The sequence below is a fragment of the Pseudomonas sp. PB120 genome, from assembly GCF_009761815.1.
Classification (GTDB): domain Bacteria; phylum Pseudomonadota; class Gammaproteobacteria; order Pseudomonadales; family Pseudomonadaceae; genus Aquipseudomonas.
Genome location: NZ_RWIN01000119.1, coordinates 1 through 45108, shown reverse-complemented (window position 1 = coordinate 45108; position 45108 = coordinate 1). Strand labels below are relative to the sequence as shown.

General features: G+C 60.5%; 39 protein-coding genes. 16 read left to right on the top strand and 23 right to left on the bottom strand.

Going from position 1 to position 45108, the window contains the following annotated elements:
- Positions 1–71 precede the first annotated feature (71 nt).
- From EJA72_RS21715 to EJA72_RS21695, 5 genes are all read right to left on the bottom strand, one after another.
- Positions 72–1229: a phosphatidylserine/phosphatidylglycerophosphate/cardiolipin synthase family protein gene (locus tag EJA72_RS21715; protein ID WP_157713469.1), complete on the bottom strand. Its 1158-nt coding sequence runs from the start codon at positions 1227–1229 to the stop codon at positions 72–74.
- A gap of 1 nt (position 1230) precedes the next feature.
- Positions 1231–1821: a YceI family protein gene (locus tag EJA72_RS21710; RefSeq protein ID WP_157713467.1), complete on the bottom strand. Its 591-nt coding sequence runs from the start codon at positions 1819–1821 to the stop codon at positions 1231–1233.
- 245 nt (positions 1822–2066) lie between these two features.
- On the bottom strand, positions 2067–2381 hold the full coding sequence (locus EJA72_RS21705; protein WP_157713465.1) for an amidase: 315 nt from the start codon (positions 2379–2381) through the stop codon (positions 2067–2069).
- Complete coding sequence (locus EJA72_RS21700; protein ID WP_157713463.1) at positions 2378–3472, bottom strand: serine hydrolase; 1095 nt, start codon at positions 3470–3472, stop codon at positions 2378–2380. The genes EJA72_RS21705 and EJA72_RS21700 overlap by 4 nt, the downstream gene beginning before the upstream one ends.
- 166 nt (positions 3473–3638) lie before the next feature.
- Positions 3639–4517 (bottom strand): acyl-CoA dehydrogenase, encoded by an 879-nt coding sequence (locus EJA72_RS21695; protein WP_157713462.1) that lies wholly within the window; start codon positions 4515–4517, stop codon positions 3639–3641.
- A gap of 154 nt (positions 4518–4671) precedes the next feature.
- Between EJA72_RS21695 and olsB the strand changes: the two genes are divergently transcribed.
- Positions 4672–5427, top strand: a complete 756-nt coding sequence (olsB, locus tag EJA72_RS21690; protein WP_007903792.1) for an L-ornithine N(alpha)-acyltransferase — start codon at positions 4672–4674, stop codon at positions 5425–5427.
- On the top strand, positions 5427–6218 hold the full coding sequence (locus EJA72_RS21685; RefSeq protein ID WP_157713460.1) for a 1-acyl-sn-glycerol-3-phosphate acyltransferase: 792 nt from the start codon (positions 5427–5429) through the stop codon (positions 6216–6218). The genes olsB and EJA72_RS21685 overlap by 1 nt, the downstream gene beginning before the upstream one ends.
- Positions 6219–6351: 133 nt before the next feature.
- Here EJA72_RS21685 and EJA72_RS21680 read toward each other — a convergent pair whose 3' ends face one another.
- The gene (locus EJA72_RS21680) at positions 6352–6930 is read right to left on the bottom strand and encodes an ACP phosphodiesterase (RefSeq protein ID WP_157713458.1); all 579 of its coding nucleotides are present in this window, start codon (positions 6928–6930) and stop codon (positions 6352–6354) included.
- Positions 6931–7084: 154 nt separating this feature from the next.
- On the opposite strand from EJA72_RS21680, the gene EJA72_RS21675 reads away from it, so the two are divergent.
- The 4 genes from EJA72_RS21675 to EJA72_RS21660 all read left to right on the top strand — a co-directional run bounded on the left by EJA72_RS21675 (position 7085) and on the right by EJA72_RS21660 (position 10462).
- Positions 7085–7387: a helix-turn-helix transcriptional regulator gene (locus tag EJA72_RS21675; RefSeq protein WP_157713456.1), complete on the top strand. Its 303-nt coding sequence runs from the start codon at positions 7085–7087 to the stop codon at positions 7385–7387.
- Positions 7388–7421: 34 nt separating this feature from the next.
- Positions 7422–8588, top strand: coding sequence for an MFS transporter (locus EJA72_RS21670; protein ID WP_157713454.1), 1167 nt, complete (start codon positions 7422–7424; stop codon positions 8586–8588).
- A gap of 21 nt (positions 8589–8609) precedes the next feature.
- A complete protein-coding gene (locus EJA72_RS21665; RefSeq protein WP_157713452.1) occupies positions 8610–9659 on the top strand; it encodes an alkene reductase in 1050 nt (349 codons plus the stop codon).
- A 155-nt stretch (positions 9660–9814) separates the two neighbouring features.
- Positions 9815–10462, top strand: a complete 648-nt coding sequence (locus tag EJA72_RS21660; protein WP_157713450.1) for a hypothetical protein — start codon at positions 9815–9817, stop codon at positions 10460–10462.
- Between the two features lie 194 nt (positions 10463–10656).
- On the opposite strand, the gene emhR is transcribed toward EJA72_RS21660, so the two are convergent.
- A complete protein-coding gene (gene emhR / locus EJA72_RS21655) occupies positions 10657–11289 on the bottom strand; it encodes an efflux system transcriptional repressor EmhR (RefSeq protein ID WP_157713448.1) in 633 nt (210 codons plus the stop codon).
- A 266-nt stretch (positions 11290–11555) separates the two neighbouring features.
- Here emhR and EJA72_RS21650 point away from each other — a divergent pair, with 266 nt between their 5' ends.
- The 4 genes from EJA72_RS21650 (at position 11556) to EJA72_RS21635 (ending at position 19039) form a co-directional block, all read left to right on the top strand.
- Positions 11556–12713 carry an efflux RND transporter periplasmic adaptor subunit gene (locus EJA72_RS21650; protein WP_157713445.1) on the top strand — a complete coding sequence of 386 codons (1158 nt, stop codon included), beginning with the start codon at positions 11556–11558 and terminating at the stop codon, positions 12711–12713.
- Between the two features lie 3 nt (positions 12714–12716).
- Entirely contained in the window at positions 12717–15881 is a 3165-nt protein-coding gene (gene emhB / locus EJA72_RS21645) for an efflux RND transporter permease subunit EmhB (protein ID WP_157713443.1), read from the top strand.
- Positions 15878–17338 carry an efflux RND transporter outer membrane subunit EmhC gene (gene emhC, locus EJA72_RS21640; protein ID WP_157713441.1) on the top strand — a complete coding sequence of 487 codons (1461 nt, stop codon included), beginning with the start codon at positions 15878–15880 and terminating at the stop codon, positions 17336–17338. The genes emhB and emhC overlap by 4 nt, the downstream gene beginning before the upstream one ends.
- A 441-nt stretch (positions 17339–17779) precedes the next feature.
- On the top strand, positions 17780–19039 hold the full coding sequence (locus tag EJA72_RS21635; RefSeq protein WP_157713439.1) for an OprD family porin: 1260 nt from the start codon (positions 17780–17782) through the stop codon (positions 19037–19039).
- A gap of 274 nt (positions 19040–19313) precedes the next feature.
- Here the strand turns inward: EJA72_RS21635 and pcaC are convergent, their stop codons facing one another.
- From pcaC to pcaR, 11 genes are all read right to left on the bottom strand, one after another.
- Positions 19314–19706 (bottom strand): 4-carboxymuconolactone decarboxylase, encoded by a 393-nt coding sequence (pcaC, locus tag EJA72_RS21630; protein ID WP_178129518.1) that lies wholly within the window; start codon positions 19704–19706, stop codon positions 19314–19316.
- 10 nt (positions 19707–19716) lie between these two features.
- On the bottom strand, positions 19717–20508 hold the full coding sequence (gene pcaD, locus EJA72_RS21625; protein ID WP_178129517.1) for a 3-oxoadipate enol-lactonase: 792 nt from the start codon (positions 20506–20508) through the stop codon (positions 19717–19719).
- Positions 20509–20519: 11 nt separating this feature from the next.
- The gene (locus EJA72_RS21620) at positions 20520–21884 is read right to left on the bottom strand and encodes a 3-carboxy-cis,cis-muconate cycloisomerase (protein ID WP_157713437.1); all 1365 of its coding nucleotides are present in this window, start codon (positions 21882–21884) and stop codon (positions 20520–20522) included.
- Positions 21885–21929: 45 nt separating this feature from the next.
- Positions 21930–23234 (bottom strand): MFS family transporter, encoded by a 1305-nt coding sequence (locus tag EJA72_RS21615; protein ID WP_157713435.1) that lies wholly within the window; start codon positions 23232–23234, stop codon positions 21930–21932.
- A 235-nt stretch (positions 23235–23469) separates the two neighbouring features.
- Complete coding sequence (gene pcaG / locus EJA72_RS21610) at positions 23470–24036, bottom strand: protocatechuate 3,4-dioxygenase subunit alpha (RefSeq protein ID WP_157713433.1); 567 nt, start codon at positions 24034–24036, stop codon at positions 23470–23472.
- Position 24037: 1 nt separating this feature from the next.
- A complete protein-coding gene (gene pcaH, locus EJA72_RS21605; RefSeq protein WP_157713432.1) occupies positions 24038–24742 on the bottom strand; it encodes a protocatechuate 3,4-dioxygenase subunit beta in 705 nt (234 codons plus the stop codon).
- Positions 24743–24779: 37 nt separating this feature from the next.
- A complete protein-coding gene (pcaF, locus tag EJA72_RS21600; RefSeq protein WP_178129516.1) occupies positions 24780–25985 on the bottom strand; it encodes a 3-oxoadipyl-CoA thiolase in 1206 nt (401 codons plus the stop codon).
- On the bottom strand, positions 25982–26761 hold the full coding sequence (locus tag EJA72_RS21595; protein WP_157713430.1) for a CoA-transferase subunit beta: 780 nt from the start codon (positions 26759–26761) through the stop codon (positions 25982–25984). The genes pcaF and EJA72_RS21595 overlap by 4 nt, the downstream gene beginning before the upstream one ends.
- On the bottom strand, positions 26761–27618 hold the full coding sequence (locus tag EJA72_RS21590) for a CoA transferase subunit A (RefSeq protein ID WP_123406032.1): 858 nt from the start codon (positions 27616–27618) through the stop codon (positions 26761–26763). Before EJA72_RS21590 ends, EJA72_RS21595 begins: the two co-directional genes overlap by 1 nt.
- 268 nt (positions 27619–27886) lie before the next feature.
- Entirely contained in the window at positions 27887–29233 is a 1347-nt protein-coding gene (locus EJA72_RS21585; protein WP_157713429.1) for an MFS transporter, read from the bottom strand.
- A gap of 127 nt (positions 29234–29360) precedes the next feature.
- A complete protein-coding gene (gene pcaR / locus EJA72_RS21580; protein ID WP_157713428.1) occupies positions 29361–30203 on the bottom strand; it encodes a pca regulon transcriptional regulator PcaR in 843 nt (280 codons plus the stop codon).
- Positions 30204–30861: 658 nt separating this feature from the next.
- Here pcaR and EJA72_RS21575 point away from each other — a divergent pair.
- Both EJA72_RS21575 and EJA72_RS21570 read left to right on the top strand, forming a co-directional pair.
- On the top strand, positions 30862–31062 hold the full coding sequence (locus EJA72_RS21575; RefSeq protein WP_007935837.1) for a hypothetical protein: 201 nt from the start codon (positions 30862–30864) through the stop codon (positions 31060–31062).
- Between the two features lie 379 nt (positions 31063–31441).
- Positions 31442–32917: an inorganic phosphate transporter gene (locus EJA72_RS21570; RefSeq protein ID WP_157713427.1), complete on the top strand. Its 1476-nt coding sequence runs from the start codon at positions 31442–31444 to the stop codon at positions 32915–32917.
- A gap of 358 nt (positions 32918–33275) precedes the next feature.
- On the opposite strand, the gene ccoM is transcribed toward EJA72_RS21570, so the two are convergent.
- The 3 genes from ccoM to EJA72_RS21565 form a co-directional block, all read right to left on the bottom strand.
- Complete coding sequence (gene ccoM / locus EJA72_RS29540) at positions 33276–33389, bottom strand: cytochrome c oxidase subunit CcoM (RefSeq protein ID WP_027925619.1); 114 nt, start codon at positions 33387–33389, stop codon at positions 33276–33278.
- 144 nt (positions 33390–33533) lie between these two features.
- The gene (locus EJA72_RS28990) at positions 33534–33695 is read right to left on the bottom strand and encodes a hypothetical protein (protein ID WP_178129515.1); all 162 of its coding nucleotides are present in this window, start codon (positions 33693–33695) and stop codon (positions 33534–33536) included.
- Positions 33696–33767: 72 nt separating this feature from the next.
- Complete coding sequence (locus tag EJA72_RS21565; protein WP_157713426.1) at positions 33768–34109, bottom strand: aspartate-semialdehyde dehydrogenase; 342 nt, start codon at positions 34107–34109, stop codon at positions 33768–33770.
- A 218-nt stretch (positions 34110–34327) separates the two neighbouring features.
- Between EJA72_RS21565 and rapA the strand changes: the two genes are divergently transcribed.
- On the top strand, positions 34328–37174 hold the full coding sequence (gene rapA / locus EJA72_RS21560) for an RNA polymerase-associated protein RapA (protein ID WP_157713424.1): 2847 nt from the start codon (positions 34328–34330) through the stop codon (positions 37172–37174).
- A gap of 167 nt (positions 37175–37341) precedes the next feature.
- Here the strand turns inward: rapA and EJA72_RS21555 are convergent, their stop codons facing one another.
- Entirely contained in the window at positions 37342–38691 is a 1350-nt protein-coding gene (locus EJA72_RS21555; protein WP_157713422.1) for an MFS transporter, read from the bottom strand.
- Positions 38692–39059: 368 nt separating this feature from the next.
- Here EJA72_RS21555 and EJA72_RS21550 point away from each other — a divergent pair, with 368 nt between their 5' ends.
- On the top strand, positions 39060–39425 hold the full coding sequence (locus EJA72_RS21550; protein ID WP_157713420.1) for a YkgJ family cysteine cluster protein: 366 nt from the start codon (positions 39060–39062) through the stop codon (positions 39423–39425).
- A 145-nt stretch (positions 39426–39570) separates the two neighbouring features.
- A complete protein-coding gene (locus EJA72_RS21545; RefSeq protein WP_157713418.1) occupies positions 39571–41853 on the top strand; it encodes a bifunctional diguanylate cyclase/phosphodiesterase in 2283 nt (760 codons plus the stop codon).
- On the opposite strand, the gene EJA72_RS21540 is transcribed toward EJA72_RS21545, so the two are convergent.
- Positions 41744–42640, bottom strand: a complete 897-nt coding sequence (locus tag EJA72_RS21540) for an NAD(P)-dependent oxidoreductase (RefSeq protein ID WP_178129514.1) — start codon at positions 42638–42640, stop codon at positions 41744–41746. The genes EJA72_RS21545 and EJA72_RS21540 overlap by 110 nt on opposite strands.
- A gap of 198 nt (positions 42641–42838) precedes the next feature.
- On the opposite strand from EJA72_RS21540, the gene EJA72_RS21535 reads away from it, so the two are divergent.
- On the top strand, positions 42839–45040 hold the full coding sequence (locus tag EJA72_RS21535; protein WP_157713416.1) for a hypothetical protein: 2202 nt from the start codon (positions 42839–42841) through the stop codon (positions 45038–45040).
- The last annotated feature ends 68 nt before the right edge of the window (positions 45041–45108 follow it).

The following is a 45108-nucleotide window of genomic DNA, read 5'->3' as shown; positions in this document are numbered from 1 at the left end:
GCCAACGTTAATGTTGGCTGACACACCATCGCGAGCAAGCTCGCTCCTACAGTGGTTTTTGGGTGTGACGACTAGCCCCGGCGATCCAGCAGGTTCACCACCAGCCGATCCACCCATCCCCAGATCCTCTGCTTCACCCGTCGCCACAGCGGCCGGCGTTGCCAGGCCTCCAGGCTGACTTCGAGGCTTTGCGCAAAGTCCTTCTCGAAACTCGCCGTCACCGCCCGGGTCAGCCCGGGATCCAGAGCCTCAAGGTTGGCTTCCAGGTTGAAGCGCAAATTCCAGTGGTCGAAGTTGCACGAGCCGATACTGACCCAATCATCGATCAGGACCATTTTCAGGTGCAGGAAACATGGCTGGTACTCGAAGATTTTCACCCCGGCCTTGAGTAATCGCGGGTAATAGCGATGCCCGGCGTAGCGCACCGAGGGGTGATCGGTGCGCGGTCCGGTCAGCAGCAAGCGCACATCGACGCCCCGGCTCGCCGCCCGACGCAGTGAGCGGCGGACTTTCCAGGTCGGCAGGAAATACGGCGTGGCCAGCCAGATCCGCCGCTGCCCACTGTTCAGCGCGCGCACCAGCGATTGCAGGATGTCGCGGTGTTGACGGGCGTCGGCATAGGCGACCCGGCCCATGCCCTCGCCCTTGGACGGCACGCGGGGCAATCGCGGCAAGCCGAAGTGCGAAGCGGGTTTCCAGGCGCGACGATGACGGTTGGCGATCCATTGCCGATCGAACAGCAACTGCCAGTCGATGACCAGCGGGCCGGTGATTTCCACCATCACTTCGTGCCATTCGCTGACGTCTTCGCCCGGCGTCCAGAACTCATCGGTGACCCCCGTGCCGCCGACCACTGCCAGATTCTGGTCCACCAGCAACAGCTTGCGATGATCGCGATAAAAATTGCCGACCCAGCGCCGCCAGTTCAATCGATTGTAGAAACGCAGTTCCACACCAGCGGCCAGCAAACGCTGACGCAGGGTCAAGGTGAACGCGAGGCTGCCGTAATCATCGAACAGGCAACGCACACGAACGCCGCGTTCGGCGGCCTGGACCAGCGCCTGAACCATCGCCTCGGCACAAGCACCCGCCTCCACCAGGTACAACTCCAGTTCGACCTGTTCTTCGGCGCGGGCAATCGCCACCAGCATCCGTGGGAAAAACTGCGGGCCGTCGATCAGCAGCTCAAAGCTGTTGCCTTCGCGCCAGGGAAAAATCGGACCGGCCATGTCAGCGCGCCGTGAAAATCAGTACCGCACCCACCGGCACCGACAGGCTGATCGCCGACAACCCGGCGACGTTGCGCAAGCTCTCAAGGCCGGGCGCCAGGTCAAAATCTTCAGCGTTGATCACCAGCGGCTCAAGGGTGACCACCTGGAAACGTCGGTCATCGAGACGCGTCGCCAACAATTCGGCGTTGTAGGCGTGTTGCTTGCCATGGAGGTTGACGGTCAGCGGCAAGCGCAGCTCCAGTTGTGCGCCGGGGGCGAGGTCGTTGATCGGCCGCAAGTCGATCTGTGCCGTGATCAACGCGTCGGGAAAGGTCTGGATCTGGAACAAGTCCTTGCGCATGCGTTCGTCCCGCAGCGGGATGCCGCTGTTGACTGAATCCAGCTCGACTTCGACTTCCGCCAGGCCCTTGGAATCGACCTTGCCGTGCAGCACCAGAAAACGCTGGACCTCGGAAATGTTGGCGTTTTTGGTGCTGACGAACGACAGCCGCGAAGACTCGCCGTCCAGGTACCAGTCGGCACGGGCCGACAGCGTGGCGCCGGCCAACAGCAGGAAACCGAGGATTTTGCAGCGGGACCGCCTGGACATAGAGACTCGTACTGAAATAAACCTGCACGAACCTTAACCGGCTGTGAGCCAGATGCAAACTGTCCATCACTGACACACAGACATTGTGGCGAGGGAGCTCGCTCCCGCTCGGCTGCGCAGCAGACGCAAAACCTGCATCAGTTTTGGGCCTGGAGAATAGCGCTGGTTGATTTTGGGAGTGCTCCGCACTCCAGCGGGAGCAAGCTCCCTCGCCACAAAAAAGCGTATTGAGCCCTTCGGTTGGATCAGGGTTGCAGGCGGCAGCCCTGGCGTTCGCCGACCCACACGGCGCTGTTGCTGCGGCCCATGCCGCTGACGGTGATCCGCTTGCCGGTGGCGTCATCGGTGAATTCGCTGGTCGGCAGCCACTGCTTCACATAGCTGTGGCAGTACTCGGCGTCGTTGTTCATCACGTACCGGCACGAACAATATTCCTTGGCGGTGTAAGCGCTGATGATGTCGGGGAACGCCCACAGCGCCACGCGCTCTTGCCAGATCCAGCCGAGCAAGGTGATCAGCAGCACCGACAACACCACGAGAATCGGTCGGCGAAGGTTCATGGCTGCACCTTCCCGGCAAAAGCCGCCAAGGCGCGTTTGAGCAATTCGTTGTGCTGGTAGCTGTCGTCCCGGTCGTCGCCGTAGCGCACGATCACCAGGTTCTCACTGGGAATCACGTACATCGCTTGCCCCCAGTGCCCCAGCGCCGCGAAGGTGTCGGCGGGGGCGTCGGGCCAGGGTTGCGTCGCGCCGTCCACTGCGCGGTTGAGCCACCATTGGCCGCCGGGCACTGCGTCATCCTGATGGGCTTGATAGTGGGCGAAAGGCTCGCGGTTGAAGGCGACCCAGTCCTTGGGCAGCAATTGGCGATCGCCCCAACGGCCGTCGCGCGCCATTAAAAGACCGACGCGAGCCAGGTCCCGGGCGGTGAGGTAAGCGTACGACGACGCCACGAACGTGCCGGTGGTGTCGGTTTCCCAAGTCGCGTGGCGAATGCCCAGCGGATCGAACAACGCCGTCCATGGATAGTCGGGATAACGGGCCGGGCCGACAATGTTCTTCAGCGCGGCGGACAGCAGATTGCTGTCACCGCTGGAGTAGCGAAACGCCTGCCCGGGTGCGGCGTATTCCGCGTGATCGGCGGTGAACGCGGCCATGTCGTGATGACCTCGGGTGTAGAGCATCGCGACCACCGAGGACTTCAGCGGCGCGTATTCGTAGTCTTCCTGCCAGTCCAGCCCAGAGGCCCAATGCAGCAGATCGGCCAAAGTCAGCGCCGGGTGCTTTTCCAGGGGTGGATAAAATTTGCGCACCGGGTCCCGGAGTTTGAACAGGCCTTCGCCATAGGCCACCCCCAGCACGGTGGCCATCAGGCTCTTGCTGATGGACCAGGTCAGGTGCGGCGTGTCGGCACGGGTCGGGCCGGCGTAACGCTCGAAGATCAGTTGACCGTCGCGGATCACCAGCAGGGCGTCGGTACGAATGCCTTGGCGGGTGGTGTCATTGCGGGGTGGGAAGGCGTAGGCCTCCAGGGCTTCGAGCGCGGGCCCGGTGATGGTCGGGCCGGTCGACCATTGCTCGGCGGGCCAGTTTTCGGCGTGGGCTGTGAGGCTGAGCAATAACATCAGGATCAGGGACAAGCCTTTGGACATGGCGGGGGCTCGGAGGGATGAACTGGCTGAGCCTAGTTGAGGTTGATGACAGTTTTGGAATTTGTGTCGGCCATGCCGCCGCCATCGCAAGCAGGCTCACTCCCACACTGGATTTATGTCGCGCTGAAGATTCCCTGTGGGAGTGGCGTTCCGACGATGAGGTCCGTCAGGTCGCCGCCAACGCCTTGGCCAACCGTTTCCCTCGCGCACCCGCCGCCAGATCCATCACCGCCCGATCCCGCTGCCACATCGCCGCCCAATGCTGCGGCCCACCAGCCAGGGCTTGATCGACCTCAGTCTTGAGCCCTTCGAACTGCGCAAACAATCCGCCCAGCAACACATGCCCGGCCGGCGTATTCGGCGCCTGTCGGCTGACTTCGGCACACCCGGCCAGCAGCGCCAGCAGGCGCAACTGCAAGGATTGCGGCCACTCGCTTTCCTGGCCAATGCCATACAGCCACGCCGTCATCGCACTCAGCACATAGATGTCTTCCAGGGTGCGGAACGGTTTGACGTACGCATCCCAGCCATCCCCCGCCAGCAACTCACACAATGCATTGTCGAGAAACAACCGACCGTGGCTGATGTCCGGCATCAACGGAATCGCCGGCAGTTTTTCCAGGCGCACACCTGGCTCGCCGGGGTAAATCACGGCCAGGCTCAGGCGTGCAGGCTCGCCCGGTTCCTCATTGCGTGAAGCCACCAGCAACCAGTCGGCGGCATCGCCCGCTGTGACGAAATCCTTGCGCCCGCTCACGCGCAAATCGCTCAAACGGGTTTGCATGTCCGTCGCCCGCAGGCTGCGATTCTCCGTCGCACACAGCGCGCCCAGGCTCAGCGGCGCGCTCGGCCAAAGCATGCGCAACGCCGCCTGGTAACCCACCAGAAACGCCAGCCCCGGTGTCGCCATCAGGCGACCGCCAGCAACCGCCAATTCGAACGGTGTGACGCATCCCAAGTTGTGGAGCAATGTCGCAAAACCTTCGCCCAGGTCCGGGTTGACGGGCAGGCGATCGTGGCGGTTCAACAGGGTTTGCCAGGGCATAAGAGGCTCCTTGAGGGCTGTCATATAAGCATCACCAAAGCTTCATGGCGATGACACCGGGGCTACATAGCCTGACTTTGCACAACAAGGCTGGATAAAGAAAGTCGATCCGCTGTAACCCAAGTCGGGTGAGCAGCCCGCACGGAGAATCGCCATGACTCAGATCGCCCGCATCAGCGACACCGGCAACGAACGCCGCCTGCAAGCCGAACGCCTGGTGGGCGCCGAGGCGCTTCAGGAGGCCCAGGCCTTGCGTTTCAACGTGTTCAGCGGCGAGTTCAACGCCAAGCTCAAGGGCGCGGAGCTGGGTCTGGACATGGACGACTACGATGTTCACTGCGCCCACATCGGTGTGCGTGATTTGAACACCGGACGCCTGGTGGCGACCACCCGTTTACTCGATCACACCGCGGCCAGCAGCCTGGGCAAGTTTTACAGCGAAGAAGAATTCAGCCTGCACGGCCTGGTCCACCTCAAGGGCCCGATCCTGGAAATCGGTCGCACGTGCGTCGACCCGGCCTACCGCAACGGCGGCACCATCGCCGTGCTCTGGGGTGAACTGGCCGAAGTCCTGAACCAGGGCGGCTACAGCTATTTGATGGGCTGCGCGAGCATCCCGATGCAGGACGGCGGCATCCAGGCTCACGCGATCATGCAGCGCCTGCGCGAACGCTACCTGTGCACCGAACACCTGCGCGCCGAGCCGAAAAAGCCGCTGCCGACCCTGGACATCCCGTCCAACGTCATCGCCGAAATGCCACCGCTGCTCAAGGCCTACATGCGCCTGGGCGCGAAGATCTGTGGCGAGCCTTGCTGGGATGAAGATTTCCAGGTGGCCGACGTGTTCATCCTGCTCAAGCGCGACGAACTCTGCCCGCGTTACGCCAAACACTTCAAGGCGGCCGTGTAATGAGTCGGTTGCGGGTGTACGCGCGGATTGCGCGAGTGCTGGTGGTGGTGAGCCTGGGGTTGAGCATGGCCAGTGTGTTCGGGCTGTTCGAACGCATGGGGATCGCCCATTCGATGGTTCGCCGCCAGCGTTGGTCGCGATTCTTCATGGCACGGTTGAGCAACGCCCTGCCCTTCAAAGTGACGGTTCACGGTGAATTGCCAACGACCTCGATGCTCTGGGTCAGCAACCACGTGTCCTGGACCGACATCCCCTTGCTGGGGATGCTCACGCCGTTGTCGTTCCTGTCCAAGGCCGAAGTGCGGACCTGGCCGGTGGCGGGCTGGTTGGCGGCCAAGGCGGGCAGCCTGTTTATTCGCCGCGGTTCGGGCGACAGTCAATTGATCCGCAAACAGATGACCCGTCATCTGGAGCAAGCCCATCCGCTGCTGATGTTCCCGGAAGGCACCACCACCGACGGCCGTTCGCTGCGCACCTTCCATGGTCGCTTGCTGTCGGCGGCGATTGATTCGCAAGTGAAACTGCAACCGGTGGCGATCCGTTACTTGCGCGATGGCGAGCTCGATTCGCTGGCACCGTTTATTGGTGATGATGATTTGCTGTCGCACTTGATGCGCCTGTTCGCCAATGATCGCGGCGATGTGGAGATTCATCTGCTCAAGCCGATCGCCTGCGAAGGCCGCGAGCGAGCGGCGCTGGCGTTTGAAGCGCAGCAGGCGGTGCAGAAGGCGTTGTTCGGGGCGATTCCGGAAACTGCGCGAGCCCCGATGCGCCCCGCGATTGCCGCCTGATTACCTATCCCCCTGTAGGAGCGAGCTTGCTCGCGATGGTCGTTAACGATAACGCGTGTTTACTGGCTAAACGTGGCGTTCTCAAGTCCATCGTCGGAACGCCGCCCGGAGCAAGCTCGCTCCTACAGTGGGGTTATGGTGTTGAAGGGTTTTGCGCGAAATCCTGAAGCTGTGGGTAGAACAACCTGAAATCTTCACTCAACGGTTCATACAACACGCGCAACTCCTGCATGGCGGCCGCCAATTCCTCGGGCTTGGTCAACCGCCGCGAAATCCCCCGCAGCACCTGCTCCAGCACCTCAAACTCCTGATAAGAACCCAACCAGTCATTCGCCACCATGTGCGGCGCAATCCTGGCCAGGCGTTCCGGCAGCTGCGGCTCGCTGGACAGCACCTGGTACACGCCTGATGTAAAGCGAGCCAACGGCTGATCCGAATAAAGCGTCCAGTCCCGGGCCAGGCAATGGTCGAAAAACACATCGAGCACGATCCCGGCATACCGCCGGCGCGTCATGGAAAACCGCGATAGCGAGACATCCACCACAGGATGCCGATCGGTAAACACGTCGATGCGGCGATGCAGCTGGATGGCGGCCTCAATCTCCGGATCGAACTGCCCTTGCAGCCGCCCTTTGACGAAATCGCCATAAAGACTGCCGAGCAGTTGACCGGGGCGCTGGCCACCGAGGTGTAGATGAGCGAGATAGTTCATGCCCGCAGCTTAGCACTGCGGAGCAAATATCGTTATAACCCGATATACCGATTTACGAGGTCGTCAAAACAAAATCATATTGGTATATCGCGAAATAACGATTTAAAGTTCGTTCCATCGCGATATAGCGTTTTACTCAACACGAGCCTCAGCCATGAACCTCGACCTCGACGAAATAATAAAAGCCCTGGCACACCCAGTACGACGAGAAATCCTGCACTGGCTCAAAGACCCGGACGTCGAATTCCCCGACCAGTCCCACAGCAACGAGCACGGCGTTTGCGCCGGGCAGATCGATCAGCGTTGCGGTTTGTCGCAGTCCACGGTGTCCGCCCACCTGGCCACCCTGCAACGCGCCGGCCTCATCACCAGCCGTAAAGTCGGCCAGTGGCATTTTTTCAAACGTAACGAGGAAACCATCCAGGCATTCCTCCGCACCTTCAGTAAAGAGCTCTGACCCTTCACGTCAGCCAGCCGACAAGGAATCCACCATGCCCCTCTCGCTACTCATACTGGCCTTGAGCGCCTTCGCCATCGGCACCACCGAGTTCGTCATCATGGGCCTGCTGCCCGATGTGGCGGCGGACCTCGGCGTGTCGATCCCCGGTGCCGGCTGGCTGGTCACCGGTTACGCCCTGGGCGTGGCCATCGGTGCACCGTTCATGGCGCTGGCCACTGCCAAACTGCCACGCAAGGCCGCACTGATCGCGTTGATGGGCATTTTCATCATCGGCAACTTGCTCTGTGCACTGGCCAGTGACTACGACGTGCTGATGTTTGCCCGTGTGATCACCGCGCTGTGTCACGGTGCCTTCTTCGGTATCGGTTCGGTGGTGGCGGCAAACCTGGTGCCCGCCAACAAGCGCGCGTCGGCCGTGGCCCTGATGTTCACCGGCCTGACCCTGGCCAACGTGCTTGGCGTTCCGCTAGGCACCGCGCTCGGTCAGCAATACGGCTGGCGCTCGACTTTCTGGGCGGTGACCGTCATCGGCGTCATTGCGCTGATCGGCCTGATCCGTTTCCTGCCGGCCAAACGCGATGAAGAAAAACTCGACATGCGCGCCGAACTGGCCGCGCTCAAGGGTGCCGGCATCTGGTTGTCCCTGAGCATGACCGCGCTGTTCGCCGCCTCGGTGTTCACCCTGTTCACTTACGTTGCGCCGCTGCTGGGTGAAGTCACCGGCGTCTCGCCACGCGGCGTGACCTGGACCCTGATGCTGATCGGCCTGGGCCTCACTGCCGGCAACATCATCGGCGGCAAGCTGGCGGACAAAGGCATGGCCGCGACGCTGATCGGCGTGTTCATCGCCATGGCCGTGGTCTCCACCGTCCTGACCTGGACCAGCGTTGCGCTGATCCCGACCGAAATCACCCTGTTCCTCTGGGCCACCGCGTGCTTTGCCGCCGTGCCTGCCTTGCAAGTGAACGTCGTGACCTTTGGCAAGGCAGCACCGAACCTGGTGTCGACCCTGAACATCGGCGCGTTCAACGTCGGCAACGCATTGGGTGCCTGGGTCGGTGGCAGCGTCATCGCCCACGGCTACGGCCTGACCAGCGTGCCACTCGCGGCCGCCGCACTGGCGGTACTCGCCCTGCTGGTGACCCTGATTACTTTCCGCCAGAGCGGCAATCCCGAACTGGCCCCTGCTACCAACTAATCTCCACAAGAGAGTTATTTCATGACGACTATTTTCGATCCGATCAAACTGGGCGATCTCGAACTCGCCAACCGCATCATCATGGCGCCGCTGACCCGCTGCCGCGCCGACGAAGGTCGCGTGCCGAACGCGCTGATGGCCGAATACTACGTACAACGTGCCTCGGCCGGCCTGATCCTCAGCGAAGCCACGTCGGTCACGCCGATGGGCGTCGGCTACCCTGACACCCCGGGTATCTGGTCCAACGACCAGGTGCGTGGCTGGACCAACGTGACCAAAGCGGTCCACGGCGCCGGCGGCAAGATTGTCCTGCAACTGTGGCATGTGGGTCGGGTCTCCCACGAGTCGTACCTCAACGGTGAAGCGCCGGTTGCACCGAGCGCCATCCAGCCAAAGGGCCACGTCAGCCTGGTGCGCCCATTGGCCGACTACCCAACCCCGCGTGCTCTGGAAACCGCTGAAATCGCCGACATCGTCGACGCTTACCGCGTAGGTGCCGAAAACGCCAAGGCTGCCGGTTTTGACGGCGTGGAAATCCACGGTGCCAACGGCTACCTGCTCGACCAGTTCCTGCAAAGCAGCACCAACCAGCGCACCGACCACTACGGCGGCTCCCTGGAAAACCGTGCTCGCCTGTTGCTGGAAGTGACCGACGCCGCGATCGAAGTCTGGGGCGCGGGTCGCGTCGGTGTGCACCTCGCACCGCGTGCCGACTCCCATGACATGGGCGACGACAACCTGGCCGAAACCTTCACCTACGTGGCTCGTGAACTGGGCAAACGCGGCATCGCGTTCATCTGCTCCCGCGAGAAAGAAGCGGGCGACAGCCTCGGCCCACAACTGAAAGAAGCGTTCGGCGGCGCCTACATCGCCAACGAGCGTTTCACCAAGGACAGCGCCAACGCCTGGCTGGCGAGCGGCAAGGCTGATGCGGTCGCCTTCGGCGTGCCGTTCATTGCCAACCCGGATTTGCCGGCACGCTTGAAGGCGGATGCGCCATTGAACGAGGCGCGTCCGGAGTTGTTTTACGCCAAGGGCCCGGTTGGCTACATCGACTACCCAGTGATGTAAACCTCGCTCATATAAAAAGCCCCCGGTAGAAATACCGGGGGCTTTTTTTATTTGGCAACCGCTTAACTAATGAAACAACATCAGAGTTGCACAAGACCTTGGTGCACGGCTACTTTCGGCACGCACCCACAAAAACTCATAAGAAAGGAATCGACATGAACAACATCAAAGAAACCAACAACAAGCACGAAGACTTACTATCGTTTTTCAACTTCACCTCCATTGGCACACTCTACAACCTGACGCCGCTGCTGTTCAGCGAGGAGAACCAGCAAGCACTGGATGAGTTGATCGGCGCAGCCCAAGTAGAAATAATCAGCTTTCTTGAGGGGATCGAATCAGACAACGCCCTGAATCAGAAAATAGCAGAATGGCGAAAACAGAATCAACGTTCGAAAAACACCCGTGTAATCGTCAAACTCATCAACAACACGCCTCACACTTTTAAAATAGCGCGCACCAGCTTTCCATTGCGTCAATCCGAACGTGAGTCATTTCTGCTTGCCCCCTACGCGAAGACAGCATTCAAATCCGATTTCGCCTATACGTATGGCGCGCCATGGCCAAATAACAAAATCATGTTCAATCAGTTTGTAGATTTTATTGATCAGGGTGTCGAAGTACGCTTTGAACTGGGCATGATCATGAGCAAATCCTTCGGCGTTATTTCTCCGAGGCACCGGGCAACGGTAAAAAACAGAATTGACTCCATTGGCTCATCTAAAATCGCTTGCACCACCAAAATCACGAATATGGATGAGAATGTGCCTTTCAACTTCGAGGTGGAAATCACGCTGGGCTGAGGCTGCAATAAATCGGGATGAGGCGAGACGTTTCACATCAACGACACAAAATTCCTACAAAATACGTAGCTCGCTACCTGTCATCCCGAAGCGAGTGCGTATATAAAAGCACCTCATCACGACGACGCGGGCGAAGTGCTGAACTTCGCCCGCGTCTTCCGTCGATAGAAACAGGTCCAATTACGAATTTTGTTTCATTTGCGCAGGCTGGGGCTCAAGCGCAGCATGTCCAATCCTGTATCGACCCAACGCTCGGCTTCGGTGTGCAGTTGAAAACTGTCAGGCGCCAATAGCCACTGATACAGGATGCCGTCGATGTAGGCATGCAGGCTGATGGCTGCGCGCACCGTGTCGAGATTTTCCGGCAACTGCCCCCGATTCACCGCATTACGCAAGGCCAGGCCGATCCGGACATTGCAGTCGAGGCTGGCTACCACGCGCTGCTGGCGCAGATCGCTCATTTCATCGGTGAATTCGCACTTATGAAACAAAATCTCATTGATGCGACGGGTTTTCGGATCCAGTGCAACTTGATGAAACAAATGAATCAGCAGCTTGCGCATGCAGCCCAATGGGTCGAGTTCATCTTCGCTTTCGCTGGCCTTGGCCATTTCATCCAGCGGCTCGTGCAACGTATCGAGCATGGCCTGAACCAGATCCGCCTTGTTGCTGAAATGCCAGTAGATCGCACCGCGAGTCACGCCGGCCAGGGTAGCGATGTCCGCCAGCGTCGTGCGCGCCACGCCCCGCTCGAAAAAGGCTTTTTCTGCCGCTTCGAGTATCTGGCTACGGGTTTCCTGAGCTTCCTCTTTGGTACGACGGACCATGGCAGTACAACCTCAATCGGGATGCTTCAGCGATGCCTGAACATCCGCTGAATAAAAGTGGGGCGAACGTTCTTGGGTGTCGTCCCCGGCCTACAATTCGAACCTTTGAAACGGCTTCTGTAACGGTGAGGATACGCAGCCAAGGTATTTACAAACAACCATGAACGTAAGTATATTCCTTAGCAAGCTACTTATCCACTCAGCGCTCATTTTTTAACCTTCCACCTTTCTAGTGCGTTTCTTTCGCGCCTGACCCGAGGATTTTCATGCAATTCAAGCCAGCTGTTACCGCTCTGGTCACTGCCCTCGCCTTGGCATCACTGCTAAGCGGATGCAAAAAGGAAGAGGCGGCACCGGCCGCTCCACCACCTCAGGTCGGCGTTGTTACCTTGCAACCTCAAGCCTTTACCCTGACCTCCGAGCTGCCAGGCCGCACCAGCGCGTATCGCATCGCCGAAGTTCGCCCACAGGTCAACGGCATCATTCTCAAGCGTCTGTTCAAGGAAGGCGGCGACGTCAAGGCCGGCCAGCAGCTGTATCAGATCGATCCGGCCGTGTATGAAGCCACGCAGAAAAGCGCCGAAGCCAACTTGCAACAGACCAAATCGATCTCCGATCGCTACAAGCAACTGGTCAACGAGCAGGCCGTCAGCCGTCAGGAATACGACACCGCCTTGGCGAACCGCCTGCAATCCGAAGCCGCATTGCAAACCGCCCAGATCAATGTGCGCTACACCAAGGTCTACGCCCCGCTCTCCGGCCGTATCGGCCGTTCCAACGTGACCGAAGGCGCGCTGGTCACCAGCGGCCAGGTCGATGCCATGGCGGTGATCCAGCAACTCGACCCGATCTACGTCGACGTCACCCAGTCTTCCGTCGAGCTGCTTGAGCTGCGTCGAGAGCTGGACAGCGGGCGCCTGCAGAAATCCGGCGAAAACGCGGCAGCGGTCAAGCTGACCCTGGAAGACGGCAGCCTGTACAAGCAGGAAGGCAAGCTCGAGTTCTCCGAAGTCTCGGTTGACCAGACCACCGGTTCCGTGACCCTGCGTGCCGTGTTCCCGAACCCGGACCATACGCTGTTGCCGGGCATGTTCGTACACGCCCAATTGCAAGCCGGTGTGAACGCTGCGGCGATCCTGGCCCCGCAACAAGGCGTGACCCGCGACCTCAAGGGTGTGCCGACTGCATTGGTCGTCGGCCCGGACAACAAGGTCGAACTGCGTCAGCTCAAGGCCAGCCGCACCGTCGGCAGCCAATGGCTGATCGAAGACGGCCTGAAGGCCGGCGATCGACTGATCACCGAAGGGTTGCAATTCGTCAAACCTGGCATCGAAGTCAAAGCCAGTGAAGCGACTAACGTTGGCGCAAAGAACCCGGCCCCCGCACAGGCAGCTGATAAGGCTTCCAGCGGCAAAGGGGAGTAAACCATGTCGAAATTTTTTATCGACCGCCCGATTTTCGCCTGGGTAATTGCCCTGGTGATCATGCTGGTCGGGGCACTATCGATTCTCAAACTGCCGATCAACCAATACCCGAGCATTGCGCCTCCGGCGATTGCGATCTCCGTGGCGTACCCGGGCGCCTCCGCGCAAACCGTGCAAGACACTGTGGTTCAGGTGATCGAGCAGCAGCTCAACGGTATCGACAACCTGCGTTATGTGTCCTCGGAAAGTAACTCCGACGGCACAATGACGATCACGGCGACCTTCGAGCAAGGCACCAACTCCGATACCGCGCAGGTTCAGGTCCAGAACAAACTGAACCTGGCCACCCCGCTGCTGCCACAAGAAGTACAGCAGCAAGGTATCCGCGTGACCAAGGCCGTGAAGAACTTCCTGCTGGTGATCGGCGTGGTCTCGCGTGACGGCAGCATGACCAAGGACGACCTGTCCAACTACATCGTGTCGAACATGCAGGACCCGATCTCGCGGACCGCCGGTGTGGGCGACTTCCAGGTGTTCGGTTCCCAGTACGCCATGCGTATCTGGCTCGACCCGGCCAAGTTGAACAACTTCAACCTGACTCCGATAGACGTCAAAACCGCCATCGCGGCGCAAAACGTCCAGGTATCGTCCGGCCAGCTCGGTGGCCTGCCTGCCCTGCCCGGCACTCAGTTGAACGCGACGATCATCGGCAAGACGCGCCTGCAGACCGCTGAGCAATTCAACAAAATCCTGCTCAAAGTCAACAAGGACGGTTCTCAGGTTCGCTTGAAAGACGTCGCCGACGTCGGTCTGGGTGGCGAGAACTACAGCATCAACGCCCAGTTCAACGGCGCCCCGGCTTCCGGTCTGGCGGTGAAACTGGCCAACGGTGCGAACGCCCTCGACACGGCGAAAGCCCTGCGCAAGACCATCGACAGCCTCAAGCCGTTCTTCCCGCAAGGGATGGAAGTGGTGTTCCCGTACGACACCACGCCAGTGGTGACCGAGTCGATCAAGGGTGTGGTTGAAACCCTGGTCGAAGCGATCGTGCTGGTGTTCCTAGTGATGTTCCTGTTCCTGCAAAACTTCCGCGCCACCGTCATCACCACCATGACCGTGCCCGTGGTATTGCTGGGTACTTTCGGGATCCTCGCGGCATTCGGTTTCAGCATCAACACCCTGACCATGTTCGGTATGGTGTTGGCCATCGGCTTGCTGGTGGACGATGCCATCGTTGTGGTGGAAAACGTCGAACGGGTGATGAGCGAAGAAGGCCTGTCGCCCAAGGAAGCCACCAAGAAATCCATGGGACAGATTCAGGGGGCGCTGGTTGGTATTGCCCTTGTGCTCTCGGCGGTACTGTTGCCGATGGCGTTCTTCGGTGGTTCCACGGGTGTGATCTACAAACAGTTCTCGATCACCATCGTCTCGGCCATGGCCTTGTCGGTGCTGGTCGCCCTGATCTTCACCCCGGCGCTCTGCGCCACCATGCTCAAAGCCATTCCCAAGGGCGAGCACGGCGTGCCGAAACGCGGCTTCTTCGGCTGGTTCAACCGTAACTTCGACCGTAGCGTGAAAAGCTACGAACGAGGTGTCGGCAACATTCTGCGCAACAAGGCTCCGTACCTGCTGGCCTACGTGATCATCGTCGTCGGCATGATCTGGTTGTTCATGCGTATTCCATCCTCGTTCCTTCCAGAGGAAGACCAGGGCGTACTGTTTGCTCAGGTGCAGACCCCGGCCGGTTCGACGGCCCAGCGCACTCAGGTTGTCGTGGACCAGATGCGTGAATTCCTGCTGCGTCCAAGCAAGGATGGCGGTGAAGGCGATGCGGTGAACTCGGTGTTTACCGTGACCGGCTTCAACTTCGCCGGCCGTGGCCAGAGTTCGGGTATGGCGTTCATCATGATGCGCCCGTGGCACGAACGTAACGCCGACAACAACGTGTTCAAAGTCGCGGCCCGTGCCCAACAGCACTTCTTCACCTTCCGTGACGCCATGGTGTTCGCTTTTGCGCCACCCGCCGTACTGGAACTGGGTAACGCCACTGGTTTCGACGTGTTCCTGCAGGACCGCGCCGGTATCGGCCACGAAAAACTGATGGCGGCCCGTAACCAGTTCCTCGGCATGGCGGCGCAGAGCAAAGTGCTGGCGCAAGTGCGCCCTAACGGTCTGAACGACGAGCCTCAGTACCAGCTGGAAATCGACGACGAGAAGGCCAGTGCGCTGGGCATTACCATCGCCGACATCAACAACACCCTGTCGATTGCCTTGGGCAGTAGCTACGTAAACGACTTCATCGACCGTGGCCGTGTGAAGAAGGTTTATGTGCAAGGCCAGCCTGGCGCACGCATGAGCCCTGAAGACCTGAAGAAGTGGTACGTGCGCAACAGCGCCGGGACCATGGTTCCCTTCACCGCGTTTGCCAAGGGTGAGTGGATCTACGGTTCACCAAAGCTGGCCCGTTACAACGGCGTAGAAGCGATGGAAATCCTCGGCTCCCCTGCCCCGGGTTACTCCACCGGTGAAGCCATGGCCGAAGTCGAGGCGCTTGCCCTGAAACTGCCGGCCGGTGTCGGTATTTCCTGGACCGGTCTGTCGTATGAAGAACGACTGGCGGGTTCCCAGGCGCCGGCGCTGTTCGCGCTGTCGATTCTGATGGTGTTCCTGTGCCTGGCGGCGCTGTATGAAAGCTGGTCGATTCCGATTGCCGTGGTGCTCGTGGTGCCTCTGGGGATTATCGGTGCGCTGATGGCTACCAGCTTGCGGGGCCTGTCCAACGATGTGTACTTCCTCGTGGGCCTGTTGACGACCATCGGTCTGGCGGCGAAAAACGCCATTCTGATCGTCGAGTTCGCCAAGGATCTGCATGAGCAAGGCAAGAGCTTGCAGGAGGCGGCCATCGAGGCTTGCCGCATGCGTTTGCGCCCGATCATCATGACCTCCCTGGCGTTCATTCTCGGCGTGGTGCCTCTGGCCATTTCCACCGGCGCCGGCTCGGGCAGCCAACACGCCATCGGCACCGTGGTAATTGGCGGTATGATCACCGCTACCGTACTGGCGATCTTCTGGGTCCCGTTGTTCTTTGTCACCGTGTCGGCCATGGGTCAGCGCAAAATCGCCGATCAGGACGACGCTATCGAACCTTCTAAAGAGGCTGGCCAATGAGCAAGTCGCTACTCTCCCTAGCCGTCGCCGCCTTCGTGCTTGGCGGCTGCTCGCTGATTCCTGATTATCAGCAGCCCGAAGCCCCAGTCGCGGCCCAGTACCCGCAAGGTCCGGCGTACTCGCCGGCCCAGGCGCCGAGCCAGGCTGCGGCCGAGCAAGGCTGGAAGCAGTTTTTCCATGACCCGGCGCTGCAACAGCTGATTCAGGTGGCACTGGAAAACAACCGTGACCTGCGTGTCGCGGCCCTGAACATCGATGCGTTCGCGGCTCAATACCGCATCCAGCGCGCCGATTTGTTCCCGGCCGTGTCCGCCAACGGCACCGGCAGCCGCCAGCGCGTCCCGGCGGACGCCTCGCAAACCGGTCAGGCAGGCATCACCAGCTCCTACTCGGCCACCGTCGGTATCAGCGCCTATGAACTCGACCTGTTCGGCCGGGTGCGCAGCCTCAGTGAAGAAGCCTTGCAGAAGTACTTCGCCACTGAAGAAGGCCGGCGCAGCACGCAGATCAGCCTGGTGGCCAGCGTGGCCAATGCCTACCTGACCTGGCAGGCCGACAAGGAACTGCTGAAGCTGACTCAGGACACCCTCGGTGCGTTCAACGAGAGCTACAAGCTCACCGCCCGCAGCAACGAAGTCGGTGTCGCCTCGGCCCTGGACCTCGCACAGTCGCGCACCTCGGTGGAAAACGCCCGGGCGCAATTGGCCCGGTACACGCGCCAGGTCGCCCAGGATGAAAACAGCCTGGTACTGCTGCTCGGCACTGGCATCCCGGCCAATCTGCAAACCGCCCAGCCGCTGTCCGACAACTTGCTGAGCGACGTACCGGCCGGCTTGCCGTCGGACTTGCTGCAACGTCGTCCGGACATTCTCCAGGCCGAATACAACCTGAAAGCGGCGAACGCCAACATCGGCGCGGCGCGGGCAGCGTTCTTCCCGAGCATCAGCCTGACCGCCAACGCCGGTACCTTGAGCCCGGACTTGTCCGGCCTGTTCAAGGGCGGTTCTGGCACCTGGTTGTTCCAGCCGCAGATCAACCTGCCGATCTTCAACGCCGGCAGCCTGCGCGCCAGCCTGGATTACTCGAAAATCCAGAAAGACATCGGCGTGGCGAACTACGAGAAGTCCATCCAGACGGCCTTCCAGGAAGTCGCCGACGGCCTGGCCGCTCGCGAGACCTACACCGATCAGTTGCAGGCACAGCGTGATTTCGTCAGCGCCAACCAGGACTACTACCGTCTGGCCGAGCGTCGCTACCGCATTGGTGTCGACAGCAACCTGACCTTCCTCGATGCCCAGCGTCAGCTGTTCAGTGCGCAACAGGCGCTGATCACCGATCGCCTGGCGCAGTTGATCAGTGCGGTCAATCTGTACAAGGCACTGGGTGGCGGCTGGAACGAACAGACGGCGAAAAACGAGCCGTTGAAAGAAGAAGCGCCGAAGATGAAGTTGTTCTGATCGCGCTGTAAACACGAAGCCCACCTTTTGGTGGGCTTTTTGTTGGGCGCGGGAAAAGGTGTGTTGTCAGGTATGACCCCATCGCGAGCAGGCTCACTCCCACAGTGGATTTGTGTCGGGCATAAATCGCATTCACACCACCAGTCCCCTGTGGGAGCGAGCCTGCTCGCGATGAGGCCCGACCACACACACCGCAAAACCTTGACCCATCTTGCGTTCGATAATCGCCCAAAACCCGCTTTCAACGATTGAACTATCCAGTACATTCCCCGCACCATTCGCCACACAAGACCAATAACAACAGGTTAAACACCATGCCCCCGCGCCCTGCCCTATCCGGCTGATCTCGCCCCCGTTTCATTTGAATTCGATTTTTTGTCTGCACCCCGACGGTTGCGGCAGCCCCCTTTGCATCCCCAAGAATTAGAGAGACCCGAGCCCATGACGCCTTCCACCGCGCAGTATTTTTTCCCAAGCCTGATTGCCCTCGCCCTGGCCGGTGCAGCCTTGCCCGCCACGGCTGAAGAGTCGGGCTTCGTCGATGGCGCCAAGGTCAACCTGAACCTGCGCAACTTCTACATCAACCGCAACTTCACCAACCCGACCAAGGCTCAGGGCAAGGCCGAAGAGTGGACGCAAAGTTTCATCCTCGACGCCAAGTCCGGCTTCACCCAGGGCACCGTCGGGTTCGGCATGGATGTGCTGGGGCTGTACTCGGTGAAACTCGACGGCGGCAAAGGCACCGGCGGTACCCAGTTGCTGCCGCTGGACCACGATGGCCGCCCCGCCGACAACTTCGGTCGCACCAATGTGGCGTTGAAGGCCAAGCTGTCCCAGACCGAAGTGAAGGTCGGTGAATGGATGCCGGTGCTGCCGATCCTGCGTTCGGACGACGGTCGTTCCCTGCCGCAGACCTTCCGTGGCGGCCAGATCACCTCGAAAGAAATCAACGGCCTGACCCTTTACGGCGGTCAGTTCCGCCAAAACAGCCCGCGTGACGACAGCAGCATGAGCGACATGTCAATGAACGGAAAAGCGGCGTTTACCTCCGACCGCTTCAACTTCCAGGGTGGCGAATACCTGTTCAACGAGAAGCGCACGCAGATCGCGCTGTGGAACGCCGAACTCAAGGACATTTACAGCCAGCAGTTCGTCAACCTGATCCACACCCAGCCACTCGGCGACTGGACCCTGGGCGCCAACCTCGGCTTTTTCTACGGCAAGGAAGATGGCAGCGCCCGCGCGGGCGACCTGGATAACAAAACCTGGTCGGGCCTGTTCTCGGCCAAGTACGGCGGCAACACCTTTTACGTCGGCCTGCAAAAGCTGACGGGCGACAGCGCCTGGATGCGGGTCAATGGCACCAGCGGCGGCACGCTGGCCAACGACAGCTACAACTCCAGCTATGACAACGCCCAGGAAAAATCCTGGCAGGTGCGCCACGACTACAACTTCGTTGCCCTTGGTGTGCCGGGCCTGACCTTGATGAATCGCTACATCAGCGGCGATAACGTGCACACCGGCACCATCACCGACGGCAAGGAATGGGGGCGTGAAAGTGAACTGGGCTACACCGTGCAAAGCGGTGCGCTCAAAGACCTGAACGTGAAATGGCGCAACTCGACCATGCGCCGGGACTACAGCAACAACGAGTTCGACGAGAACCGGGTGATCATCAGCTACCCGATCAGCCTGTTGTAAATTTCAAGGACGCCTTCGCGGGCAAGCCCGGCTCCCACAGGATGCTCAGTGAATTCAAATTTCGTGTTCACCGAACATCCCTGTGGGAGCAAGACCGGCTTGCCGGCGATGGCAATCTATCAGCCACATCTAAGTTGAATGTACTGCCGCTATCGCGAGCAGGCTCGCTCCTACAGGATTGGGTGGTGAACCCGGATGTTGTGTTCACCGAAAATCCCTGTGGGAGCGGGCTTGCCCGCGATGGCGTCCGCTCAGGCGCCGCAAATTCCCAGGATCACTCCCGCGATTCAACCCCCAGCTCATCCCACACCGACTCGGCCAGGTGGAACGTCGCATTGGCGGCCGGGATGCCGCAGTAGATCGCGCTCTGCATGATCACTTCCTTGATCTCGCCACGGCTCACGCCGTTGTTGGCGGCGGCGCGCAAGTGCAGTTTGAGTTCTTCGTTGCGGTTCATGCCGATCAGCATGGCGATGGTGATCAGGCTCCGAGTGTGGCGCGGCAGGCCCGGGCGGGTCCAGATGTCACCCCAGGCGTGGCGGGTGATCATCTCCTGGAACTCCGAGTTGAACTCGGTCAGCGCGGTCAGGCTGCGGTCGACGTGAGCGTCGCCCAGAACAGCGCGACGGACTTTCATGCCCTCGTCGTAACGTTGTTTCTCGTCCACAACAATCCCCTCAATGAGCCGACAAAAATGCCAGAACGCGCGCGCTGAACGCGTCGCCGGCCTGGACATTGGACAAGTGCGCGGCATAGAACTCGGCGTACTCGGCGCCCAGCACATGTGCCTGAATGAAATGTCCACCGGACGGCGGCGTGACCGCGTCTTCGGTACCGGCAATCACCAGCAGCGGCACCTTGATCGAGGACAATTGGTCGCGGAAATCAGCGTCACGCACGGCGGCGCAATTGGCCGCGTAGCCTTCTGGCGAAGTCGCCGCGAGCATGTCGGTAATCTGCGTCGCCGCAGCGGGATTGGCCTGCGCGAAATCCGGGGTGAACCAGCGGGCAATCGACGCATCACGCAACGCGACCATGGCCGCCGAACCATCACGCAACACGGTTTCGATGCGCGGGTTCCAGATCGACGGATCGCCGATTTTCGCTGCGGTGTTGCACACCACCAGCTTGTTCAATCGATTACCGGCGTTGATCCCCAGCCACTGGCCGATCAGGCCGCCCATGGACAAGCCACAGAAGTGCACCCGTTCGATATGCAGCGCATCCAGCAGCGCCAGCACGTCGTGGCCCAGTTGCTCGATGCTGTACGGGCCCGGCGTGACCAGGGATTGGCCGTGACCACGGGTATCGAAACGCAGCACCCGGAAATGCTCGGTGAACGCCGCCATCTGCGCGTCCCACATGTGCAGGTTGGTCCCCAGCGAGTTGGACAGCACCAGTACCGGCGCATCCACCGGCCCTTCAATTTGGTAGTGCAGTTCGCCATCGGCGAGTTGTACGAATGCCACAGCAGTCTCCTTCAGGCAGTCAACGCAGAATGTTCGGCCACCGCTCGCTCGACCCAGGTTTTGGCCTGGCCGAGGTAATGGGCGGGGTTCAATAGATGATCCAGTTCAGCAGCCGAGAGTTGGGCAGTCACGTGCGGCTCGTCGCCAAGCACGGCGCGCAGGTGCCGTTGCTCGGCCACCGCACGCTTGCAGCACTGCTCCAGCAGGTGGTGTGCCGTGTCGCGCCCGACCCGTTGGGCGAGGACGATGCTGACCGCCTCGGCAAGCACCAGACCCTGGGTCAGATCGAGATTGCGCGCCATGCGCTCGGCGTCCACTTCCAGCCCGTCCGCCACCAGCAGCGCTTGCTTGAGGCTGCCGGACACCAGGCAGCAAATCTCCGGCAGGGTTTCCCACTCGGCGTGCCACAGACCGAGGCTGCGCTCGTGCTCTTGCGGCATCGCACTAAACAGCGTCGAAAGCAAACCGGGCACGCGCGTGGCGGCGCTGATCAGCACCGCGGCGCCCACGGGGTTGCGTTTGTGCGGCATGGTCGACGAACCGCCCTTGCCGGGGGCCGAGGGCTCGAACACTTCCCCCGCTTCGGTCTGCATCAACAGGCTGATGTCGCGACCCAGTTTGCCGAGGCTGCCGGCGATCAATCCCAGCACGGCGCCGAACTCCACCAGGCGATCACGCTGGGTGTGCCAAGGCTGATCCGGCAAACCGAGTTGCAGTTCCCCGGCCAACGCTTGCGCAATCGGCAGCGCTCGTTCACCGAGGGCGGCCAGTGTTCCGGAAGCGCCGCCGAATTGCAGTACCAGCAGGCGCGGTTTGAGTTCTTGCAGACGTTGCCGGCTGCGGGTCACCGCCCCCAGCCAACCGGCGATTTTCATGCCCAGGGTGACGGGGGTTGCGTGTTGCAGCCAGGTACGGCCTGCCAGCGGTGTGGCGATATAACGCGTGGCTTGAGCCGACAGGCTTTTGCCCAGTTGTGCCAGATCGCTTTCGATCAGTTCCATTGCCTGGCGCAGTTGCAACACCAGCCCGGTGTCCATCACGTCCTGACTGGTCGCGCCCAGATGCACGTAGCGCTCGGCGTCGGCATCCTGGCTCGCGATCTGTTTGCCCAGGGCCTTCACCAGCGGAATCGCCGAATTACCGGCCGTGGCGATCGCCTCGCCGAGGGTGGCGAAGTCGTATTGCCCGGCCTGGCAAGCCGCCACAATCGGCGCGACAGCGGTCCGCGGAATCAAACCAACGTGTGCCTCGGCCCGAGCCAGCGCGGCTTCGAAATCGAGCATGGCCTGAACCCGGCCCTGATCGCAGAACACCTCACGCATATCGCGGGCAGTGAAATAGGCATCGAACAATTGATTGCCCGGTCGCTGGTTCATAAACAGTCCTTGAAGGCGTGGGCCGGTTGGGCCCACGCATGTAGATCAGAGGTCGTGGTGCAGGTATTTCGCCTGTCGCGGCAGGCGCAGGCTGAACAGGAACGCCACGGCCATCATCACCGTCACGTACCAATAGAAGGAGTTTTCCATGCCCACGGCCTTGAGGCTCAGCGCAACGTATTCCGCCGACCCGCCGAAGATCGCATTCGCCACCGCATACGCCAGGCCAACACCCAATGCACGGACTTCCGGCGGGAACATTTCGGCTTTCACCAAGCCACTGATGGAGGTGTAGAAACTGACAATCGCCAGCGCCACGGTAATCAGCACAAACGCCAGGAACGGACTGCTTACGCTTTTGAGGCTCAGCAGAATCGGCACGGTAAACAGCGTACCGAGGGCGCCGAACCACAACATCGAGTTACGACGGCCGATCTTGTCGGCGAGCATGCCGAACAGCGGCTGCATGCACATATAAAGGAACAGCGCGCCGGTCATGATGAAGCTGGCGGTCTTGGCATTCATCCCGGCGGTGTTCACCAGGTATTTCTGCATGTACGTGGTGAAGGTGTAGAAAATCAGCGAGCCACCGGCGGTGTAGCCGAGCACGGTGATGAACGCGGCCTTATGGTCGCGGAACAACGCACGAATGCTGCCGGCATCCTTGTTCTCGCGCATTTCCTTGCTGGTGGTTTCCTTCAGCGAACGACGCAGGAACAGCGAGATCACCGCGGCCAGTGCGCCGACCACGAACGGGATCCGCCAGCCGTAGGCACGCAAGTCGTCTTCGGTGAGGAACTGTTGCAGGATCACCACCAGCAACACCGCCAGCAGTTGCCCGCCAATCAGGGTCACGTACTGGAACGAGGCAAAGAAACCGCGCTGGCCCTTGAGCGCGACTTCACTCATGTAGGTGGCGGTGGTGCCGTACTCGCCGCCGACCGACAGGCCTTGCAGCAAACGCGCGAACAGCAGCAGGATCGGCGCCCAGACGCCAATGCTGGAATAGGTCGGCAGGCAGGCGATGAGCAACGAGCCGAAGCACATCATCAGCACCGAGATCATCATCGAGTTCTTGCGCCCGTGCTTGTCGGCGACGCGTCCGAAAATCCAGCCGCCGATCGGTCGCATCAGGAACCCGGCCGCAAACACGCCGGCCGTGTTCACCAGTTGCACCGTCGGGTTATCAGACGGGAAAAATGCCGGGGCGAAATAGATCGCGCAGAAGGCATAGACGTAGAAGTCGAACCATTCGACGAGGTTGCCGGACGAAGCGCCGACAATGGCGAAGATACGCTTGCTGCGCTCTTCGCCCGTATAGTGTTCAGTTGAGGCGGTGGTCGTTGTCATTGTTTTTCACTCAATGGGGACAGTGACAGTCTAGACATACTTCGCAACAGTCCCGTTCCGCAGATAAATCAGCAAAAGCCTGCACATTCCCTGTGGCGAGGGAGCTTGCTCCCGCTGGCTTGCGAAGCAAGCCCAAAACCCTCAAACGCGTTCCGTCATGCAGAGCCCGCCAGCTGGTTTGCGACTGCTTCGCAGCCGAGCGGGAGCAAGCTCCCTCGCCACAACAGCTCATGACTCAATAATCGAAAAACACCGTCTCCGCATCGGTGCCCTGCAGAATCACATTCCACTGGTAGACGCCGGTCGCATCCTGCTTCGCCAGCAAGGTACTGCGGCGCTCGGCGGGCACACACTCCAGCAACGGGTCCGACACGTTGGCCGGCTCGCCATCAAAGTAAATCCGCGTCAGCAAGTGTTTCACCAGGCCGCGCGCAAACACCAGCACCACCAAGTGCGGCGCTTGAGTCGTGCCCTTCAGGCCTTCCACCGTGCCCGGCTTGATCGTGGTAAAGCGGAAGCGCCCTTCGGCATCCACCGGCACCCGGCCGAACCCTTCGAAGTTCGGGTCCAGGGGTTTGTCCTGATCGTCTTCCGGGTGGTCGTACTTGCCCGCCGCGTTGGCCTGCCAGACTTCCAGCATCGCGTCGTTGACGACGTCGCCGTTGCCGTCCACCACTTGCCCGGTGATCGCCACGCGCTCGCCCAGGGTCTGTTCGACGGTCAGGTTTTCGCGGTTCAGCCAGGTCAGGCCGATGTGGTAGTACGGCCCGACGGTGTGGGACGTGGTCGCGTTCAACGTCATCTTATTTCTCCATCGGCGTGGCTTCGCGGCCGCGCAGCACGATGTCCCAGCGATAACCGAGGGCATAGGAAGGGATGGTTTTTTCCAGGTCGAAACTGGCGATCAAACGCTCTTTGGCTCGGGTATCCGGCACGCAGTTGTAGATCGGGTCGTAGGCCAGCAGCGGGTCACCCGGAAAATACATCTGGGTCACCAGGCGCGTCAGGATGCTCGGCCCGAACAGCGAGAAATGGATGTGCGCCGGGCGCCACGCGTTGTGGTGGTTGCCCCACGGATAGGCGCCCGGTTTGATGGTCTGGAATTGATACCAGCCATCGGCGTCGGTCACGGTGCGGCCGGTGCCGGTGAAATTCGGGTCCAGCGGCGCGTCGTGCAGGTCGCGGTCATGGTTGTAGCGACCGGCGGCGTTAGCCTGCCAGATCTCCACCAGAATGCCCGGCACCGGCAAGCCATCTTCATCCAGCACACGGCCATGAATGATAATGCGCTCACCCAGTGGTTCGCCCTTGTGTTGGGCGGTCAGGTCGTTGTCCTTCTCGTTCACGCGCTCGGCACCGATGGTCGGACCGGTAATTTCCGACAACGAATGCGGCAAATGCACCAACGGCTTGGACGGCGAGCGACGGTTGGTGGATTGATAGGTCGGGTGCAGGTATTCCGGCTGGGTGCCCTCCTGCGGGCGACGGTAACCAGGCTTGTCAGACATTTCGCTTTCCTCTGTTCTTGTTAGCCGACGGGACGCGTCAGACCCGTTCGATCGCCAATGCCAGACCCTGGCCGACGCCGACGCACATGGTCGCCAGGCCTTTCTTGCCACCGGTTTTTTCCAGCTGATGCAACGCGGTCAACACCAGGCGCGCGCCACTCATGCCCAACGGATGACCCAAGGCAATGGCGCCACCGTTCGGGTTGACCTGGGCCGCGTCGTCCGCAATCCCCAATTCACGCAGCACTGCCAGGCCCTGGCTGGCAAACGCTTCGTTGAGTTCGATCACGTCGAAATCGCTGACCGCCAGACCCAGGCGCTCCGTCAGTTTGCGCACCGCCGGGACCGGGCCAATGCCCATGACCCGAGGGGCAACACCGGCGCTGGACATGCCCAGCACTTTGGCACGCGCGGTCAGACCGTGCTTTTTCACCGCTTCGGCCGACGCCAGGATCAACGCCGCCGCACCGTCGTTCACGCCCGAGGCATTGCCGGCGGTGACGGTTTTGTCGGGGCCGTTGACCGGTTTCAGTTTGGCCAGGGCTTCCAGGGTGGTGTCGGCGCGAGGATGTTCGTCCTGACTGACCACCGTTTCGCCTTTTTTGTGGGCGATGCGCACTTCAACGATTTCTTCCGCGAAAAAGCCTGCGGCTTGCGCGACGGCGGTGCGCTGCTGACTGCGCAGTGCGAAAGCGTCCTGATCCTCGCGGGACACTTCGTAATCGTCGGCCACGTTGTCGGCGGTTTGCGGCATCGCATCCACACCGTACTGGGCTTTCATCAACGGGTTGATGAAGCGCCAGCCGATGGTGGTGTCTTCCAGTTTCATGTTGCGCGAGAACGCCGCGTCCGCCTTGCCCATCACGAACGGTGCGCGGGACATCGACTCGACGCCGCCGGCAATCGCCAGCTCCATTTCGCCGCTGGCAATAGCACGGAACGCCGTACCAATCGCGTCCATGCCCGAAGCGCAGAGGCGATTGAGGGTCACGCCCGGAATGGTTTCCGGCAGGCCCGCCAGCAGCAACGCCATGCGCGCCACGTTGCGGTTGTCTTCGCCGGCCTGGTTGGCGCAGCCGAGGAACACTTCGTCGACCGCGTTCCAGTCCACCGACGGGTTGCGCGCCATCAGCGCCTTGATCGGCACGGCGGCCAGGTCGTCGGCGCGAACCGTCGACAGGCCACCGCCGAAACGGCCGATGGGGGTACGAATTGCGTCGCAGATATAAACGTCACGCATCACGCTTCTCCGGGGGCTTGGCCGTGGGCGGCGGCGGTGCGGGCTTCCAGATCCCTCAGTGCCTTGAGCTCGACGTCGGTTGGCTCGGCGGTGCTTTCAACGGTGTCGGCGAAACGAATGGCCCAACCAGTAGCCGCCACCACTTGCTCGCGGGTCACGCCAGGGTGCAGCGCGGTGACCACGAATTCATGGGTGCCGGCTTCCGGTTCCATGATGCACAGGTCAGTGATGATGCCGACCGGACCGGCTCCCGGCAGACCCAGACGCTTGCGCGAATCGCCGCCCTCGCCATGGCCGACCGAGGTAATGAAGTCGAGCTTGTCGACAAAGGAACGCGCCGACTGCTTGAGGATGATCAGAACACTTTTGGCCGAACCGGCAATCTCCGGCGCACCACCGGCACCCGGCAGACGGACTTTTGGCTGGTGATAGTCGCCAACAACCGTGGTGTTGATGTTGCCGAAGCGGTCGACCTGCGCGGCGCCGAGAAAACCGACGTCAATGCGCCCGCCCTGCAGCCAATAGCGAAAAATCTCACCGGTCGGGACGACAGTGTCAGCGGTTTCCGCCAGCTCGCCGTCACCGATCGACAGTGGCAGTACGCTCGGCTTGGCACCGATCGGACCCGATTCGTAGATCAGGACCACATCCGGCGAGGACGTCAGGCGTGCCAGGTTGGCCGCTTTCGACGGCAGGCCGATACCGACGAAGCACACCGAACCGTTCTTTAGTCGGCGAGCGGCGGCGACGGTCATCATTTCATTGGTGGTGTAAGTCATTACTTCGCCTCCGATGCAGCGGCCAGCTTGGCCTGGAACTCGCTGAAGTCAGCGCAGCCATGGATGTACTCGTTGATCCACGCGGTGAAGGTGTCACGGTCGCGAGCAATCGGGTCCCAGGCCTGGTAGAAACGGTTGTCACGTTCGTTGTAACCGTGGGCGTAGGAAGGATGCGCGCCACCCGGAACATGGCAGACCGCGCTCAGTGCCCAGGTCGGCAGTACACAGGAGTTCATCGGCGCATTGAGGTCATCGACAATTTCTTCAACGGTCACGATGCAGCGCTTGGCGGCCAGGGCAGCTTCTTTCTGCACACCGAGGATGCCCCACAGCAGCACGTTGCCTTTGCGGTCGGCTTTCTGCGCGTGAATCACGGTGACGTCCGGGCGCACCGACGGCACGGCGGCCAATACTTCGCCGGTGAACGGGCAAGTGACGGTCTTGATCAGCGGGTTGACCTTCGGCAGGTCGGAACCGGCGTAGGCACGCAGCACCGCGAACGGCAGGCCCGAGGCGCCAGCGACGTAGGCATTCGCCAGGTCAGCGTGGCTGTGTTCTTCGATTTCCAGCGGGTGCGGCCACTGCTTTTCGACGGCATCGCGCAACCGGTGCAACGAACCGACGCCCGGGTTGCCGCCCCACGAGAAAATCAGCTTGCGAGCGCAACCGGCACCGATCAACTGGTCGTAGATCAGGTCAGGCGTCATCCGTACCAGCGTCAGATCTTTCTTGCCCTGGCGAATGATTTCGTGACCCGCCGCCGTAGGGATCAGGTGAGTGAAGCCTTCGAGCGCGACGGTATCGCCGTCGTTAACGAATTGCTTCACCGCGTCGTGCAGCGAAAGGATTTCAGCCATGGGGCAGGCTCCCGTTTTGTTATGAACCGACAGTGGATGAAAAAGGCGCGATGCGCGCGCCGGAATGACTAAAGAGTAAGCCCCGGAAAAACCCCAAACAATCCGATAATCGACTGAGTGTTCGTTTATCGAACAGATTGTTGTCTGGCTACCTATCCCCAAAAGCTTCGCGAGCAGGCTCGCTCCTACAGGAAAATGCGATCAACTGTGGGAGCGAGCCTGCTCGCGATGAGGCCTCCCCATTCACTCAATATTCTGAAACCTGAACTCAGGTCGCATCCGCATGACTCACCATGCCCTTGATCACCACCGCCGCCGTCGCCAACGCCGCCGGAATCACCAACGCCGTCAGCACCTGCTCAAAATTCCACCCCAGGCCCAACAGCGTTGCCCCCATCCACGCGCCGAGAATCGCGCCAAAGCGGCCAATCCCCAGCATCCACGACACCCCGGTCGCCCGCCCCTGGGTCGGATAAAACCGTGCGGCCAGCGACGGCATCGCCGATTGCGCACCGTTGACACACATCCCGGCCACCAGCACCAGCGTCGCTAACAGGGTGATGTTGCCCAGGCTCTGCCCCACCGCGTAGGCAAACACCCCGGCCAGCAAGTAGAAAGTGCCGATAACCTTGTGCGGATTGAACCGGTCCATCGCCCAGCCCACGCCCACCGCGCTCAGCACGCCGCCGAACTGGAACAATGCGCCAATGAACGCCGCCTGCTCCATGCTCGCGCCGCTGTCACGCATCAGCGTCGGCAGCCAACTGGTCAGCAGGTACACAATCACCAGGCCCATGAAGTAAGTCAGCCACAACAACAAGGTGCCGGTGCTGTAAGTGCCGGAGAAGATCACGGCAAACACGTTGCGCGCCTTCACGGTTTTCTGTTCCGGCACGCTGAAGCTGGACGCCTGGGCAACGACCGTCGGATCGATGGGGGCCAACGCCTTGCGGACCTTGTCGGTGCCCCGATTGCGCACCACCAGGTAACGCGCCGATTCCGGCAGCCAGAGCAACAGAACGACACCAAGAATCAGCGGCAGAATGCCGCCGATCAGCAACAGGCTGTGCCACCCGAACGCCGGAATCAGCTTGGCGGAAATAAACCCGCCCCCCGCCATACCGAGGTTGAAGCCACAGAACATGCTGGTTACCAGCAGGGATTTCTTGCGCTCCGGGGTGTATTCCGACAACAGGGTCGTGGCATTCGGCATGCCGGCGCCGAGGCCCAGACCGGTCAGGAATCGCAGCACCAGCAACTGATCGACGTTGGAGCTGTAGGCCGATGCCAGGCTGAAGGCGCCGAACAACAATACCGCCCCCACCAGCACGACTTTGCGCCCAAAGCGATCCGCCAGCGGGCCGGAACCCAGCGCGCCGAAGACCATGCCGATCAACGCCGCACTCATGACCGGGCCGAGACTGGCGCGGTCGATGCCCCAATCCTGGGACAGGGCCGGCGCAATGAAACCCATGGCCGCGGTGTCGAGGCCATCGAGGAAGACAATCAGGAAACACAGGATTACCACTCGCCACTGGTAGCGCGAAATGGGTTGAGCATTGATGAAGGACTGCACGTCGAGGCAGTTACCCACAGCAGACTGAGGCTGGTTCATTATTTTTATTCCACGCAAGAACGCAGTCGGACAGGTGCCAGCCTAGGCTGGCGCTGCCGCGACATTAGTGATCAGGGGGAAAGTGCGTCAATTCGATAAACGCGAGTCTGTGCGATTATCGAACAGCTTAGGCAAAAAGCTGGGCGCTGAGGTCGCGGCTGGCCGACAGCAGGCCTGGCAGGAAACGTTGTTCCAGTTCGTTGCGACTGACCCGACCGGCATGCGTACTGACGTTCAGCGCCGCGACCACCTGGCCGGAAGCGTCGTACACCGGGACGGCAATCGAGCGCAGGCCCTGTTCCAGTTCCTGATCGACAATGCACCAACCTTGTTGCCGCACCTCTTGCAGGCATTCGAGCAACGCCTCGGGGGTGTGCAGCGTGCGGCTGGTCTTGGCTTGCAGCTCCGCGTGGTCGAGGTATTCGCCCAGGGACGTATCGTCCAGCGCCGCCAGCAGAATCCGGCCCATGGACGTGCAATAGGCCGGCAGGCGTCCGCCCACCGAGAGGTCGACAGAGATCAGTCGCTGAGTCGTTGCCGAACGGGCGATGTACAAAATGTCATCGCCTTCCAGCGTGGCCATGTTGCAGGCCTCATGAAGTTGTTCGCTCATGCGGTCCAGGTACGGTTGTGCGGAAACCGCCAAGGGGGTCGACGATACATAGGCGTGGCCGAGGGTCAGCACTTTGGGCAGTAGCGAATAGGTGCGACCGTCGGTGGTGGCGTAGCCGAGCTTGATCAGGGTGTGCAGGCAACGCCTTACCGCGGCGCGGGGAATTTCCGTCCGGTGGCTGATCTGGGCAATGGTCAAATGCCGTTTGCGCTCCTGAAATGCCTGCACCACCGCCAGGCCGCGAGCCAGGGAGGTCATGAAGTCCGGGTCACCGGTCATTGCCGCAATTCGCTTGGCGGGAGAGGCGACGATCGGCGGCGCCACTGAAGTGAAGGCGTTGCGCAATTGATCATTCATAACAGGTCCTTTTTCCTCACGGATCAGCGGCTATTACAGGCGGCTTCAGGCGCTACACACAAGCCCTCACACCGAAGATCGGGCGATTATCGAACCGTTGACCGATAATCGCAATCACCCCAAGCCACTGCAGCCCGGCCGCGTTAGATGTTTTCTCATTGCTGGCCAGAGAACTTGCGGATTGATGTTATGGCTCAAGTTGCTCGGTTGAATGGCGCCAGAAACTCATCACCGCAAACTGGCTTCGACGTATCTGTATTTAACCGTAAAGTTCGAGCCACAAAACAATCACACATCAAGATCAACTTTTAACTCGTTGGCGATAGTGTTCTTCGAATCGACCGCTATAATGCAATTCAGTGGCTGCCCGGTTTTTTATTGCCGACTCGGCCACCTGGTTGCACGATGTTCCATCGCTGCCGACCGCAGCAAGCGCCTGACACTCTTCATGTACACCGCCAACGCGCTCGCTGAAACAGGAAACTGATGCTGCGTCAGCTTTTTATCTCTGGTGTCGTGGCCGCCTGCAACATGGAAGTATTGTTCACCTACCGTAAAAGGTTGCCCTGTCGGGCACTGCCCTTTCTACGCGTGTGTTCAATCGACTCGATGCAGCGCGTTTCACCAGAATTTAATCTCAACTCAAACAGGTAGCACTGTGACGAAAGACGAACTGCGCGCGGAACTTGAGCGCCAGGAACAACGTTACAAGGAAGTTTACGGCGGGGAAGTCACCACCTACGCCGCTCAGCCCGAACCCGAACGCAAACCCTGGCGAAAACGCGCCACCGTTCAGGACCAGGCTTTTACCCAGGAATTGCAGAAGATGGAAAAAGAACTCAAAGCCGAAGAGCCGTAACCGCTTCGACCTGAATTCTTTACAAGGGTCTGCCTCTGCACCCCGCTAAAAGCGGGATGTATCGATAACGCCTTTCGCACCTGCTACGAGCGGGCAGCGGTCACCTCACCCATCGGATGAGGTAAATGGCTCATGTCTGACCCTCTTCTCAGATATTTCATACAAGCATCCAGGCCCCTCGCCCCCACGAGAGAAACCCTTGTGCCTGCTGGCTTTTCGACTGAATTCAATGACTTGCAAAACCCGGCAAAACACCGGGGCTTAGGCTATCGTCACAAACTAATTCATTGAAGAATGTTACCGATGAGCAGCTAGTGCATCGATTAGCAGTCTTTTCTGGCATAATCGCGCCCCCTTATGACCGGGTCAGAAAACCTTCATGATCGATTTATTCAGCGGACTGGATGCTTGGGTGCTTGTGAGCCTCTTGCTCGCCCTGGCCTTTGTCCTCGCCTTCGAGTTCATCAACGGCTTTCATGACACCGCAAACGCGGTGGCCACTGTTATCTACACCAAAGCCATGCCGCCTCACCTGGCGGTGTTCTTTTCCGGTGTGTTCAACTTCCTCGGCGTGCTGCTGGGTGGCGTTGGCGTGGCGTATGCCATCGTCCACTTGCTCCCGGTAGAACTGCTGATCAATGTGAACACCGGTCACGGGCTGGCCATGGTGTTCTCGCTGCTCGCTGCCGCCATCACCTGGAACCTGGGCACGTGGTACTTCGGTATCCCGGCCTCCAGCTCCCACACCTTGATCGGTTCGATTCTCGGTGTCGGCCTGGCCAACGCCCTGATCAACGATATTCCATTGGCCGATGGCGTGAACTGGCAGAAAGCGATCGATATCGGCGCCTCCCTGGTGTTCTCGCCAATGGCCGGCTTCCTTGTCGCGGCCCTGGTGTTGATCGGCCTTAAATGGTGGCGTCCCCTGTCGAAGATGCACAAGACGCCGGACCAGCGCCGCAAGCTCGACGACAAGAAGCACCCGCCGTTCTGGAATCGCCTGGTGCTGGTGATTTCGGCCATGGCCGTGAGCTTCGTGCACGGTTCCAACGACGGCCAGAAAGGCATCGGCCTGATCATGCTGGTCCTGATCGGTATCGTGCCGGCCCAGTTCGTCCTCGACCTGAGCAGCACCACCTACCAGATCGAACGCACCCGCGACGCCACCCTGCACTTGAGCCAGTTCTACAAGCGCAACGCTGACACGCTGGGTGAGTTCCTGGCGCTGGGCAAAAGCGTGGAAGGCGACTTGCCGGAGAAATTCCGTTGCAACCCGCAACAGACCGAACCGACTATCGCTGCCCTGCTCGACACCCTTAAAGGTGTAGCGGACTACCACTCGCTGCCGGCGGAAAGCCGCATCGAAGTCCGTCGCTACCTGCTCTGCCTGGACGACACCGCGAAGAAAGTCAGCAAATTGCCAACCCTGGCCGCCCGTGAAAAGGCTGACCTGGACAAACTGCGCAAAGACCTGACCACCACCACCGAATACGCCCCGTTCTGGGTGATTCTGGCGGTCGCCCTGGCTCTGGGCCTGGGCACCATGGTCGGCTGGAAACGCGTGGTACTGACCATCGGCGAGAAGATCGGCAAGCAAGGCATGACGTACGCACAAGGCATGTCGGCCCAGATCACCACCGCGTGCATGATCGGCCTGGCCAACATCTTCAGCCTCCCCGTGTCCACCACCCACGTCCTGTCCTCGGGCGTGGCCGGCACCATGGTCGCTAACAAAAGCGGCCTGCAAGGCGGCACCGTGAAAACCATCCTGCTGGCCTGGGTCCTGACCCTGCCAGCGACAGTGGCCCTGTCGGCCGGCCTGTTCTGGCTGGCATCGAAGGCACTGGGCAGCTGATAGTTAGCTGCACGAAAAAAGGCGCGTTCCGTGAGGTTCGCGCCTTTTTTATGCCTGCGTTCGGCCATCGTGGTTCACGGGGCGCCTCGATCAAAAACAAAACGAGGCGGCCTGGCAGCCGACCTGATTCTGCTGATGCGCGCACTTCCCCTGTGGGAGCCAGCCTGCTGGCTCCCACATTTTTGGACCGGGCACATCCGGAAAAATCAGGTCGGCTTTCAGGCCGCCTCGCGGCACTGTGGCGGTGGTCGCCCCCTCACGCCCTGAGCTTTGTCCCCCCACACAAAAACCGCAGACAAAAAAAAGGGCAACCGAAGTTGCCCAAAATGCCTTGCGTGCCCACTACATCCGGAAAGAACTACGGCTTACGCTTATGCGAATCCTTCCAGATAAAAAATCCAAACCCTGCAAAAAACATAACCATGAGGCTGACAGTCAGCACCCCGGCGATCACCACGTTGTCGAAAAACATGACTGGCCTCCTGGACTTGCCCTGTTGCGATAGGACTAAGTTACCCAAAGAGGCAGAAGAGAAAATTGACCAGGATCAATGTCACCCAAGACTGGGCGATCAGGAGGGGATAAAACTGACCTGCATCAATAAATGCAGGGTGTTTCAACGCTTTTTCGGTTTGTTCTTCGGCTTCTTCTTCGCTTTACCCAAGGGCATGGCCTGTTCAAACGCCTGGCGCACTTCATTCAGACGTTTTTCATTAAGGTCATGAACCCGCTTGGCGCGTTCATCATTAAGATCTATCAACTTGTCGTCTTGGCTCATGGTGTTCAGTACATCGCTCAACGGGTTTGACGCAATAATGCGGTCTGACGCAAGTGCTGACCAGCCATAACCTTAAATCTGAATATCAACCCACAACCCCTGACGCGGTTCGTCGTCAATCAAAGGCGCCACCGGCACCGTGTTGTCGGCATTGAGCTCATGACCGGGAATCGCCAGGTGTTCCTCAGGGTCTTCATCGGCCTCACGTCGGCGCCGCTGCTGTTCCTGCTTGCGCCGCTGCTCTTCGCGCAGCTGATAGGCTGCCTCTTCCGCATCACGCTGCTGCAGGTCGATGGTGCTCTCGTTGGAGCTTTCCTGCACCGGCACCACCGGCGGAATATCCGGGCGCTGGCGGACCGGGTCCTGCTGCGAAGTGATCGGCACGGCACTCAAGGGGAGCATCGGTAGCATCATATTTATTGTTCTCCTGTCAGCAGGCTGTCGGCTGTGGGGATGGCGACTTGAGCCATCGGTCGCAAACTGTGACCCGGTTGGCACGATTAGGTGCCCCGGCCGACGCGTTCGCGGCCGGTGGGCTAACGTAAGACTGTGAGTTTTTCTGAGAGTCCTTTGGCCCTGAAGCCCTCATTCCGTTAAGATAGCCCGCTTTTTCAAGGTGGGAGTCAGGCAGCATGGCGCAGCAGTATCAACCGGGGCAACGCTGGATCAGTGACAGCGAAGCCGAGCTGGGTTTAGGCACCGTTCTGGCACAGGACGGCCGCTTGTTGACCGTGCTCTACCCGGCCACTGGCGACACTCGCCAGTACGCGCTACGGAATGCGCCCCTCACCCGCGTGCGGTTCTCGCCGGGCGATTCGATCACTCACTTCGAAGGCTGGAAACTGACCGTACAGGAAGTCGACGACGTCGATGGCCTGCTGGTCTACCACGGCCTCAACGCGCAGAACGAAGGGGTAACCCTGCCGGAAACCCAACTGTCGAACTTCATTCAGTTCCGTCTGGCCAGCGACCGTCTGTTCGCCGGCCAGATTGACCCGTTGGCCTGGTTCTCCCTGCGTTACCACACCCTGGAACACACCAGCCGCCAGTTGCAGTCCTCGCTCTGGGGCCTGGGTGGCGTGCGGGCGCAGCCGATCGCGCACCAGCTGCACATCGCCCGAGAAGTCGCCGACCGCATTGCGCCGCGGGTTTTGCTGGCAGACGAAGTGGGCCTGGGCAAGACCATCGAAGCCGGCCTGGTGATCCATCGCCAACTGCTGTCGGGTCGCGCCAACCGTGTGCTGATCCTGGTGCCGGAAAACCTGCAGCACCAGTGGCTGGTCGAGATGCGCCGCCGCTTCAACCTGCAAGTCGCGCTGTTCGACGAAGAGCGCTTCATCGAAAGCGATGCCACCAACCCGTTCGAAGACACCCAGCTTGCACTGGTTGCGCTGGAGTGGCTGGTCGAGGACGAGAAAGCACAGGACGCGCTGTTTGCCGCCGGTTGGGACCTGATGGTCGTCGACGAAGCCCACCACCTGGTGTGGCACGAAGACAAGGCCAGCCCTGAATACACCCTGGTCGAGCAGCTCGCTGAAACCATCCCGGGCGTATTGCTGCTGACCGCGACCCCTGAGCAACTGGGCCAGGACAGCCACTTTGCGCGTCTGCGCCTGCTCGACCCGAACCGTTTCCATGACCTGCACGCCTTCCGCGCCGAGAGCGAAAACTATCGCCCGGTGGCCGAAGCCGTTCAGGAGCTGCTGGACAAAGGGCGCCTGTCGCCTGAAGCGCACAAGACCATTCAAGGTTTCCTCGGCAACGAAGGCGAAGCCCTGCTGACCGCCGTGAACGATGGCGACACCGAAGCCAGCGCCCGTCTGGTCCGCGAACTGCTGGACCGCCACGGCACCGGCCGCGTGCTGTTCCGCAACACCCGCGCCGCCGTGCAAGGCTTCCCGGAACGCAAACTGCACCCGTACCCGCTGCCGTGCCCCGACGAATACCTCGAACTGCCGCTGGGTGATCACGCCGAGCTGTACCCGGAAGTCAGCTTCCAGGCCCAGCCGGACGCCAACGAAGAAGAACGCTGGTGGAAATTCGACCCGCGCGTCGAATGGCTGATCGATACGCTGAAGATGCTCAAGCGCACCAAAGTGCTGGTGATCTGCGCCCACGCCGAAACCGCCATGGACCTTGAAGACGCGCTGCGCGTGCGTTCCGGCATCCCGGCCACGGTGTTCCATGAAGGCATGAACATCCTCGAGCGAGACCGCGCCGCCGCCTACTTCGCCGACGAAGAGTTTGGCGCGCAAGTGCTGATCTGCTCGGAAATCGGCAGTGAAGGTCGCAACTTCCAGTTCTCGCACCACCTGGTGCTGTTCGACCTGCCTTCGCACCCGGACCTGCTGGAACAACGGATCGGCCGTCTGGACCGGATCGGCCAGAAACACATCATCGAACTGCACGTGCCGTACCTGGAAACCAGCCCGCAAGAGCGCCTGTTCCAGTGGTACCACGAAGCGCTGAACGCGTTCCTCAACACCTGCCCGACCGGTAACGCCTTGCAGCATCAGTTCGGCCCGCGCCTGCTGCCGCTGCTGGAAAACGCCGACGACGGCGAGTGGCAAGCACTGATCGACGAAGCCCGCGCCGAGCGCGAGCGCCTGGAAGCCGATCTGCACACGGGTCGCGACCGCTTGCTGGAGCTCAATTCCGGTGGTGCCGGTGAAGGTGATGCACTGGTTGAGGACATCCTCGAGCAAGACGATCAATTTGCGCTGCCGATCTACATGGAAACCCTGTTCGATGCATTCGGTATCGACAGCGAAGACCATTCGGAAAATGCCCTGATCCTCAAGCCGAGCGAAAAAATGCTCGACGCCAGCTTCCCGCTGGGCGACGACGAAGGCGTGACCATCACGTACGACCGCAACCAGGCGCTGTCTCGCGAAGACATGCAGTTCATCACCTGGGAACACCCGATGGTTCAGGGTGGCATGGACCTGGTGCTGTCCGGCTCGATGGGCAACACCGCCGTCGCGTTGATCAAGAACAAGGCGCTGAAACCTGGCACCGTGTTGCTGGAACTGCTCTACGTCAGTGAAGTGGTTGCGCCACGCTCGCTGCAACTGGGTCGTTATCTGCCGCCGGCCGCCCTGCGCTGCCTGCTCGATGCCAATGGCAACGACCTGTCGGCTCGCGTGTCGTTCGAGACGCTCAACGATCAACTGGAAAGCGTGCCTCGCGCCAGCGCCAACAAGTTCATCCAGGCCCAGCGCGACCAGCTGACGCCACGGATCAACGCCGGCGAAGAGAAAATCTTCCCGCGTCACGCCGAGCGTGTGGCCGAGGCGCAGCGTCGCCTCGCGGCTGACACCGACGAAGAACTCGCGCGCCTGACCGCGTTGCAAGCGGTCAACCCGACCGTGCGTGACAGCGAACTGGTTGCCCTGCGCAAACAGCGTGAGCAAGGTTTGGCGATGCTCGACAAGGCTGCGTTGCGACTGGAAGCGATTCGGGTGTTGGTGGCGGGTTAAACGCCCTCCTCTACCCGGCTAAAACAAAAAGGCCCGCAGTGATGCGGGCCTTTTTTGTTTGCTTGAGATTTGTGTTGTTGCAAAGGGCCTCATCGCCAGCAGGCTAGCTCCCACACCGGAGTTCCAGTGTGCCCCCTCTGTGGGAGCCAGCCTGCTGGCGATGGCGTTTAGGCAGTCGCCACAGCAACCCCAGGCTCAACCACCGCAACCAACCCCTCCTTCATCCGCTTCGCATCGCGCACAAAACACCGCGAAGCCAGGAACAGAAACACCATGGTGAAAAACAGCGCCACCGGGATCAGGTACATCGCGTCATGCAACCCGACCGCCTTGAATGCCTCGGTCATCTGCTCGGCGCCGGCCGCCAGCATGGCCGTATGGGCGAAGTGATCGGACAAACCGCCCACCACCACGGGTCCCAACCCACCGCCCAACAGGTACAGCCCGGCAAAGAACAGCGCCATGGCCGTGGCTCGCAAACGTGGCTCGACCACGTCCTGGATCGCCGTGTACACGCAGGTATAGAAGTTGTAGGCAAACAGCCAACCCACGCTGAACACCGCCACGAACACGCCGATTTCAATCCGCCCCGAATGCAACGCCCAGGCGGTACATACGGTCGAGATAATCAGGCTGAACGCCGCGAACAGCAGTCGACCATTGGCCACCCGCTGGTGAATCTTGTCCGCGACCCAGCCGCCCAGCGTCAGGCCGAACAGCCCGGTGACACCCACGATCACCCCGGTCGCCACCGCCGCTTCCTGCAACGGCATCAGGAAGTAACGCTGCAGCATCGGCACCAGGAACGAGTTGCAGGCATACGTGGCAAAGTTGAAGCACAGCCCCGCCATCACCAGCCAGAGAAAGGTCGGCACGGCCAGCACGCGACGGATCGGCCGATCCACGCGCTCCTGGGAAACCTGCACGCTTTCCGCTGCGCCGCGTTTCGGCTCCTTGATGAAGAACATGAAGATGGCCAGGATCAGCCCCGGCACCGCTGCGATGAAAAAGGGTGCTCGCCAGCTGTCGAACGCCTTGACCATCGCACCGATGGTAAAAAACGCCAGCAACAGCCCCAGCGGCAGGCCGAGCATGAAAATGCCCATCGCCCGCGCGCGGCGGTGGGCCGGAAACAGGTCACCGATCAGCGAATTGGCAGCAGGTGCGTAACTGGCTTCGCCGATGCCGATGCCCATGCGCACGATCAGGAAACTCCAGAAACTGCCCACCAGCCCGTTGATCGCCGTGAGCCCGCTCCACGCCGCCAGGCCCCAGCCCATCAATTTGCTGCGTGAACCGGTATCGGCCATGCGCCCCAAAGGCAGGCCGGCAATGGCGTAGACGATGGTAAACGCCGTCCCGATGATCCCCAGCTGAAAGTCGCTGAGGTGCCACTCCATGCGGATCGGCTCGATGATGATGGCCGGGATGGTACGGTCGAAGAAGTTGAACAGGTTCGCCAGGAACAGCAGGAACAGAATGCGCCAGGCATTCGCCGCTTGGGTCGAGTTCTGCATGGGTCCGTCTCTTTTATTGTTATTGGGGCTTCACTGTCCCCGGAAACTGCAATCTAGTCAGGTGCGCGCGGCCTGTCTGTCATCATTCGCCAGCCTGATATCAGTTCATGCCGTCACACCCGACACTGTGGGAGCGAGCCTGCTCGCGATAGCGATGCGCCAGCCACCATCTGTCTTGGATGTGCCGGCCTAATCGCGAACAGGCACACTCCTACACTGGATTTGTGGTGCCGGGAGAAACGGTTTTCACATCCACAGCGGTCTATGAAAAATAACGCTTAGCCCCCCTTCCCAAGCCCAAGGCGAAGCCTAGAATAGCCGCCTTGTCCGACCCACCGTGTACCCCATCCCTCCTTTGATTATCGCCCATGTCCGAAGCCAGTCCGTGTCTGAATTGCGGTGCCTGCTGTTCCCATTTTCGTGTGTCTTTTTTCTGGGGTGAATGCACCTCGGCCGGCGGGATAGTGCCCGACGACCTAGTCGCGTCCATCAGCCCCAGCCGGGTCGCCATGCTTGGCACCGATTGCAAACCCACGCGCTGCGTCGCGCTGGTTGGCGAAGTGGGCAGCACCGTGCAGTGCTCGATCTACGATCAGCGTTCCAGTACTTGTCGGGAGTTCGACGCGTCCTGGACCAACGGCGAGGCCAACGTCGATTGTGATGCGGCGCGGGCAGCGTTCGGACTGCCCGCCTTGCAGCCGGAACTGGAACCGCTCTATGAACAGAGCGCGTAACGCTTAGTACTATTGGCTATAAATATAATGCCAAAATCATTAGAGCCAATATGCCACCATTCCTTGCGCTCTGTGCACGGCCTCTATACTCCAAGTCATTCGCCAGCGGTCATGGCGTCGACAGGGTGTAACGACGGGGCATGCTATGGAGTGGCTTGGTTTGCATTTCATCACCGAGCTTCCACAGAGCGGGCAGGTAATACTCAATTGCGTACATGACCCTTTATTGGTGTTGCTGGCCTATCTCGTCGCGTGTGCCGGCAGCTTTGCCACGCTGGACATGGCCGAACGGGTCGGTCACGCCGAAAAAACCGGGTCTCAACGTCTATGGCGCTGGGTCGGTGCCGGATGCCTGGCCGGCGGGATCTGGGCCATGCACTTCATCGGGATGCTGGCGATCCGGGCGCCGATCCAGACGCACTATCAACTGCCCGTCACGCTCCTGTCGCTGCTGATCGTCCTGCTCGCTTCGTGGTTGGCGATGCACACCCTCAGCCATCCTCGGCCCAGCTTCTGGCAATGCCTGAAGGCGTCGGTCTGGATTGGCCTGGGCATCGCCGCCATGCACTACGTGGGCATGACCGCCATGCATTCCAACGCAGTGCCGTATTACCAACCGACGCTATTTGCCCTGTCCATTGTGGTGGCGATAGGCGCCAGCCTCGCGGCCCTGTTGATCTCCAGCCATCTGCGCGACGGCTCCGGCCCGTTGCATCAACTGCTTAAATACTGCGCCAGCCTGGTACTCGGGGCCGGCATTGTGAGCATGCATTTCACCGGCATGGCGGCGTTCAACCTGGTGCTGCCCGCCGGTAACCTGCAAACCCTGCCCGGCGAAAACAATCACCTGCAACTGGGGCTGACCGTGGCGATCATGACGCTACTGATCATCGGCAGCAGCATCAGCGCAGCCCTGGCGGACAAGAAGCTGCAACACAAGGAACGCGACCTGCAACGGGTCAATGCGCTGCTCAGCCAACTGGACCAGGCGCGCATGTCCCTGCAACAAGTGGCCCATTACGACGCCCTGACCAACCTCATCAACCGCCGGGGCTTCAACCAGATCTTTGCCGAGAAGCTGATCGAGAAGACCAACGAAGGCGGCATGCTGGCGGTGCTGTTTCTGGACATCGACCATTTCAAGCGCATCAATGACAGCCTCGGCCACGATGCCGGTGACGAACTGCTCAAAGTCCTCGCCGCCCACATCAAGAGCTCGGTGCGCACGCACGAAGATGTGGTGGCGCGCTTCGGCGGCGACGAATTCTGCCTCCTCATTAGCCTGCATGATCACGATGAAGCACGGCAAATGGCCCAGCGCATCATGCTGAAAATGAAGGAACCCATCGAATTGGCCGGTCGGCGCATGGTGATGACCACCAGTATCGGTATCAGCCTGTTTCCGCAGGACGGCAAGACGTGTGAAGAGCTCCTGAAAAACGCTGACCTGGCGCTTTACCAGTCCAAGGACAACGGCCGAAACGGCGTGAATTTCTTCAGTCAGAACCTGAAAGCCCGCGCCACCATGGAGCTGCAGCTGGAGGAAGAACTGCGCCACGCCCTGCGCGAAAACACCGGGCTCGTGCTGCATTACCAACCCATTTATGACCTGCAAACCGGTCAGGTCAGCAAGCTGGAAGCCCTCGTTCGCTGGCAGCATCCGGTGCATGGCTTATTGGCCCCGGACCGCTTCATCGCCATCGCCGAGGCCAATGGCCTGATCGCCGATCTGGACAATTGGGTGCTGCGCAAAGCCTGTGAGGACCTGGCCGAATTATCACGCCAAGGCTGCGAAGAACTGAAGATCGCCGTGAACTGCTCCCCCCTGAACCTGGCGCGCGAAGAGCTGGCCGACGAAATCGAACACGCTCTGCGCAGCACCGGCGTGGCGCCGCAACGCCTGGAAATGGAGGTAACCGAGAATGCGCTGATGGACAACATCGCCAACACGCTGGGGTTGCTGCGGCAGATTCGGGCCCTCGGTGTGTCGTTGTCGATCGACGACTTCGGCACCGGTTATTCGTCGCTGGCCTACCTCAAGCGCTTGCCGCTGAACACGCTGAAGATTGACCGTTCCTTCATCCAGGACATTCCGACGGCGACCCAGGACATGGAAATCGTCCAGGCGATTATCGTCATGGCCCACACCCTTCATTTACAGGTAGTCACCGAAGGCGTCGAGACGTTCGAGCAATACGACTTCCTCGAACGCCATGGCTGCGATTTCGTCCAGGGTTACCTGCTGAGCCGCCCGGTGCCGCTGGCCGAGTTGCGTCCGGTGCTGAACGAAATCAACCAGCGCAATCACTCGCGCACCATCACTCCGCTGAGCCTGGCTCGCGGTACATCTGCACTAGCGTCGACGGATCTTTTTCAAGGAAACCCTGGGCCCCATGCAATCGCATCAATTGCGCGGCCAATCCACTGATCGGCGTTGCCGAGCCCTGCTCGCGGGAAAATTTCACGGCGGTGTCCAGGTCCTTGAGCAACGTACGAACATGCCACTTCACCGGTTCGAAATGACTCTGCGCCATTTGCGGGGCCAGGATCTGCAAAGGTTTTGAATCGGCAAAGCCACCGGCCAGCGCTTGCGCGATCAAACCGGCGTCGACCCCGGAACGCTCCGCCAACGCCACCACTTCGGCAATCACCAGCGCATTGCACGCGACAATCATCTGATTGCACGCCTTGGTCACCTGCCCCGCGCCGACGCTGCCCATGTGGGTGACGCGCTGACCGAGGCTGAGCAAGACTGGTTTGACCCTCTCAAGGTCTGCTGCGTCGCCGCCCGCCATGATCGCCAGGCTGCCGGCCTCGGCGCCGACCACGCCGCCAGACACCGGCGCATCAAGCCAGCCCATGCCGGTTTTGCTGGCCAGTTCAGCGGCCATTTCTCGCGTGGCGGTCGGCTCCAGGCTGGAAAAGTCCACCAACAACTGACCGCTTTTCGCCCCCTCGGCCACCCCGTCCGCCCCAAAAACCACCTCGCGCACCACCGCCGTATCGGCCAGGCACAACAACACCACATCCGCGTGCAGGCACAGCTGCGCGGGCGTGGTTACTTGCCGGGCGCCCGCCTCGACCAGCGGCGCACACTTGGCCGGATTGCGGTTCCATACGGTCAGCGGATAGCCCGCCGCGAGCAGGCGGCGGCACATCGGCAAGCCCATCAGACCGATGCCGGCGAAGCCGAGCGAAGGTAACGTTGCCATCATCTGGCCTCCTTTTGATTAAAGATCGCCGAATATTGGCCGATTCATCATGACTAAGGAAAGGATTCCCCCTAGCGACGTTCAGGCTACAGGCCTGACGCTCGGGCCAAATACGCGCTGAACAAAAGACGCGAGACCCATTCCGTGACCGTTCGACGACAGTTTGTCGCCGAGCCAACCAGCCCAGGTACATGGCGCCCAATGACTTCTAAAAATAACCCGGCCACTACGGTTTCCGATCTGACACTGAGCCCAGCGGCGAACAGCCCCTCATCGTCGAAGCCATTGATTCCGTCGCGCCCGTTGGCCACTCAGCAATATCTGTATTTCACCGAAACCAACACCGACCGCATCCTCGATAACCTCGACGGCCTGCGCGACATGGTGTTCCCGCGCGCGCCGCATCTGGAAGGCGACAGCGAACAGCACAACGACCAGGAATTCCCGTCGGTGTGCCTGATCGGCCTCGGCCGCTGCGGTTCGAACATCGCGCTGGACGTTGCGGAGCTGGTGTACAACGCCCGCAAGTTCTACCTCAACGAATTCAATAACGAAGACCGTCCGTCTGCGGACAAACGCTATGCGGACAAGGGCTACAGCCCGGCCCAATGGATTCGCAACAACCTGCGCCTGGGCACCAACAAGGGCGCCAAACCGGTGTTCCTGGTAGAACCGCTGGTGATGCTGGGCGACCTGGACAAAGACATCGCCGGGCGCATCCGTTTCTCGCGCAAAGGCGAAAAAAGCGGGTTTCTGCGCGACTACAGCAAAATGAAAATCATGGACTTGTCCGAAGTCCACGCCGGTGGCGCCGGTAACGCGCCGATCCTGGGCCAGTACCTGGCCAAGATCATCCTGAACAAGGACACCCAGCGTTTCTCCAGCCCTGACTGGAAAATGATTCACTCGTACCTGATCGACAGCTGCGGCATCAAGGCCAACCAGTCACGCCTGTATTTCTCGATCTTCAGTGCCGGCGGTGGTACCGGCTCGGGCATGGCGTCAGAATTCGGCCTGGCCCAGCAGCACTCGTACATGAACAAGACGTTCGACACCAAGCCGATGGACGAGCACGACGGCAAAAGCGGTCATTCCTTCGTCTTCGAGCCAATCTTCACCAGCGGCATTTGCGTGCTGCCGAACATTTCCGATCACCGCAGTGAAATGTCCGAGGCGCTGCACATCAACGCCGGCCGCTTGCTGTGCAAATACCTCTCGGAAGAGTGGGACTTCTCCTACAACTTCGCCAATGAAGACAGCAGCGAAGCCAGCGTCATGGGCCGTATTCGCCCATGGAACGCGATGATGCTGATCTCCAACGACATCATGCGTTATGCCGAAGAAAGCGATGACGGCAACATCCAGAACATTGACGTCAATGCGATGGAAAAGCATGCCAACCAGTACATCTCGCAGCAGATCTTCAACATTCTGACGGCGCAGGCGGTCACGACCGACTACGACCAGAACTACTTCCGTCGCGCCGGCATCGACATCGGCGAGACCATTCGCCTCGACGCCAACGACCTGTTCATGAGTCTGGCCGGCCCGGTAGCCATTGCCTACGCCGAGTCCGTCGTGCCGGAAACCCCGGCGCCGAGCAACGACAAATTCAAGGTGTTCGAAAAAGAGCCGCAGCGCCTGAACATCGACGACCTGTTTTTCCGCTCCATCGACCTGCCGCACTTCAACAAAGTGACCCAGGCCATCGAAGGCATCAGCCTGTTGCCGATCGAGTCCAAGCGCTACCGCGCCTCGCTGGAGCAGTACAAGAATTCGGGGTATGACGCCGCCGCGTTGCACGACCTGCACTTCTTCAAGAACTGTTCGTCGGTGGTGTCGATCGTTTCGCTGCCCAAAGACTACAAGCTGTCGTACATGGACCTGAACCGGTTGAAGACGCACCTCAACAGCCTGTTCCCGAACACCACGCTCAAGCGTTATGCACTGGTGATCGGCGCGTCGGCGAACTTGTCGTTGACCACGTTGATCGCCAAGAGCCCATGCCTGTCGGACGATTTCCTGACCCTGATCGTGGCCTTCATCAAGCGTTGCTTCGCGAAAACCCCGTACCGCTTCGATGAAACCCTGGACAACTCGATCCTGGATTTCATCATCAATGAAGAGTTCGACGAAGACCGCATCGACGACCTGCTGAACGAGTTCGAGAACCCGGCGAAGATCCTCGACACCAACTGGTACGCGATCAAGCCGATGTACGAGAAGAAGTACCGCGAGTTGATCAACGACAAGGAAAAGTTTGTCTCGATCAATGACATTCGCCTGTCGCGCGATTGCGTGAAGAAGGCGATCAAGTACCTGCGTGAGATCTACCGTCACCGCATTGGCAAGACCAAGGTTATTTCGCTGAATAACCATACGGGCAAGACGTTTACGGTTTGACCTGAAACCGCGTCGCGGCCATCGCGAGCAGGCTCGCTCCCACAGGTTCTCTGATTACCTGTGGGAGC

Coding starts and splice junctions, on each gene's coding strand:
- emhC (WP_157713441.1), top strand. CDS start 15,878: ATGAGCAAGTCGCTACTCTCCCTAGCCGTCGCCGCCTTCGTGCTTGGC.
- EJA72_RS21555 (WP_157713422.1), bottom strand. CDS start 38,691: ATGCAGAACTCGACCCAAGCGGCGAATGCCTGGCGCATTCTGTTCCTG.
- EJA72_RS21550 (WP_157713420.1), top strand. CDS start 39,060: ATGTCCGAAGCCAGTCCGTGTCTGAATTGCGGTGCCTGCTGTTCCCAT.
- pcaR (WP_157713428.1), bottom strand. CDS start 30,203: ATGAATGATCAATTGCGCAACGCCTTCACTTCAGTGGCGCCGCCGATC.
- EJA72_RS21680 (WP_157713458.1), bottom strand. CDS start 6,930: ATGAACTATCTCGCTCATCTACACCTCGGTGGCCAGCGCCCCGGTCAA.
- olsB (WP_007903792.1), top strand. CDS start 4,672: ATGACTCAGATCGCCCGCATCAGCGACACCGGCAACGAACGCCGCCTG.
- EJA72_RS21685 (WP_157713460.1), top strand. CDS start 5,427: ATGAGTCGGTTGCGGGTGTACGCGCGGATTGCGCGAGTGCTGGTGGTG.
- EJA72_RS28990 (WP_178129515.1), bottom strand. CDS start 33,695: ATGAGCCAAGACGACAAGTTGATAGATCTTAATGATGAACGCGCCAAG.
- EJA72_RS21675 (WP_157713456.1), top strand. CDS start 7,085: ATGAACCTCGACCTCGACGAAATAATAAAAGCCCTGGCACACCCAGTA.
- EJA72_RS21595 (WP_157713430.1), bottom strand. CDS start 26,761: ATGACTTACACCACCAATGAAATGATGACCGTCGCCGCCGCTCGCCGA.
- EJA72_RS21570 (WP_157713427.1), top strand. CDS start 31,442: ATGATCGATTTATTCAGCGGACTGGATGCTTGGGTGCTTGTGAGCCTC.
- EJA72_RS21635 (WP_157713439.1), top strand. CDS start 17,780: ATGACGCCTTCCACCGCGCAGTATTTTTTCCCAAGCCTGATTGCCCTC.
- rapA (WP_157713424.1), top strand. CDS start 34,328: ATGGCGCAGCAGTATCAACCGGGGCAACGCTGGATCAGTGACAGCGAA.
- EJA72_RS21650 (WP_157713445.1), top strand. CDS start 11,556: ATGCAATTCAAGCCAGCTGTTACCGCTCTGGTCACTGCCCTCGCCTTG.
- EJA72_RS21545 (WP_157713418.1), top strand. CDS start 39,571: ATGGAGTGGCTTGGTTTGCATTTCATCACCGAGCTTCCACAGAGCGGG.
- EJA72_RS21535 (WP_157713416.1), top strand. CDS start 42,839: ATGACTTCTAAAAATAACCCGGCCACTACGGTTTCCGATCTGACACTG.
- EJA72_RS21715 (WP_157713469.1), bottom strand. CDS start 1,229: ATGGCCGGTCCGATTTTTCCCTGGCGCGAAGGCAACAGCTTTGAGCTG.
- ccoM (WP_027925619.1), bottom strand. CDS start 33,389: ATGTTTTTCGACAACGTGGTGATCGCCGGGGTGCTGACTGTCAGCCTC.
- EJA72_RS21540 (WP_178129514.1), bottom strand. CDS start 42,640: ATGATGGCAACGTTACCTTCGCTCGGCTTCGCCGGCATCGGTCTGATG.
- EJA72_RS21615 (WP_157713435.1), bottom strand. CDS start 23,234: ATGACAACGACCACCGCCTCAACTGAACACTATACGGGCGAAGAGCGC.
- EJA72_RS21590 (WP_123406032.1), bottom strand. CDS start 27,618: ATGGCTGAAATCCTTTCGCTGCACGACGCGGTGAAGCAATTCGTTAAC.
- EJA72_RS21700 (WP_157713463.1), bottom strand. CDS start 3,472: ATGTCCAAAGGCTTGTCCCTGATCCTGATGTTATTGCTCAGCCTCACA.
- EJA72_RS21665 (WP_157713452.1), top strand. CDS start 8,610: ATGACGACTATTTTCGATCCGATCAAACTGGGCGATCTCGAACTCGCC.
- EJA72_RS21565 (WP_157713426.1), bottom strand. CDS start 34,109: ATGATGCTACCGATGCTCCCCTTGAGTGCCGTGCCGATCACTTCGCAG.
- EJA72_RS21695 (WP_157713462.1), bottom strand. CDS start 4,517: ATGCCCTGGCAAACCCTGTTGAACCGCCACGATCGCCTGCCCGTCAAC.
- EJA72_RS21705 (WP_157713465.1), bottom strand. CDS start 2,381: ATGAACCTTCGCCGACCGATTCTCGTGGTGTTGTCGGTGCTGCTGATC.
- pcaG (WP_157713433.1), bottom strand. CDS start 24,036: ATGACGTTGAACGCGACCACGTCCCACACCGTCGGGCCGTACTACCAC.
- EJA72_RS21660 (WP_157713450.1), top strand. CDS start 9,815: ATGAACAACATCAAAGAAACCAACAACAAGCACGAAGACTTACTATCG.
- EJA72_RS21710 (WP_157713467.1), bottom strand. CDS start 1,821: ATGTCCAGGCGGTCCCGCTGCAAAATCCTCGGTTTCCTGCTGTTGGCC.
- pcaH (WP_157713432.1), bottom strand. CDS start 24,742: ATGTCTGACAAGCCTGGTTACCGTCGCCCGCAGGAGGGCACCCAGCCG.
- EJA72_RS21620 (WP_157713437.1), bottom strand. CDS start 21,884: ATGAACCAGCGACCGGGCAATCAATTGTTCGATGCCTATTTCACTGCC.
- EJA72_RS21670 (WP_157713454.1), top strand. CDS start 7,422: ATGCCCCTCTCGCTACTCATACTGGCCTTGAGCGCCTTCGCCATCGGC.
- EJA72_RS21585 (WP_157713429.1), bottom strand. CDS start 29,233: ATGAACCAGCCTCAGTCTGCTGTGGGTAACTGCCTCGACGTGCAGTCC.
- emhR (WP_157713448.1), bottom strand. CDS start 11,289: ATGGTCCGTCGTACCAAAGAGGAAGCTCAGGAAACCCGTAGCCAGATA.
- emhB (WP_157713443.1), top strand. CDS start 12,717: ATGTCGAAATTTTTTATCGACCGCCCGATTTTCGCCTGGGTAATTGCC.